This is a genomic window from Nitrospirota bacterium (genome assembly GCA_016219645.1).
Taxonomy (GTDB): Bacteria; Nitrospirota; Nitrospiria; order Nitrospirales; family Nitrospiraceae; genus Palsa-1315.
Genome location: JACRLR010000053.1, coordinates 1 through 56034, shown reverse-complemented (window position 1 = coordinate 56034; position 56034 = coordinate 1). Strand labels below are relative to the sequence as shown.

General features: G+C 55.1%; 55 protein-coding genes. 27 read left to right on the top strand and 28 right to left on the bottom strand.

The genetic code is table 11. From position 1 onward, the window contains the following. Positions 1 to 517: 517 nt before the first annotated feature. Both HZB34_16065 and bioA read right to left on the bottom strand, forming a co-directional pair. On the bottom strand, positions 518 to 1498 hold the full coding sequence (locus HZB34_16065; protein ID MBI5317478.1) for an SUMF1/EgtB/PvdO family nonheme iron enzyme: 981 nt from the start codon (positions 1496 to 1498) through the stop codon (positions 518 to 520). A 394-nt stretch (positions 1499 to 1892) separates the two neighbouring features. After that, positions 1893 to 3281, bottom strand: a complete 1389-nt coding sequence (bioA, locus tag HZB34_16060; protein ID MBI5317477.1) for an adenosylmethionine--8-amino-7-oxononanoate transaminase — start codon at positions 3279 to 3281, stop codon at positions 1893 to 1895. A 120-nt stretch (positions 3282 to 3401) separates the two neighbouring features. Here bioA and lepA point away from each other — a divergent pair, with 120 nt between their 5' ends. The 16 genes from lepA (at position 3402) to HZB34_15980 (ending at position 17315) form a co-directional block, all read left to right on the top strand. Continuing rightward, positions 3402 to 5201, top strand: coding sequence for an elongation factor 4 (lepA, locus tag HZB34_16055; protein MBI5317476.1), 1800 nt, complete (start codon positions 3402 to 3404; stop codon positions 5199 to 5201). A gap of 104 nt (positions 5202 to 5305) precedes the next feature. Next, positions 5306 to 5977: a signal peptidase I gene (gene lepB / locus HZB34_16050; protein ID MBI5317475.1), complete on the top strand. Its 672-nt coding sequence runs from the start codon at positions 5306 to 5308 to the stop codon at positions 5975 to 5977. Between the two features lie 8 nt (positions 5978 to 5985). Next, on the top strand, positions 5986 to 7008 hold the full coding sequence (gene rfaE1 / locus HZB34_16045) for a D-glycero-beta-D-manno-heptose-7-phosphate kinase (protein MBI5317474.1): 1023 nt from the start codon (positions 5986 to 5988) through the stop codon (positions 7006 to 7008). Further along, positions 7001 to 7789 (top strand): 3-deoxy-manno-octulosonate cytidylyltransferase, encoded by a 789-nt coding sequence (gene kdsB / locus HZB34_16040; protein MBI5317473.1) that lies wholly within the window; start codon positions 7001 to 7003, stop codon positions 7787 to 7789. The genes rfaE1 and kdsB overlap by 8 nt, the downstream gene beginning before the upstream one ends. Positions 7790 to 7835: 46 nt before the next feature. Then, the gene (locus tag HZB34_16035; protein MBI5317472.1) at positions 7836 to 9437 is read left to right on the top strand and encodes a CTP synthase; all 1602 of its coding nucleotides are present in this window, start codon (positions 7836 to 7838) and stop codon (positions 9435 to 9437) included. Positions 9438 to 9620: 183 nt separating this feature from the next. After that, positions 9621 to 10439 (top strand): 3-deoxy-8-phosphooctulonate synthase, encoded by an 819-nt coding sequence (gene kdsA, locus HZB34_16030; GenBank protein MBI5317471.1) that lies wholly within the window; start codon positions 9621 to 9623, stop codon positions 10437 to 10439. Continuing rightward, positions 10418 to 11422 carry a KpsF/GutQ family sugar-phosphate isomerase gene (locus tag HZB34_16025; protein MBI5317470.1) on the top strand — a complete coding sequence of 335 codons (1005 nt, stop codon included), beginning with the start codon at positions 10418 to 10420 and terminating at the stop codon, positions 11420 to 11422. Before kdsA ends, HZB34_16025 begins: the two co-directional genes overlap by 22 nt. A gap of 298 nt (positions 11423 to 11720) precedes the next feature. Further along, entirely contained in the window at positions 11721 to 12317 is a 597-nt protein-coding gene (pgsA, locus tag HZB34_16020) for a CDP-diacylglycerol--glycerol-3-phosphate 3-phosphatidyltransferase (GenBank protein MBI5317469.1), read from the top strand. A gap of 64 nt (positions 12318 to 12381) precedes the next feature. Next, the gene (plsY, locus tag HZB34_16015; protein MBI5317468.1) at positions 12382 to 12987 is read left to right on the top strand and encodes a glycerol-3-phosphate 1-O-acyltransferase PlsY; all 606 of its coding nucleotides are present in this window, start codon (positions 12382 to 12384) and stop codon (positions 12985 to 12987) included. Between the two features lie 348 nt (positions 12988 to 13335). Next, entirely contained in the window at positions 13336 to 13938 is a 603-nt protein-coding gene (locus tag HZB34_16010; GenBank protein MBI5317467.1) for a methyltransferase domain-containing protein, read from the top strand. 610 nt (positions 13939 to 14548) lie between these two features. Next, positions 14549 to 14926 carry a hypothetical protein gene (locus tag HZB34_16005; GenBank protein MBI5317466.1) on the top strand — a complete coding sequence of 126 codons (378 nt, stop codon included), beginning with the start codon at positions 14549 to 14551 and terminating at the stop codon, positions 14924 to 14926. A gap of 31 nt (positions 14927 to 14957) precedes the next feature. Further along, the gene (locus HZB34_16000) at positions 14958 to 15107 is read left to right on the top strand and encodes a hypothetical protein (protein MBI5317465.1); all 150 of its coding nucleotides are present in this window, start codon (positions 14958 to 14960) and stop codon (positions 15105 to 15107) included. Between the two features lie 472 nt (positions 15108 to 15579). Next, a complete protein-coding gene (locus tag HZB34_15995) occupies positions 15580 to 15774 on the top strand; it encodes a hypothetical protein (protein MBI5317464.1) in 195 nt (64 codons plus the stop codon). Positions 15775 to 15821: 47 nt separating this feature from the next. After that, on the top strand, positions 15822 to 16040 hold the full coding sequence (locus HZB34_15990) for a hypothetical protein (protein MBI5317463.1): 219 nt from the start codon (positions 15822 to 15824) through the stop codon (positions 16038 to 16040). A gap of 63 nt (positions 16041 to 16103) precedes the next feature. After that, on the top strand, positions 16104 to 16304 hold the full coding sequence (locus HZB34_15985; GenBank protein MBI5317462.1) for a hypothetical protein: 201 nt from the start codon (positions 16104 to 16106) through the stop codon (positions 16302 to 16304). A gap of 210 nt (positions 16305 to 16514) precedes the next feature. Beyond that, positions 16515 to 17315 (top strand): class I SAM-dependent methyltransferase, encoded by an 801-nt coding sequence (locus tag HZB34_15980; GenBank protein MBI5317461.1) that lies wholly within the window; start codon positions 16515 to 16517, stop codon positions 17313 to 17315. Positions 17316 to 17388: 73 nt separating this feature from the next. On the opposite strand, the gene HZB34_15975 is transcribed toward HZB34_15980, so the two are convergent. From HZB34_15975 to HZB34_15965, 3 genes are all read right to left on the bottom strand, one after another. Further along, a complete protein-coding gene (locus tag HZB34_15975) occupies positions 17389 to 17721 on the bottom strand; it encodes an RNA-binding protein (protein MBI5317460.1) in 333 nt (110 codons plus the stop codon). Positions 17722 to 18043: 322 nt separating this feature from the next. Further along, entirely contained in the window at positions 18044 to 18346 is a 303-nt protein-coding gene (locus HZB34_15970) for a hypothetical protein (protein MBI5317459.1), read from the bottom strand. Between the two features lie 30 nt (positions 18347 to 18376). After that, the gene (locus tag HZB34_15965; protein ID MBI5317458.1) at positions 18377 to 18640 is read right to left on the bottom strand and encodes an RNA-binding protein; all 264 of its coding nucleotides are present in this window, start codon (positions 18638 to 18640) and stop codon (positions 18377 to 18379) included. A 566-nt stretch (positions 18641 to 19206) separates the two neighbouring features. Here HZB34_15965 and HZB34_15960 point away from each other — a divergent pair. Continuing rightward, on the top strand, positions 19207 to 20460 hold the full coding sequence (locus tag HZB34_15960; GenBank protein MBI5317457.1) for a DEAD/DEAH box helicase: 1254 nt from the start codon (positions 19207 to 19209) through the stop codon (positions 20458 to 20460). A 375-nt stretch (positions 20461 to 20835) separates the two neighbouring features. On the opposite strand, the gene HZB34_15955 is transcribed toward HZB34_15960, so the two are convergent. Continuing rightward, positions 20836 to 21123 carry a hypothetical protein gene (locus HZB34_15955; GenBank protein ID MBI5317456.1) on the bottom strand — a complete coding sequence of 96 codons (288 nt, stop codon included), beginning with the start codon at positions 21121 to 21123 and terminating at the stop codon, positions 20836 to 20838. Positions 21124 to 21543: 420 nt separating this feature from the next. On the opposite strand from HZB34_15955, the gene HZB34_15950 reads away from it, so the two are divergent. Continuing rightward, positions 21544 to 21924, top strand: a complete 381-nt coding sequence (locus HZB34_15950; protein ID MBI5317455.1) for a PilZ domain-containing protein — start codon at positions 21544 to 21546, stop codon at positions 21922 to 21924. Between the two features lie 223 nt (positions 21925 to 22147). Here HZB34_15950 and tadA read toward each other — a convergent pair whose 3' ends face one another. The 6 genes from tadA to HZB34_15920 form a co-directional block, all read right to left on the bottom strand. Further along, positions 22148 to 24469, bottom strand: coding sequence for a Flp pilus assembly complex ATPase component TadA (gene tadA / locus HZB34_15945; GenBank protein MBI5317454.1), 2322 nt, complete (start codon positions 24467 to 24469; stop codon positions 22148 to 22150). A 210-nt stretch (positions 24470 to 24679) separates the two neighbouring features. Continuing rightward, a complete protein-coding gene (locus HZB34_15940; protein MBI5317453.1) occupies positions 24680 to 26386 on the bottom strand; it encodes a proline--tRNA ligase in 1707 nt (568 codons plus the stop codon). A gap of 42 nt (positions 26387 to 26428) precedes the next feature. After that, positions 26429 to 27814, bottom strand: a complete 1386-nt coding sequence (gene rseP, locus HZB34_15935) for an RIP metalloprotease RseP (protein ID MBI5317452.1) — start codon at positions 27812 to 27814, stop codon at positions 26429 to 26431. 29 nt (positions 27815 to 27843) lie between these two features. Next, positions 27844 to 29004, bottom strand: coding sequence for a 1-deoxy-D-xylulose-5-phosphate reductoisomerase (locus HZB34_15930; protein ID MBI5317451.1), 1161 nt, complete (start codon positions 29002 to 29004; stop codon positions 27844 to 27846). Positions 29005 to 29014: 10 nt separating this feature from the next. Further along, positions 29015 to 29905 (bottom strand): phosphatidate cytidylyltransferase, encoded by an 891-nt coding sequence (locus tag HZB34_15925; protein ID MBI5317450.1) that lies wholly within the window; start codon positions 29903 to 29905, stop codon positions 29015 to 29017. Beyond that, a complete protein-coding gene (locus HZB34_15920) occupies positions 29905 to 30666 on the bottom strand; it encodes an isoprenyl transferase (GenBank protein MBI5317449.1) in 762 nt (253 codons plus the stop codon). The genes HZB34_15925 and HZB34_15920 overlap by 1 nt, the downstream gene beginning before the upstream one ends. A 230-nt stretch (positions 30667 to 30896) precedes the next feature. Here HZB34_15920 and tldD point away from each other — a divergent pair, with 230 nt between their 5' ends. The 4 genes from tldD (at position 30897) to HZB34_15900 (ending at position 34989) form a co-directional block, all read left to right on the top strand. Beyond that, positions 30897 to 32327 carry a metalloprotease TldD gene (gene tldD, locus HZB34_15915; GenBank protein MBI5317448.1) on the top strand — a complete coding sequence of 477 codons (1431 nt, stop codon included), beginning with the start codon at positions 30897 to 30899 and terminating at the stop codon, positions 32325 to 32327. Beyond that, complete coding sequence (locus tag HZB34_15910) at positions 32324 to 33691, top strand: TldD/PmbA family protein (protein ID MBI5317447.1); 1368 nt, start codon at positions 32324 to 32326, stop codon at positions 33689 to 33691. The genes tldD and HZB34_15910 overlap by 4 nt, the downstream gene beginning before the upstream one ends. Before the next feature lie 117 nt (positions 33692 to 33808). After that, the gene (locus tag HZB34_15905; protein ID MBI5317446.1) at positions 33809 to 34516 is read left to right on the top strand and encodes a dienelactone hydrolase family protein; all 708 of its coding nucleotides are present in this window, start codon (positions 33809 to 33811) and stop codon (positions 34514 to 34516) included. Positions 34517 to 34533: 17 nt separating this feature from the next. Further along, entirely contained in the window at positions 34534 to 34989 is a 456-nt protein-coding gene (locus tag HZB34_15900; GenBank protein ID MBI5317445.1) for a hypothetical protein, read from the top strand. A 776-nt stretch (positions 34990 to 35765) separates the two neighbouring features. Here the strand turns inward: HZB34_15900 and HZB34_15895 are convergent. The 10 genes from HZB34_15895 to HZB34_15850 form a co-directional block, all read right to left on the bottom strand. After that, a complete protein-coding gene (locus tag HZB34_15895) occupies positions 35766 to 36275 on the bottom strand; it encodes a hypothetical protein (protein ID MBI5317444.1) in 510 nt (169 codons plus the stop codon). Between the two features lie 135 nt (positions 36276 to 36410). After that, positions 36411 to 36980, bottom strand: a complete 570-nt coding sequence (locus tag HZB34_15890) for an HNH endonuclease (GenBank protein ID MBI5317443.1) — start codon at positions 36978 to 36980, stop codon at positions 36411 to 36413. A gap of 482 nt (positions 36981 to 37462) precedes the next feature. Continuing rightward, positions 37463 to 37801 carry a type II toxin-antitoxin system PemK/MazF family toxin gene (locus HZB34_15885; protein MBI5317442.1) on the bottom strand — a complete coding sequence of 113 codons (339 nt, stop codon included), beginning with the start codon at positions 37799 to 37801 and terminating at the stop codon, positions 37463 to 37465. Continuing rightward, the gene (locus HZB34_15880) at positions 37792 to 38043 is read right to left on the bottom strand and encodes an AbrB/MazE/SpoVT family DNA-binding domain-containing protein (GenBank protein ID MBI5317441.1); all 252 of its coding nucleotides are present in this window, start codon (positions 38041 to 38043) and stop codon (positions 37792 to 37794) included. Before HZB34_15880 ends, HZB34_15885 begins: the two co-directional genes overlap by 10 nt. Positions 38044 to 38139: 96 nt before the next feature. Further along, positions 38140 to 38787 carry a uracil-DNA glycosylase gene (locus HZB34_15875; protein ID MBI5317440.1) on the bottom strand — a complete coding sequence of 216 codons (648 nt, stop codon included), beginning with the start codon at positions 38785 to 38787 and terminating at the stop codon, positions 38140 to 38142. Between the two features lie 133 nt (positions 38788 to 38920). Then, positions 38921 to 40246 carry an FAD-dependent oxidoreductase gene (locus HZB34_15870; GenBank protein ID MBI5317439.1) on the bottom strand — a complete coding sequence of 442 codons (1326 nt, stop codon included), beginning with the start codon at positions 40244 to 40246 and terminating at the stop codon, positions 38921 to 38923. Continuing rightward, positions 40243 to 41112 carry a presqualene diphosphate synthase HpnD gene (gene hpnD, locus HZB34_15865; GenBank protein ID MBI5317438.1) on the bottom strand — a complete coding sequence of 290 codons (870 nt, stop codon included), beginning with the start codon at positions 41110 to 41112 and terminating at the stop codon, positions 40243 to 40245. Before hpnD ends, HZB34_15870 begins: the two co-directional genes overlap by 4 nt. After that, complete coding sequence (locus HZB34_15860; GenBank protein ID MBI5317437.1) at positions 41109 to 42044, bottom strand: cobalamin-binding protein; 936 nt, start codon at positions 42042 to 42044, stop codon at positions 41109 to 41111. The genes hpnD and HZB34_15860 overlap by 4 nt, the downstream gene beginning before the upstream one ends. 11 nt (positions 42045 to 42055) lie before the next feature. Beyond that, positions 42056 to 42751 (bottom strand): HAD family phosphatase, encoded by a 696-nt coding sequence (locus HZB34_15855; GenBank protein MBI5317436.1) that lies wholly within the window; start codon positions 42749 to 42751, stop codon positions 42056 to 42058. Positions 42752 to 42880: 129 nt separating this feature from the next. Next, the gene (locus HZB34_15850; protein MBI5317435.1) at positions 42881 to 43612 is read right to left on the bottom strand and encodes a hypothetical protein; all 732 of its coding nucleotides are present in this window, start codon (positions 43610 to 43612) and stop codon (positions 42881 to 42883) included. A gap of 283 nt (positions 43613 to 43895) precedes the next feature. Between HZB34_15850 and HZB34_15845 the strand changes: the two genes are divergently transcribed. The 3 genes from HZB34_15845 to HZB34_15835 all read left to right on the top strand — a co-directional run bounded on the left by HZB34_15845 (position 43896) and on the right by HZB34_15835 (position 46317). Beyond that, entirely contained in the window at positions 43896 to 44309 is a 414-nt protein-coding gene (locus HZB34_15845) for a YjbQ family protein (GenBank protein ID MBI5317434.1), read from the top strand. A 128-nt stretch (positions 44310 to 44437) separates the two neighbouring features. Next, complete coding sequence (locus HZB34_15840) at positions 44438 to 45451, top strand: hypothetical protein (GenBank protein MBI5317433.1); 1014 nt, start codon at positions 44438 to 44440, stop codon at positions 45449 to 45451. Positions 45452 to 45684: 233 nt separating this feature from the next. Then, the gene (locus tag HZB34_15835; GenBank protein MBI5317432.1) at positions 45685 to 46317 is read left to right on the top strand and encodes a hypothetical protein; all 633 of its coding nucleotides are present in this window, start codon (positions 45685 to 45687) and stop codon (positions 46315 to 46317) included. A gap of 37 nt (positions 46318 to 46354) precedes the next feature. On the opposite strand, the gene HZB34_15830 is transcribed toward HZB34_15835, so the two are convergent. The 4 genes from HZB34_15830 to folB all read right to left on the bottom strand — a co-directional run bounded on the left by HZB34_15830 (position 46355) and on the right by folB (position 50596). Next, the gene (locus tag HZB34_15830; GenBank protein ID MBI5317431.1) at positions 46355 to 47206 is read right to left on the bottom strand and encodes a Stp1/IreP family PP2C-type Ser/Thr phosphatase; all 852 of its coding nucleotides are present in this window, start codon (positions 47204 to 47206) and stop codon (positions 46355 to 46357) included. Continuing rightward, a complete protein-coding gene (locus tag HZB34_15825; GenBank protein ID MBI5317430.1) occupies positions 47182 to 48582 on the bottom strand; it encodes a serine/threonine protein kinase in 1401 nt (466 codons plus the stop codon). The genes HZB34_15830 and HZB34_15825 overlap by 25 nt, the downstream gene beginning before the upstream one ends. A 218-nt stretch (positions 48583 to 48800) precedes the next feature. Then, positions 48801 to 49649 (bottom strand): PHP domain-containing protein, encoded by an 849-nt coding sequence (locus HZB34_15820; protein MBI5317429.1) that lies wholly within the window; start codon positions 49647 to 49649, stop codon positions 48801 to 48803. Beyond that, positions 49646 to 50596 (bottom strand): dihydroneopterin aldolase, encoded by a 951-nt coding sequence (folB, locus tag HZB34_15815; GenBank protein MBI5317428.1) that lies wholly within the window; start codon positions 50594 to 50596, stop codon positions 49646 to 49648. Before folB ends, HZB34_15820 begins: the two co-directional genes overlap by 4 nt. A 347-nt stretch (positions 50597 to 50943) precedes the next feature. Between folB and HZB34_15810 the strand changes: the two genes are divergently transcribed. Continuing rightward, positions 50944 to 52467, top strand: coding sequence for a sigma 54-interacting transcriptional regulator (locus tag HZB34_15810; GenBank protein MBI5317427.1), 1524 nt, complete (start codon positions 50944 to 50946; stop codon positions 52465 to 52467). Positions 52468 to 53168: 701 nt separating this feature from the next. Here HZB34_15810 and HZB34_15805 read toward each other — a convergent pair. Together HZB34_15805 and HZB34_15800 are read right to left on the bottom strand one after the other, a co-directional pair. After that, positions 53169 to 53621 carry a hypothetical protein gene (locus tag HZB34_15805; protein ID MBI5317426.1) on the bottom strand — a complete coding sequence of 151 codons (453 nt, stop codon included), beginning with the start codon at positions 53619 to 53621 and terminating at the stop codon, positions 53169 to 53171. 577 nt (positions 53622 to 54198) lie between these two features. After that, entirely contained in the window at positions 54199 to 54465 is a 267-nt protein-coding gene (locus HZB34_15800; protein ID MBI5317425.1) for a hypothetical protein, read from the bottom strand. 881 nt (positions 54466 to 55346) lie between these two features. Here HZB34_15800 and HZB34_15795 point away from each other — a divergent pair. Further along, the gene (locus tag HZB34_15795; GenBank protein MBI5317424.1) at positions 55347 to 55799 is read left to right on the top strand and encodes a hypothetical protein; all 453 of its coding nucleotides are present in this window, start codon (positions 55347 to 55349) and stop codon (positions 55797 to 55799) included. Positions 55800 to 56034: the final 235 nt, after the last annotated feature.

Sequence of the window (56034 nt, the reverse complement as noted above, 5' to 3'; positions counted from 1 at the left end):
TGTTCGGGCTTTACAGGTGAGAGGGCCTGACGACCCACGCTGACACCCGGTCTCGGGGCGACCATGGAACCGACGGTCTATCAGGCCCCAATGCTTCATGCGCGACAGTATTATGCCGTATGCCCAGAGATACAAGGAACCATTACTCACCAGTATTCACTGCCGTCAAATCAAAACAATGGTTCCTTGTTGTTCCCCAGTCTTGGAGGGAGTAGCCAGGTTGCCTTCTACTGCGCGCATCGAACGAGCACATTCTGATCGTGCGCGTTCTGCGAGCAAGGAAGGCACCTGGCCACTCCCTCCTCCTGTTTCATGACCCCGGGCTGGAATCAGGGAGTAGGGTAATGGCCTCAATGGCTTCCCTTAGAATTTCGACCATAGGTCTGAGTTCTGTGGACGACGGAAGGGGAACATTCTGAATTGTTTGTCTGGATAAGGGCTCGAGGGCTCATACAATTCAGAATGTCCCCATTCTCGTGTCCACCGATTTACCGGGGGTCCACAGATCGGCACAGGGTTACTTCCGAACATCCTGGGCACAACGGAACCCAAAATCCCTGTCCCTGGAGTCAGGGGTCCCCCCGAGCCGGTCCGTGGACCCCCAGTAGAACGCCTGATAGAACCACGCCCCGCCGCGGAGCACCTTCTGGCCCCTGTCGTAGTCTGAACTGGTCCATTCCCACACATTCCCAGCTCGATCAAGGATCCCGTAGGGGCTCTTGCCCCCCTCCAGAAACCAAGCCCTGATCAGGGGCCCGTAGTCATTATAGTCATTGCTGTTCTTGTTAGAATTGACATGGCGGCCTGTCGGTTCCTCGTTGCCCCAAGGATAGTTCCGTCCATCCGTTCCCCGCATCGCTTTCTCCCACTCCTGTTCCGTCGGCAACCGTTTGTGATAGTGACGGCAATAGGCATCTGCCTCGGACCAGGACACGCCCACCACCGGCTTCTGGTCATGGCTGACCAACCCCGACGTCGGCCAGTACTTCGGCTCCTTCGCGCCCGTCGCCGCCATGAACTTGGCATATTGCGCGGTACTCACTTCAAACTTATCCATATAGAAGGCTGACAGAGACAGCCGTTGCTTGTCGTTTCCATACAGGAACTCCCCCTCCGGCACCAGCGCCCTCAGGGTGGCGTCATGACCAGGCTCCTGCGCCTGACGCTGCCGTTCAGCTTCGATGCCCTTGCCTTTGGCGGTGAGTTGCCCCTGCTCGATGACCGCGACTTTTGTGACGACCCCGTCACCCATGCGGATGTCTTGCTCAAAGGTCCGTACGTGCGAGGTGTTGAGGGTCTTCAGCACCGTGAGCTGCACCGTGCCAGCGCTCACTTGTAGGTCGAGCGGGCATTCGCCCTTGAACACCCCATTGATGGACACTTCCGCTCCTACGTCGTCTCCGTCGCAGGCCATGCGCAGCGCAGACCAGGCCGCCTGGACGTCGATCGCGGTGACACTCAGCACAGCAAGTAACAGTGAACTAGACACTACTTTCATAACCCCTCCGTATGGTGAACCCAAGAAACAGAGTCATTCTACTTTTTTCTCGTGATCCGGTCGATCCCTCCTGGTATGTGATGTTGCGTCCAAGCTTACTCGTTCTCTCTTCGGGGATGGGGGCTGATTGATCTTCCACTGCGCGTAACCTTCTCACCCGCCCACCCGCTGGCACGCCGAGACGTGCCATTAGCCCGAGCGAGGGGGGAGCCTGCGACCGCGCGTTGCGCGAGCACAGGGAATCGCCAGGCCCCATTCTTTTCCCCCTATCCCTCTTTCCCTGTCTTGGAGGGGGTGGCCAAGGTTGCCCTCGACTGCGCGCATCGAACGAGCACATTCTGATCGTGCGCGTTCTGCGGGCAAAGAGGGCACCTGGCCGCTCCCTCCTCTTGAATCATGAGCTGGTGTTGGCCTTGGTGCCAAAGGTAATGGCCTCAATGGCTTCCTTCAGAATTTCAACCATGCGTCTGAGTTCTTGAATGGAAGTGCTGAGTGGTGGCATGAGAATCATCACGTTGCCGATCGGGCGGAGTAAGAGCCCTCGGCTGCACGCCTCCATCGATACTCGATGCCCGACCCGCGTTTCGAGCGGATAGGGCTTCTTCGTCTGTTTGTCTTCCACCAACTCAATGGCCACGATGAATCCCTGCTGCCGGATCTCACCGACATGGGGCTGTTGTTTGAGCGGCAATAACAATTGCCTCATCTTCTTAATCTTGGGTTGCAGTCGAGCGAGCGTCTTTTCTTTCTGGAAGATGTCGATGTTGGCCAGCGCCACGGCGCAGCCGAGTGGATTGCCTGTGTAACTGTGGCCGTGGAAGAACGTTTTGAAATCTTCATACTTGCCGAGAAAGGCCTGGTAGATTTCGTCTGTGGTGAGCGTTGCGGCCAACGGCATGTAGCCGCCGGTCAACCCTTTGCTGATGGCCATCAAGTCTGGTGTGACCCCTTCATGCTGGCAGGCGAACATCTTGCCGGTACGGCCGAATCCTGTAGCCACTTCATCGGCAATGAGGAGGACATCATATTTGGTACAGAGATCCCGAACACGCTTCAGATAGCCAGGAGGGGAAGTCAGCATGCCTGCTGCTGCTTGCACGAGCGGCTCGATGATGAAACCGGCCAGTTCACGGTGACGGTCTTTGAGGATCTGCTCAATCGGGTCCAGGCAGGCCATCTGGCAGGAAGGGTAGGTTAGATTGAGAGGACAACGATAGCAATAGGGTGGGTCTGCTTCGGCTGTGGGGAAGAGCAGCAACTTGAATCGGCCATGGAAGAGGTCGATATTGCCCACGCTCACGGCCCCGATCGTATCGCCATGGTAGGCGAGCGTGAGGTGGAGAAACGTATTCTTGGGGCCGGCTTCAGGCCGTCGGAGTTGCCAGTACTGGACCGCCATTTTGAGCGCGATTTCGACCGCCGTCGATCCATCGTCGGAATAAAATACCCTCGCAAGCCCTTTGGGTACGATCTTGATCAAGGCTCGCGCGAGTTCAATCGCCGGTGGATTGGAGAGTCCGAAGAGCGATGAATGGGCGATCTTATCCAGTTGCTTCTTGATCGCCCGGTCGAGGGTCGGATGCTGGTGGCCATGGAGATTGACCCAGATGGAGGAAGTGCCGTCGAGATACTTCTTCCCTGCCTTGTCAATCAGGTACGACCCTTTTCCCTTTTCGATAATGAGCGGCTTCTCCTGTTCCCACTCCTGCATTTGGGTGAAGGGATGCCAGAGGTATCGGTGATCCCAATCGATCAGCTGTTGTGCGGAAGGTTGTGGTGCCATAGGCTCTTATCCGAGGCTGTCGACGAGGCGCGATGCGGAGTATACGAGGGGGCGTTTGCTTTGACAACCTTGGGGCCGGTCACTATAATGAATCGATTTTATTGGGAAATGAGTTAGGATTTGCAAAGCCTGATACGCAATTTCTCGATTATCGCCCATATCGATCACGGCAAATCAACCCTCGCTGACCGGTTTCTGGAAGCCACTGGCGCAGTCACGGCCCGAGAATCGAAAGACCAGATTCTCGACGCCATGGACTTGGAGCGTGAACGCGGAATCACGATCAAGGCCCACGCGGTGGCGGTCCGGTATAAGGCCAAGGATGGGAAGACCTATGCCTTGCATTTGATCGATACGCCGGGTCACGTCGACTTTACCTATGAAGTGTCGCGCAGTTTGGCGGCTTGTGAGGGGGCGCTCTTACTTGTCGATGCAACGCAGGGGGTCCAGGCTCAGACCATCGCCAACGTGAACCTGGCGATGGCCAATAACCTGACGATTATCCCCGTGATCAATAAGATCGATCTTGCGAGCGCCGACCTGGAAGGTACGAAGCAGTCGATCTCGGAAATCTTGCAGCTTGATGCCAGCGATGCCCTGCCCATCAGCGCGAAAGAGGGAAAGGGCGTGCCGGAGGTGTTGGAGGCGATCATTGCGCGGATTCCTCCCCCGTCAGGCAATCCAGACGCGCCGCTCAAGTCGCTCATTTTCGATTCCTGGTTTGACAATTATCAAGGAGTGATCGTGTTGACGAGAGTCGTAGACGGATCATTACGGCCGGGGATGAAGATCAAAGTTATGTCGAACGACCGAACGTTCGAAGTGATGGAAGTCGGCCAATTTACCCCGAAACGGGTGAAAAAGAGTGAGCTGTTGACCGGCGAGGTCGGGTATCTGTGCGCGAATATGCGAGAAGTCGCGGATGTGAAGATCGGCGATACGCTCACGGATGCGGTCTCGCCGACGAGCGCGCCGTTCCCCGGCTATAAGGAAGTGAAGCCTCTGGTGTTTTGCGGTCTCTATCCCACCGACACAGGCCGGTACGAAGATCTGCGCGATGCGCTGATCAAGTTGAGACTGAACGACTCCTCCTTCGTCTACGAACCGGAGACGTCCCTCGCGCTCGGGTTCGGCTTCCGATGCGGCTTTTTGGGTCTGCTGCACATGGAAATCATTCAGGAGCGGCTCGAGCGTGAATATAACCTGACGCTTCTCACAACCGCGCCGACCGTTGTCTATCGGGTGCTGACGACCAAAGGAGAGGTGTTAGAGGTCAATAACCCGACGCAGCTCCCGCCTCCCAGCAGTATCGACTCATTTGAGGAGCCGTTCATTCTGGCGTCGATCATTACTCCTGAACGGTATATGGGAGCTATCTTACAGCTCTGCCAGGAACGCCGCGGTATCCAGCAAGGCATGCACTTTCTCGATCCGACGCGGGTGGTGATCAGTTATGAACTGCCGCTCAACGAAGTGATTCTCGATTTTTACGATAAGCTCAAGTCGCGCACCCAGGGCTATGCGTCGCTCGATTACGAGCTGCTCGGCTACCGTGAGTCCGATCTCGTGAGGCTTGATATTCTCTTGAACGGCGAGGCGGTCGATGCCCTGTCGTTTATCACGCACAAGGATCGTTCTATTCAGCGGGGGCGTCAGCTCGCCGAGAAGATGAAAGAGCTCATTCCCCGGCAGATGTATGAGATCGCCATTCAAGCGGCAATCGGGAGCAAGATCATTGCGCGTGAGACGATTGGGGCCATGAAGAAGAACGTCCTTGCAAAGTGTTACGGCGGCGATATCACGCGGAAGCGCAAGCTCCTTGAAAAACAGAAAGAAGGAAAGAAGCGCATGAAATCCGTAGGGAGCGTGGAAGTGCCGCAGGAAGCCTTTCTTGCCATCTTGAAAGTGGGTGAAGAGTGAGCGGAGAGCCGAAGCTGCCCCCGTCGGACGATATCAGGCCATCGGCCCCGCAGAGCCAATCGGATGCCGCGGGTGCGCCGGCGGTGTTCGCCGAACCATCGGTTGTGGCACCGTCAGGCAGAAAGTCGCTCGTTCGCGAGTATGCGGAGGCCATTGTCGTTGCGATGCTTCTGGCTTTTGCGATCCGGGTGTTTGTTGTCCAAGCCTTTAAGATTCCTTCCGGCTCAATGATTCCCACGTTGTTGATCGGGGATCATATCCTGGTCAGCAAGCTCGCGTATGGTATTCAATGGCCCAGCCAGTGCAAATTTTCAGCGAGTTTTCCTCCCGTCAATTGCTATGCTTCGCAGGCCCTTATCGAATTCGGCAAGCCCCAGCGGGGAGATATCATCGTGTTCCGGTTTCCAGAAGACGAGGAAAAGGACTTCATCAAACGGATCGTTGGGACTCCGGGTGATACAGTCCAACTTCGCAACAAAGCCGTGTTGGTGAACGGGGTCGTGCTCGAGGATAAATCCTTCACCCAACGGATCGATCCGGGAATCATCGACGGCACGATCAATCCGCGCGACAATTTCGGGCCGGTCACCGTGCCTGACGGCGCCTATTTCGTGATGGGTGACAATCGCGACCAAAGTTTGGACAGCCGGTTCTGGGGATTTGTGCGCGAGGAGAAAATTCGTGGGAAGGCATTCCGTATTTACTGGTCGTGGAATGGTCAGGGGCAAATGACGGAGTGGGTCAGATGGGAACGATTCGGCAAGGCCATTCAATAACGAAGACGATGCGCCAGGCGTCTGGTTCCGCGGCTCAGGCCGGGACTGCGGCGTCCCCGACGGTGCTGCGGCAGTACATCGCGAGGTTTCCGCAAGCCTCGGTGCTCGTCATCGGCGATCTGATTCTCGACCATTATATCTGGGGCCGCGTCAGCCGCATCTCGCCGGAAGCCCCTGTGCCGGTCGTGCATGTCGATTCCGAGTCGTTGAAACTCGGTGGCGCCGCGAACGTCTTCAACAACATCCTGGCCCTGGGCGGCAAGGCGGATCTCTGCGGGGTCATCGGCTCGGATGAAAGCGGCCGGATGCTCCTTAAGGAGTTGGGGTCGACACGTGCCGCGCGGGGAGGGGTCGTAATCGATCAGGACCGCCCGACCATTAGAAAGTCCCGCGTCATCGCACATAATCAGCAGATTGTACGGTATGACGTCGAGCGCCGAGCAGAACTCAAGCCGGCAATGCAGCGGCGGATTCTTCGCTATGTTGAATCGCGACTACGAGAATTATCCTGTCTCGTGGTGTCGGATTATGCCAAGGGGGTGGTGAGTGCTACGCTGATGTCGGAACTCACGCGGCTCACAGCCATTCGCGGAATACCCCTAGTTGTCGATCCGAAAGTCGAACACTTCAGCTACTACAAGGGGGCGACGGTCATCACACCGAACCATCTTGAAGCGACACAGGCTGCCGGAGTGCATGGTGATGACGATCAGACCAGTAACGAAGCGGGGGCAATCATACGGCAGCGATTAGGCTGTCAAGCCGTGCTCATTACCCGTGGGGAAAAGGGAATGAGTTTGTACGAGGGAGAGGGTATCTCCTGGCACATTCCCACACGGGCTCGCCAAGTCTTCGATGTCACCGGCGCCGGCGATACGGTGATCGGAACATTGGCCCTCGCATTGTCGACCGGCGCCTCAATGAGAGATGCGGCGACGTTGGCCAATCATGCGGCCGGTATTGTCGTCGGTATGGTCGGTACCGCAACCGTCTCGGCGCAGCAGCTCTCGGAGGTGCTCGGTAATGACTAATGCGACGCCATCCGTCATCGTGGTGATTCCGGCCCGGTACGGGTCGTCGCGCTTTCCAGGAAAACCTCTTGCCATGCTCGGCCGGAAGCCCATGATTCAGCATGTCTATGAGCAAGCAGCGGCATGCCGTGTGGTGACAGAGGTCTTGGTCGCCACCGACGACGAGCGGATCAAACAGGCAGTCGAGCAGTTCGGTGGACAGGCGATTGTGATGGCCGGTGAGTTTCGAACCGGGACCGATCGTGTGGCCGGCGTTGCGCGCACGCGCACAGGCGGGTTCTTTGTCGATCTGCAAGGGGACGAGATTCCGGTCAATCCGGATCTGTTGGCCGATCTCATTGAACCGTTTGTCGAGTCCGATGCCCAGATGGGGACACTCAAACGCGCCATTACGTCCAGCGACGATCTGCTGAATCCGGCCGTCGTCAAGGTGGTGACCAATCAGCAAGGCCAGGCGCTGTACTTTTCGCGCGCACCGATTCCACTGGTCCGGGACGATCCTAGCAGGCGAGCCATGGAGGGATTGCACTATATCCACTTGGGGGTCTACATCTATACCCGTGAGATGCTGTTGAATTTAGCGGCCCTGCCGACGGGCGTGCTGGAGGATGCCGAGAAATTGGAACAGTTGCGCGCGCTGGAGTACCGCATCCCCATTCGAGTCTGGGAAACCAAGCATGAATCGCTGCGGGTCGATACGCCAGCGGATGCCGTATCGGTGAGCGAGACATTGCGACAGCTTGAGCTGAGCAGGCAGGTTCACACATCGATCCGATCATGACGGGATGCGGGTTAGAATTATCCGATCGCAACGGACGGAGACCACGATGAGCAAGTTCATATTCGTTACTGGTGGCGTCGTTTCATCCTTGGGGAAGGGGCTGGCGTCGGCGTCGATCGGCAATTTACTGGAGAGCCGCGGGCTCAAGATCACCTTTCTGAAACTCGATCCATACATCAACGTCGATCCCGGCACGATGAACCCCTACCAGCACGGGGAAGTCTACGTGACTAACGACGGTGCGGAAACAGATCTGGATCTGGGCCATTATGAACGGTATACCTCCCTCACGCTCAGCAAAGAAAATAACTATACAACCGGCAGGATCTACAATTCGGTCATCACGAAAGAACGGCGTGGCGACTACCTTGGCGGGACGGTGCAGGTGGTGCCCCATGTCACCGACGAAATTAAACAGTGCATCATGCGCATATCCCAGGGGATGGACGTCACAATCGTGGAGATCGGCGGCACGGTCGGCGACATCGAAAGCTTGCCCTTCCTCGAGGCGATACGGCAGATGCCATACGATGTCGGCCGCGAGAACGTGCTCTATGTCCACCTCACGCTGGTTCCCTACATCGGTACTGCCGGCGAACTGAAGACGAAACCGACGCAGCACTCTGTCAACAAGCTCCGGGAGATCGGTATTCAACCGCATATTCTTCTCTGCCGCACCGATCGATATCTGCCGCCGGAACTCAAGGGCAAGATCGCGATGTTCTGTAACGTCGAAAAGGATGCGGTCATCACGGCCAAGGACGTGGATACGATCTATGAAGTGCCGATTGTATTCAGGAAGGAAGGGCTGGACGATTTGATCGTGCGGCTGCTCCAGCTGAAAACCGGTCCGCCGAATCTGCGTGAATGGGATGCGATGGTGCAGAAGATCAAGTATCCCAAGCACGAAATCTCAGTCGCGCTGGTCGGCAAGTATGCGGGGTTGAAGGAATGTTACAAGAGCCTCTCGGAATCGCTGGTCCATGGCGGTATCGACCATGAAACGCGGGTGAACATCCAGTGGATCGAATCGGAGGAGATTGAACGACAAGGGACCGAGCGGATTCTGCGCGAGGTCGATGGCATACTGGTTCCAGGCGGGTTCGGCACACGCGGAATCGAAGGGAAGATCGCGGCGATTCGATACGCAAGGGAACACCAGATTCCGTTTCTTGGCCTGTGTCTGGGCATGCAGTGCGCTACGATCGAGTTTGCGCGGAATGTCGCAGGCATGGCCGGTGCAAACAGCGCCGAATTCGACGAGGCCTCTCCCTATCCCGTCATTCATTTGATGTCGGATCAGCAGTCCGTCAGCGACAAAGGGGGGACGATGCGGCTGGGATCCTATGTCTGCATGCTCGGAGAGGGAACGCTGGCCCAAAAAATGTACGGGGTCAGCGAAGTACGTGAGCGCCATCGGCATCGGTACGAATTCAACAACCAGTACCGAGAGCGGTTACTGGCCAAGGGGTTCGTATTAAGTGGACTGTCGCCGGACGGCCGACTCGTCGAGATCATCGAATTGAAAGATCACCCCTGGTTTCTGGCGACGCAGTTCCATCCGGAATACAATTCGCGGCCACACCACCCGCATCCGCTTTTTAGTGGGTTTGTGGGGGCGGCGTTACGTCGCAAGTGCGGCCACTAAGTTGAGGCGCTGAAACAGGCTCCCAACTTCGTTCTCGGCTCGACAAGATCCTCAACGTAGCCCAGAGGCTACGCCTCCGGTCTTGTCTTCGCCTGCGGCCTCGTTGGATAGCCTGTTTGAGCGCCTCAAGGGAAAGTAAAAAATCGGTTTGAGTGTACCGTAGAACGGATACATGAGAAGATGATGCACAAAGTTCACATCGGTTCCTTCAGCATCGGTGCAGGCAGCAGGCCATTTCTGATTGCCGGGCCCTGTGTCATCGAGAGTGAGCAGCTCGTGATGGAAACGGCGGCTCGCATCGCTGAGGTTGCCAAGTCGCTGGGCATGCCCTATATATTCAAATCGTCCTTCGATAAAGCGAACCGGACCTCCATCACGTCGTATCGTGGGCCGGGACTCGAAAATGGGCTGGCGGTACTGAAGAAGGTCAAAGATCAGTTGGGCCTTCCCGTCTTGACGGATGTCCATACGGAAGAACAGGCAACCGAGGCGGGGAGGATTGTGGACGTGCTCCAGATTCCCGCGTTCCTCTGTCGGCAGACCGATTTGCTTATCGCAGCGGCGAAGACCGGTAAAGTGGTGAATGTGAAGAAGGGCCAGTTTCTCTCTCCACAAGAAATGGGTAACGCGGTGAAAAAAGTAGAGGAGGCTGGAAACAAGGGCATCATCCTGACCGAGCGAGGGTCGTCGTTCGGCTACAATAATCTCGTCGTGGATATGAGATCATTCCCAGTCCTTCGGAGCTTTGGCTACCCGGTGGTTTTTGATGCCACGCATAGTGTGCAGTTACCCGGTGGCGGGGGAACCAAGTCCAGCGGCCAGCGTGAATTCGTCGAACCATTGGCCTGTGCGGCAGCCGGCGCCGGCGTCGACGGCTTTTTCATGGAAGTCCATCCGGATCCAGACAAAGCCCTATCGGATGGACCCAATATGGTGCCGCTCCATCAATTACGATCTTTATTAGAACGGGTTATTAGGATATGGGACGCATCTCAACCTTGAAAGTAGCCAAACCGAAGAGCAAAAGCAGTCTCGACGTAGGCCGTCGTGTGCTGGACATCGAGGCTCGTGCCGTCCAGGCGCTGCTTCAACGTCTCGATGGCGGGTTTTCGGAAGCCGTAGACCTACTCTATCGCTGCAAGGGTAAAGTGGTTGTTTCGGGCATGGGCAAGTCAGGACTGATAGGGCAGAAGATCGCAGCCACCATGGCGAGTACAGGGACGCCGTCGTTTTTTCTCCATCCGGCCGAAGGACTACACGGCGACCTCGGCATGTTGGCGCGCCGGGATGTCACCATTGCGATTTCAAATAGCGGGGAGACTCAGGAAATCCTGCAGCTCCTGCCGTACATGGAGCGCATGGGCATTCCAGTTGTGGCGATCGTCGGCCGTAAGGGATCGACATTAGCAAAGAATAGCGCCGTTGTGTTGGATGTATCCGTCGCTGAAGAAGCCTGCCCCATGGGACTTGCCCCGACGGCGAGTACGACTGTGGCGCTTGCGATGGGGGACGCCCTGGCCGTTGCATTGCTCGAGAAGCGTGGGTTCAAGGAGCAGGATTTTGCAAAGTTTCATCCGGGCGGAACGCTTGGACGTCGACTGCTGGTGAAGGTGCGGGACCTCATGCATAAGGGGCAGGAAATGCCGCAAGTACGGGAGACAGTCCTCGCCTCGGAGGCCATTCTCGAAATGTCGGCGAAGAAACTCGGCATGACGACGGTCGTTGATCGGGCCGGGGCGCTTCTCGGGATCATTACCGACGGCGACCTCCGACGATTTCTCCAGGAAGGTGGCGATTTCTCGAAGATCACTGCCGGGGCCTTGGCCTCTTGCCACCCCAAGATGATCGGGCCGGATGAGCTGGCAGCCAAGGCGGTCGAAATGATGGAGCGTTATGCCATCACGACGCTCGTTGTCGCGGACAGTGCCAAGGGAATTGTCGGGGTCGTGCACCTGCATGATCTGCTGAGACATGGAATCGTCTAATTTACAGAATGCTGAAAAATGAGCGGGGTAGTCTGGTTGTCCTCCTGCTCGCGGAACGCGCACGATCAGAATGTGCTCGTTCGACGCGCGCAATCGAGGATCGACCAGGCTACCCCTGAAAGTGAAATGGGGGATTGGGAAGTCGCGCACGGTTGAGAGCATCCCATCCACCCATTGGTCAGTGATAGATCGCTGCGGCCTTGCTGGGCGAACATTTTGAGCATTCTGTCATGGAATGCTGTTCCATCGTGCTAATATGGAACTCTTCTTGCTGACTGGCTAATGGAATGAGTAACCGATGAATTTCGTACGGGCAGCGTGGAAATCAGTCGGGCAGGAATCTCTCAACCTGCCGAATTTTATCACGCTCACTCGTATCCTCTTGATTCCTGTTTTCGTGGTGCTGTTTGTCACCCCAACTGAGGATCGATCCCTCAGCGCGGCTGCCGTCTTTGTGATCGCAGCGGTGACAGATTTGCTGGATGGCTATCTGGCTCGCCGGAATGGCCAAGTGACCACACTCGGGAAGTTACTAGACCCCATCGCTGACAAATTGCTGGTCCTCTCCGCGTTGATTCTCCTGGTCAATCTGGATCGCGTGAGCGCGCTGGTCGCGATACTGATCATCGCACGCGAAGTTGCGGTCACAGGCATTCGCGCCATCGCGGCTGGTGAAGGGATGGTGATCGCAGCTGAGACGACAGGGAAATATAAGATGGCGCTCCAAGTGGTGGCGATCGTACTGTTGATTCTCGAAGATACGTTTATGTCAGACTTTGGCAATCTGCATCTCGCCGGTATCGTGACACTCTATCTGTCGCTGTTACTCGGCTACATCTCAGGCGGCCAATACGTCTGGAGTTTTTGGAAACAGGTTGTCGCAAAGGGGCTCTGATTAATCATCCTGCCGGTGTGGACATCCTGTAGCACATTGAGTCTGGTTTCTCAGACAAATCTCCATGGATCATCCAGGGTTAGTGGCAGCGTTTGCAGTTGTCGGCTATCTGCTGGGGGCCATTCCCTTCGGCGTTGTCGTATCAAAGGCCCTAGGCCTTCCCGATCCACGAACGGTCGGAAGCAAGAACGTCGGCTTCACCAATGTGCTCCGAGTATCGGGTACGAAAGCAGGCGTTCTTACTCTTCTCGGAGATATGGGGAAGGGGTGGCTGTTGGGCTGGGCTGCGATGCAGTGGCTTACGGATGAATCCTTCATCATGGTCGTCGCGATTTCTCCAATTCTTGGGCATCTTTTCTCACCATTTCTAGGTTTCAAGGGAGGGAAGGGGGTAGCGACGGCAGTGGGAGCAGTGCTCGGTCTCTCTCCTTCTATCGGACTCCTCGTGTTGTTGATCTGGTTAGGGACTGTAGCGATCTGGCGCTATTCATCTGCCGGTGCATTGGCAGCCTTTTCATGTCTTCCGGTCGTGGCGATTGTCAACGAACAGCGGCAGGAATTCTTGGTCTTTTCCCTGATTGTAAGCGGGCTCATCTGGTTTAAGCACAAGGATAATATCGTCCGTCTCTGGAAGGGGACGGAGAGTAAAATAGGGCAGCGGAAGGACTGACAGCTGTGTCGGTTCTTTGCTCCCGGAACCCGCACGATAAGAATGTGCTCGTTCGACGGCCGCAGTAGAATCAACACAGCTGCCAGTCCTTTGAGCGGTGGGTGGGGATGGAGAAACACCTGCAGTGAAGGACAGTCTGGCTGCTCCCCTTAGCAGGTCTTGACAAACTATGTGAGCATGACTGAAACGAGATGTCCGGATACTCACACACTCTGTTTCATTCATTCGCAGGCTGTTTAGAAAGGCCAAACTGTTCACTTACCCGACCCCGACGCGCCAATCGTCTCGTGCAATCATGTCGCTTTGGTGCGCGGTTCATTTGGCGCGCTAAGTGGCAAAGCCGTGCGTATGAAAAAATCCGCTGATAGCACAGACCCGGAATTTTGGAGCTGTCGCTACGAGGCTGGGAAGACGCCGTGGGATTTCGGCGGCGTCCCAGCCGCCTTGAATTCGTTCCTATCCGGGGCGGCTGGTTCCGGCAAGGTTCTTATCCCTGGTTGTGGCTCCAGCTATGAAGTCCGAGCATTCCACGACGCAGGCTACGATGTCACCGCCATCGATTTTTCGCCTGCTGCTGTTGAACAAGCCAAGAAGGTGCTAGGCAGTTTGGCTGAGCGGGTCATTCTCGGAAACTTCTTTACGCACGACTTTGGGCAGCGCCGCTTCGACCTCATTTACGAACGGACATTCCTCTGTTCATTACCCCCGGCCCGCTGGCCCGATTATGTGAACAGGATGGCAGATTTGTTATCTCCCCGAGGGAGATTGATTGGTCTGTTCTTGTATGGGCAAGAACCAGAACCGCCGCCCTATCCTCTTACGGATGCACAGGCTGAGGCGCTATTCGAGAAACACTTTAGGCTTGTCAGGAGTGAGATGGTGAAAGACTCATTGCCTTTGTTCCGTGGTATGGAAAGATGGCAGGAGTGGGTAAAAACCGATGAACCCTGACCGTCCGCTTCGGCCATCCACAATCTGTGAAAGTAGCTTACGGTGGTTGAGCATAGACGCTGGGTGATTGCTTGACTGTGCACGTCACGTTCTCGTCAGACTTCCCTCCTTGCGCCGCGCCTCCAATCTTGACTTCTTTTACCAGGCAGTTTGGTAAATCCTCAAAAACGCGCGTGAGACTGGCACTTTCCAATTTGTTGTGCCTCTGGAAGGAGTGGCCAAGGCTGCCCTTTACTGCGCGCATCGGACGAGCACATTCTGATCGTGCGCGTTCTGCGAGCAAGAAGGGCGCCTGGCCGCTCCTTTCTTATCCTTCCAATCTTTACCCTGCCATTGACACCCTTCTATAGACGGACTACCTTGCGTCGAAAGGATTGGCGCTTGTGGAAACACTGCAGGTTTTGCTGAGGAGGGTGTAACGATGCACGGTAAGACATCTTATTAGTATCTGGTTCGGCTCGGACTTCTTGGATTCGTTGCTGCATCGGGTCTATCTTTGCTTGGCTGTCCTCAGCTGGTGCCCAGGGTCTCGATTCCGAGTTCGGATTCTTCTCCTCCGACCATGGTCTGGCAGACATACAACATGTTGACGAAGGAGAATGGACAGATTGTGAAAGACGGCCAGTCCTTTGATGTGCCGGCCGGCGAGCAGTATATCGTGACGCTAGCGGTTGAGGATCTTAACAGTGGCGTCAAAGATGTCACCCTGAACGGCAATGTCCAGTATACGTGCGAACAGGGTGGTCAGGTCGAGAACAAGAAGTTCCCGCTCGAAACCCAAGAAACGAAGCCGACTCCAGACCAGGAAAACAAAGTGCCTATTACCGCGTCACTTGTCTATGCCGTTGAATTCGGCAAGATGGGATGTAAAGAAAACTGGACGTTTGGGGGAGGAAAACTGTCTTTGGTGGGCAAGGCACATAATTTCGTTGGCGGGGTGGAAATGAGGACCCTGCACATTAGTTTGAAGAAACAACTCTCAAAATGAATATGACCGCATCTCATATAGAGACTTGCCAGTGAAACAGGGCTACCGGCTGATCATTGTCGACAAAGACGGTGTATTAGTTTCTGAGTTCCAACTGACGGAAAATGGCCTGGCTCAGCCGGAGGCCTTTGTCGGAGCGCTCAAACGGTCGATTGAGGACGTTGAAGAGGAAGAGCCCTGATATGGAAAGGCCGTTGTTTGGTCTGCCTGGTCGCTCTGGTTCATCTGGTTTATTTGGTTTCTTTGGTTTATCTAGTTTGAATAGTTGAACAAAACAAACCAGATCAACCTGTCCAGGCGGTCAGGCGCGCGGTCGATGAGTGTTCGTTTATTAGAGATAGCCGCCTCCTACCATGCCTATCGCATAGACTATTCCAGCATGCATTAGATTGCTTGACTCCCGTACTCATTGCGCCCAGAGTGAGCGGGCGAGGTGTGAAGCTCGCTGACTGTCCTATCTCTTGCGCTTCTTTCTTCCTGCGCGTGTGATTCCCCGGTCTCCGCCGCTCCTATGCCAGAGTGTTTCTGAAGTATTGAGACCATTGGGTGTGGCCATCAAGGTGAGGCGGGTCAATCCCTTGATGACTTACAAGTCCACGGACATGCAGTGTCCTTCTCGATACAGGCTCCCAAACCTATGAAGGAGAGATGCGATGACACCAGAGGAACAAACCACGAGGATGAAGAAAGCGATCACGCAGGCCATCAAGGTGATGGGCGATCGATTTGGATCAACGGAAAAAGATGTGGAGAAGACGATTGATGAACTGAAGGCGTCCATGCAGCCGCAGCCGGTCGCAGTGCCTCAGCCTGCGCAGAGCCAGGCAACCGTGGCCGCTGGGGCGTAGTGACTGCAGCCAAATTGCATCGCGACCAGTATGAGAGGGGGGATCGTATGAAGAACGCCACGCAAGTCTATGTGCTGACGCTAAATGCACCGTCAAGAAAAACGGTTCGACTCTGGACCGGAGCGAGCATCCATTCGTTGCGACACTGCACCAGTAAGAAGATTGATCGTACGCTGGCGGAGATGCAGGGGCACGTGGATGATTTGCAGCGCGCTATCAACGTGCAGGCGACAGGCGGATCGTATTCCATCAATCGCTCTCGATAATATGTTTGAGCGGTAAATGCTGTTGTCGATGGGTCACCCTCGCCAAGGTTGAGTACTTCTATCATGCCGGACGATGTAGAAGATAAGAAGGTTCATGTTGCAGCCAAGGTGGCCGGCGCTCTATCACGGAAACCAGCCGATGACGATCTTACGTGTAGCGAATCCCAGATTGAGGACATTCTCTCTGAGGGTGAGTCCATCAGGCCGATGAGCAAGAGCGACAAGGGCCTTCATCCAACACGCCAGCCGAAGCCTTCGCGGTAAGCAGCCCTGGGTGAGGTGTGTGCATTCTTGACCTGCCGAATTCTTAGTGATTTCCTTTCCTCTCTGTCCCACAGAAGCATGATGCGACGAGGTCCTTTCTGGTTGGCCATGGTGCTCTCCATGGTCACCATCGAATCGTTGGGATACGACTGTCGGCCCTTGCCACTGCAGCGAGGTATGCGATATCGATAGCCTGAGAAGGGGAGTCGGATGCTTGAACACAAGACTGATAAGAGGCTCCATTGGCCTCTACCGGCCGACGATTACTGGTCCACTCCCTTCGCTACGTCGCTGTTGCAGCATTTGGATCTGTATCCTGGAGCCTCCATTCTCGACATTGCGTCCGGCCATGGGATTCCGGCCTTCTACCTGGCAGAGCAGGTGGGGCCTACCGGGAAGGTCTTGGCCATCGATCTCAGCCGGCGTCAAGTCGAGAGTGCACGAGCGATCCAAGGTACGCAACTCCCGTGGCTGAGGTTCGAGTGTCTGGATATGAGGGCGTTGCCTCCGTACCTACCCTGTTTCGACCGTATCACCGGCAATCTCTCCGTTATGTTCCTGCGGCCACACCGTTTTGAGGCAGTCCGGGGATTGCTGGAACATCTTAAACCCGGTGGTCAACTGGTGTTGACCTTTCCTTCGCTCGGTACATTTGATTCACTCTGGCGTCGAATTGATCAGGAAATGGCAGAGCATGGCCTCCTGGTGGAACACCGTCGGCTTGAAGTCTATCTCGCTGAACGGCCGTCAGCAGAAGAGGTTCATGGATGGCTGGATAGGCTTCGGCTTACACGTATTGTCGTGACCGAATATCCGTTGAATGTGGTGACTGCCCCAGGCCAAGCGTTTCTACACCATCCACTGCTTAGGGGTGGGTTTCTCGACGATGCGTACGAATGTTTCGATGATCGTGGGTTGGCAGATAAGGTGATGACAAGAGTATCTGAAGATGTGGGTAGCTTCACGCCGCTGATTGCACAGCGGTGCGTATTGTCGGGGTGGAAACCATAGCGGGATCGTGAAACGTGAAGGGGCGCTTCAAACGAAGCGCCCCTTCTGCAGCTATGGCTTATTGGTGTTCGTATTAGAAGCGGCCACGACCGCCACGATCTCCGCCGCCGCCGCCGCCACCGAAACGACCACCGCCGCCCCCACCGCCAGTGCGGGGTTCTTGTGGCTTGGCCTCGTTGACAGTCAGAGGACGTCCGTCCATCTGTGAGCCGTTCAACGCGGTAATCGCGGCCTTGGCTTCTTCCGGTGTGGACATCTCGACGAAGCCGAAGCCTCGTGATTGCCCGGTGAACTTGTCCGTGATCACTCGCGCAGACTCGACGGTGCCATGCGCAGCGAAGAGAGTGGTGAGCTGTGATTCAGTTGCCGCATAGGGCAACCCGCCGACATATAGTTTTGAACCCATGGGGGTTCCTCCTTCTGAAAATGATATTGTCTTAGACTCGAGAACGAACACACGAGGGGAAAGAACGGGCCGAAGACGCGGGGAATGGAGCGGCTTGGGTCGAGCTTCCGATCAGATTCTCGGTACTAACAATATCGGTGATAGGCCGTTTTGTTTGCCGTTTCATGCGAGGCCCGCCGCATCAAACGGGTATATCGTAACAGAGGCGCAAGTGAAAAGCTATAGGTCTCGTGTCCTAGTTTTGTGGCGGGCAGGGGGGGCGATTGTGAAGAGGGTGCGAGAATTGAGACAGTTGTCTAGGGTGAAACCGTCCGGTGACTGTCTATACATCCGCATTGCCTGTCGGGCCGGGACCTGGCCAAATCAGATAGGGTGGCTTTTTCATCGTCTCAGCTGAATGAGGATAGAGACGTCGGGCATAACCATAGGCATCTTCTTGTGCTATCAAACAGGTGGCTGCGGTAACGTGGTTCGATAAAACTCGAAATGATCCTTGATCATCCGCTGCGATCGTCGCCATGTAGAGAGCACAGGAAAAGCTTCCTTCTTTTTGGCAGGCGGTGCTGATCAAGAGGTGTGATCCATCTGGGAAGGTCATGATTGGGTCCAAGTTGGTACGGCTCATATCGGACTCCTTTTCCTAATGCGCGGGGGCTTATACGGCCTGGTTTGCGTAGGGGGTCACATAGAGTCTGAGGGGATGTCCCTCCCATTCGGTTCCTGCAAGGGCGGCTACGGCATTTACAGCCTGTTCACCGGACCCCATTTCGACGAACCCGTATCCTGCTGATCTTCCCGTATGTTTGAATCTGACCACGTAAGCTCTGGCGACCAGCCCATAGGAAGTGAAGATGTCACGTAGCGCACAGTCCGAGACCGTCTCCGGGAGTCCTCCAACATACAGGACACGTTTTCCCATTAGAGAGTCCCTTCGTTTCGTGTCAGGCCACTCGAGTCGATCAAGGTCTTTACTGACAATGACTGTCTCCCGATCGTGCCATTTGCCCAAGGTCAAGCGGCACAGAGATGGACTCACGCGCTTTGGCGGTCTCTTGGGAGAGACCTGTACGAGGAGCAGGACGGAAACTAGAACATCGGTCGCGCGGGATTTAGCGGGAGGGAATGAGGGCGCGAAGGATATAGTGATAACTGAGCTTTCTTTGCCATCATAGCAGAGTCTCACTCGAATAGCACTACGTCAGTCATCATGACAGTTATTCCTGATATTCTGGACGCAGCGGTAAACTGTACCCTTAGCATTGATCATCGAACTACTTTTTCCTCAAAACAGTTGACGCAGTACAGGGTATGCTGTACTGTGACCCTGCAGCGTTGCACTAGTAGTCCGGTGGCACGACTGTATACACCATACCGGGCTTCGCGATCGCATCGCGACCAGGTCCTGTTGGAGTTGACGCCTTTCTGGTTTCTCCCCCTCGGTTCACTGATCCCGTCTTAATGCGATCACACTGAAAGGATAGTGCATTGGATACGACTGTTCAAACGAGTTTTCATGCCATTGGTTTGTCCGAACCGCTCTTACGAGATTTGGCAGCAGCGGGCTTCCTCGTTCCCACTCCAATTCAGGCCCAGGCGATCCCCCCGGCCCTTGCAGGCCGAGACGTCATCGGTTGCGCGCAAACCGGTACGGGCAAGACAGCGGCATTTGTAATCCCTATGATTGAACGCCTTGCACTTTTGCCAAAAGGTCAACCGCAGGCCTTGGTTCTCTCGCCAACGCGGGAGTTGGCCTTGCAGATTTTTGGCACGATCGAAAAACTCGGTCGAAGCCATGGCATCTCGGCCACAGTGATTGTCGGAGGGAGCGATATGCAGGCCCAGATCAGAGGATTACGCCAGCGGCCAGATATATTAGTTGCCACGCCGGGGCGCTTGCTGGACCACATGTGGAACGGGACGGTCAATTTAGCTCCGATGAAATTTCTCGTGCTCGATGAAGCCGACCGTATGCTCGATATGGGATTTGCTCCACAGATCAATCAGATTCTTGACGCGTTGCCGCTTGAAAGACAGACACTGCTCTTTTCCGCCACGATTCCAGAGGACGTCACCCGCCTGGTTCAGGCGAGCCTGCACGGTGCTGTTCACGTGATGATTGCGTCTCCCTCGACGACGGCTGAAGGTGTCACTCAAGTGGTGCGTTATGCAACTTCCCATGAAAAGGAAAAGCTGTTAGGGGCGCTGTTGATGGCGGAACGCGGGACTGTCCTTGTATTCGCCCGGACGAAAAGTCGGGTTGATAGGCTCGGTCAGGCGCTTGAACAGGCCGGGCACAGTGTTGCAGTCATTCATGGGGACCTTAGTCTGCCTCAGCGCCTCCGTGCCCTCAATGGATTCAAACGAGGGCTTGTCAGAATCCTCATCGCAACGGATATCGCGGCCCGTGGGATAGATGTGGCAAGTATCGGCCACGTGGTGAATTATGATCTGCCGAATTGTCCGGAGGATTATATACATCGTGTCGGGAGGACAGCCCGGATGAAAATGACCGGGCGAGCCACAAGTTTTGTGACCCCCGAGGAACGTGATCAGCTGCGCGCGATCGAAACATTGCTCGGGTATCCTGTGCCGTTGGCAGAGGGAAGCCCACATCCCAGTGATCGTTGGCATCCGAAAGAGAGAGTTCAACTGCCCAGTCGTGATCGTCATCGGTGGGGGCGTCCAGGCGAAGACCGACGCCAGCATCAGCCGAACCCTATTGGCCCTGAGAGGATCTAGATTTACGCGGGTGGCTCTAGAACCAGCGGAGGTCGCACGTAGGAGTATGAGTAATAAATGTGGCTACCAAGGGGCTGAAGGAAGTGCATGATGCCGCCCGGTTGCAAATCCGGTGTTGCACGCAGTTAGAGACCGCTAGTATAGAGGTTCCTGGGGACCCCACCGGAGCCCTGCCAAATCAGGATCTTCTCCCTCGGCACTAGAGGGACGCGCAGGCTTTTCAGACTTGCGCTGTTCTCGGCGGGCGTCTTTCTCGCGGCGCTGAATTTGCTTGGCTTTCTCGCGATCTCGTTTTGCGATGGTTGTTTTACCTGCTCGTCCGATGATGCCCTCCTTTGTGCTGCGATTTGTCTCTCGTCTAGGGTTGTGTACCCTCTAGAATCGCGATGACTCCGTCGCTCCGCGGCGTCTTTTGCCGCTTGAGTCCGAAGCGTCTTTAGTGATTTTCTCTTCTCGTTCAGCCGTACGAGAACGAGTGTCTTGGCCAAACCCACGGCTTGCCATGTTCGACACCTGCCTGCGGATGTCTTCCATTGAAGCCGGCAGGCTGGCATCCAGAGGACCGGGAATGCCGAGAACATCCCACCGGATTTTTGGCTTCCTTGTCGACCGTGCTCGGTTCTTTCGTGTTTTGTCGGCTCGCCACCCAGTGGATAGCTTCATATGTGCTCCTTAGTAGAATCTGTCATCTCCAACCGTGCAAGTCCGCTCAGTGGAGATGAGACATCGAATCGAAAGACAGACATCATTCCATCCAACTTCAAGCCGTGATACAGGCGAAAGAAGCCATGGAACGGTTAAGCGACTTCTACTGCAATATCGATCGCGCTGAGACTATGAGTAGGTCCAGAGGCGCGCGAGGGGTAATGTTAGGCCGTATGGTTAAGCAGGGTACCATGGGCTTTGGCGAGAGTCAAATAGGGTATCTAGCTAATGAGAGTGACTGAATCGTACAGCAGAGCCGGATCATATCATTCGCGGGTATGCCCCGACTGCAGGGCGGGATCCAATCGGTACATTTGAAGAATTATATTTGTGAAATCAGTGTTCTGATGTACGGTAGCAATGTGGTAGGAAATTCTGATGCAGCAAGTTTCACATCGATCCTCTGTATTGAATAGGTATCGTCGACACCCACGGGTCCGTATCCCTGCTCCGTTTGTCTGCGTCCTTTCCCAACGTCACTCCCTTCGTTGGTTGAGAAAGACAGGAAGTGACTTGGGTGTGGTCTATGATCTTTCAATCAGCGGAGCCCGAGTCAGCACTGAGGCAGAGATCGTGCCAGGGGATGAAGTCACGTTGACGTTACGTCTCCCCAAACAAATCAACCCCGCCGATATCGCAGTTGCCACCGTGCGATGGACGAAGGATCAATTCTGCGGTTTGGCCTTCAAGCAATTATCGCCGGTTGCACAGAATCAACTAAGAAAGTATGTGTCTATCCTGTCCAGCACTGCCGTATAGTCTCGTGTCGACAATTTCCCTCCATACTCCATAGCGGGGCGCTGATTCTTGAATGAAGCTCGTTGCAGCTCTTCTTCTCTTGAAGAGGGGAATGAGTGGCGGGCCATTCATGATCCACGGTGCTGGGCAAAGTCATTAGGCCTCTGTATGTCGATGTAGTGGAGGGCCGGCAAGCTCAGGGCCTGATCCTTGGGTGGATCGGAGTGTGTAGGGTTGAGTCAGATCACTTGATGGCCACTGCCTTCACTTCCTTAAACGTCGTTTGGCCAAGCAGGGCCTTCTGAACTCCATCTTGCATGAGGGTGGTCATCCCCTCCTGAACGGCAGCCTGTAGCATGTCTTCAGTTTTCGCCTTTGCCTGGATCATGCGTTTAATATTGTCCGATCCCAGTAGCAACTCGTGTAAGGCCACGCGCCCCTTAAAACCAGTGCGATTGCAGATCTCACAACCCTTTCCGCGGGCCAGACGAAAGGTGTTGTCTTGGGGAATGCCGAGCTTGTCCCAATGTTCAGGTCCATAACCCTGGCGTATTTCTTCGTATTCTACCGGTGTTCCGACGTATTGCTCCTTACACTCCTTGCAAATCCGACGGGTGAGGCGCTGGGCGAGGACGCCCAACATCGCATCGGCAAAACTAAACGAGTCGCAGCCCATATCGAGAAGCCGGGTGACGGTTTCCACTGCACTGTTTGTATGGAGTGTGCTCATGACGAGGTGTCCGGTCAATGAGGCTTCGATGCCGATATCGGCTGTTTCTTTATCCCGCATTTCTCCGACCATAATGACGTCGGGATCAGCCCGGAGAAACGCGCGCATGGCCGCGGCAAATGTAAAGTTGATCTTGGGAAGAACTTGGACCTGCCGGAGTCCATATTGCGTGATTTCGACGGGATCCTCCGCCGTCCAGATCTTGATGTCCGGCGTATTGATGTAACCGAGGACGGAATGCAAGGTCGTGGTTTTTCCTGAACCGGTTGGCCCGACGCAGAGAATAATACCGTAGGGTTTTGCGGCAATCTGCTTGATGGCTGCGAGATTCCGATCCGAGAACCCCATCTTGTCGAGAGGCAAGGGCTCGCTGGCTGCGAGCAGGCGCATGACCACGTCTTCGTTATATCCGGCAGTTGGAATCGTTGCGACCCGCAACTCGATTTCTTTGCTATCCGACAGTTTGAATTTGATCTTGCCGTCCTGGGGCTTCCGCCGTTCTGCAATGTCGAGGCTGGCCATAATCTTCAGGCGTGACACGATGGCGCGTCGATAACTTTGCGGAATCTTCATGTACTCAAAGCAGTCGCCGTCTACCCGGAACCGGACAAGCGTTTCCCGCTTTTCACCATAGGGTTCGACGTGAATATCGGATGCGCCTTGTCGATAGGCGTCGGCGATAATTTGATTGGCCAGTCGCACGATGGCATTGTCATTTTCGTCGAGCCCGACTCCGGCATCATCTGCCGCCGCCTCTTGGGCTTCGTTGACGAGTTCACCGAGAATATCGGAGACATTTTCGTCCAGCTTTCGTGTGCCGCCGGTCTCGCCCAGCCCTTGCCCAGTGGCGGAGCCAAGGAACTGGGCGATATCACGACGGAGGCTGATCGCGAAGCGAATATTAAGGCCTGGGAAGGTCCGCTTAATATCCGCCACGCGATCGAGATCGCTCGGATCGTCAGTCAAAATTTCAATGGCGGTCCGGTCGCGCTTGAGAGGCATCCAGTGGTTCTTCTTGAGATAATCAACGTTCAGGTTTTTGAGGAGTTCTACGTCAACGATTGTTCGATCGTTGTATTCAATATAGGGGCATTTGTGAAACTGGGCGAGCGACTTCCCGATCTCGAGTTTTGGAACCTTATATTTCTCAATCAGGATGCTCTCGAAGTCCGACACGCCTTTCTTGGATTCGACAAGCGCCTGATCCAGCTCGTTCTGGGTAATGCGGTTGCTTGTAACCAGCAGGTCGAATTTGGTTGGATTCTTTTTTGTAATCTTTTTGAGATTGAAAAGAGCAATGCCGAGTGCTTTCGAGATTTCCGCGACGGATTCTTCATCCTTTCTTGTGAATCGTGTGCCGCCTTTTTTGTTGAGGAGTTGAAAAACTCCCATCAAGTACTTGTTGTCGGCAACAATCGGGTAGGTCAGCACCTGTTTCGTCTTGAATCCTGTCCGTTTGTCGTAGGAACTGTCATGGAGAAGCGAGGGGTGGATGCTTTGCAGTTCGGCGGCGTTGTAGGCATCCGCAATGCTCACTGGGCGGAGATATTTCGCACAGAAGCCAGCCAAACTTTGTTCAGTGATGGGAATGCGGAATTCCTCGACACTGTCGATGTGAGGGACCTTTGAAAAGATTTCTTTCTTTTCTGAGTCAAACGCGTAGATGGTGACGGCTTCGGCATCAAAGATGCTGAGGATGTCGTTGCGCATGTCAAGAAGAATGTGGTCAAGATCGCTGGCGGCAAGGATCTGGTCCGTGATGCGCTTGACGTTCTCGGTGAAGGCCACTTTCTGCTGAAGTTCTTGAAGATTTTTGGGTATGGGATTCGCCTGCATCGACTGGGCTCCTGACCATCAACCCGAAGGCGTTGCCGGATTTGTCCGCTCAAAGAAGCGTAGGTGTGACCCACGTGAACACAAGTGTCTTGAGGCAGCGCTCGAATTTCAGTCTAGCTGATCAGCGACGGAAGGCAAGAAAAAGGCAGTTTCAGACTGGGCGGTACCGGAGGGACAGAATCCATGGAATCGTCGCTGATGGTAGGGTATTTAACATGATCGTGTGCCTGTAAGATGGCCGACGACGTGGGTGGGGGACAGTTTGAGTTTCACCCCGTCTTTCCGAGTCTTGATCTCCACAACTCCTTCGGCGAGGCCCTTGTCTCCGATGGCGATTTGGAAGGGAGCTCCCATCAGGTCTGCATCATTGAACTTTACACCTGCTCGTTCGTCTCGATCATCCCAGAGTACTTCCAGCCCGGCTGCTTGTAGCCCGTCATAGAGTTGGGCCGTGACTTGGGCGGTCTGTGCGGATTGAGTGAGAGGGAGGAGATGCACATGGAATGGTGCGATCGGGAAGGGCCAGATGATCCCTTTGGAGTCGTGATTCTGTTCGATCGCCGAAGCTGCAGTGCGCCCAACCCCGATGCCGTAGCATCCCATGACAGCGAGGCATTCTTTGCCATGAAGATCAAGAAAAGAGGCTTTCATCGCTTCACTGTATTTGGTGCCGAGCATAAAGACATGTCCGACTTCGATGCCTTTGGCCGTTTTCAAGATCCCGTCTCTTCTCGGTGACGGGTCCCCTGCGCAAGCACTGCGAAGATCGGCAAACTGCTGGACTTGAAAGTCACGATCCCAATTGGCATCGACATAGTGTGTATCGCTCTGGTTGCCTCCGATGACCACGTTGCGCAAGGATTTGATCGCATGGTCGGCTATAATTCGAACGTTTTTGAGGCCAATGGGGCCAGCAAACCCCACCGGAGCGCCAGTGACCTGCTCTACGACAGTGGGAGTTGCGAGTTCAAGACCGGTGAGTCGAAGGAGGCGTTGAATCTTCACTTCATTCGCATCATGGTCTCCTCGTACGAGTACAGCGACTGTTTCCTCCGCCGCTGAATAGAGGAGCGTTTTGATGAGGTGTTTGGAGGAGATGTTGAGAAACTTCGTCACTTCTTCGACCGTCCGGCATCCAGGCGTGTGTACTGTACGCAGGGGGCGTGGGGGGGCTGCGTCTGCATCAGCTTCAGTGGGAGGAAGCACCTCCGCCTGTTCGATATTGGCAGCATAGGCGCCGCCATCACTGTAGACAATCGTATTTTCCCCGGTATCTGCGAGTACCATGAATTCATGCGATGAACTCCCGCCAATCAGGCCTGTGTCGGCCTCCACAGCGCGGAATGTGAGACCGCAGCGTGTGAAGATGCGTTGGTAGGCGTCGTACATCTTCTGATAGCTGAGCCTGGCGCTGGCTTCGTCTTGGTCAAAGCTATAGGCATCTTTCATGATAAACTCTCGGCCCCGCATGAGTCCGAAGCGAGGGCGTATTTCGTCGCGGAACTTCGTTTGAATCTGGTAGAAGTTCAACGGCATCTGCCGGTAGGAACGGACCTCGCGCCTGAATAAGTCGGTGATCACTTCCTCATGGGTCGGCCCTAAGCAGAAATCACGCTCATGGCGATCCTTAAATCGCAAGAGCTCCTTGCCGTAGAAGTTCCAGCGGCCTGTTTCGTGCCACAATTCCGCCGGGGAAGCGATGGGCATGAGGAGTTCCTGTGCGCCGGCCCGGTTCATCTCTTCCCGAATGATCTGTTCGACTTTTCGGATGACCCGAAGCCCCAGGGGAAGGTAGGTGTAGACGCCGGCGGCTACTTTGCGAATCAGGCCTGAGCGAAGCATCAGCTTATGGCTGACGGTCTCCGCTTCGCCCGGGTCTTCTCGCAATGTGGGGATCAGGACTTGAGATGTCCGCATGGGCTATGGATGCAGTGATCGAGAGTGGTGTTGTGGCATCTGCTAACGGATAAAGATCCGCTCAAGATCGTTCCAAAATGCAAAGATCATCACGCCTACTAACAGCACGAGACCTGCCTGCTGGGCGATTTCTCTCTGTCGTTCGCCGAGGGGTTTTCGCAGAATGCCCTCGATCAGGAAAAATAAGAGATGGCCGCCGTCTAGGATAGGAATGGGGAGTAGGTTGAGGACACCTAGATTGATACTCAGAATCGCGATGAGGAAGACCACGCTTGAGGCCCCCTGTGAAGCGGCTTCACCGGAAATGTTGGCGATGGTGAGTGGGCCGCCGATATTCTTGCTGGAGATATCCCCTACGACCATCTTGTAGAGACCGATTGCGGTCAGTTCGGTCCAGCCCCATGTCGCTCCCAAACCGTCATACAATGACAGAAGAGGAGTGCTCGAGCGCATGATCGACCGGCCGGGGCCTGAAATACCAATTTTGCCGATGTCGACCGACTGACCGTTGACCATCGCCTTCTCAACAGAAGGCGTCACAGCCAACGAAATCCGATGCCCCTCCCGCAAGACCTCTACCTGTAACTGGCGGTTGGGGCTTTCTTTCACAATGCCAGTCATTTGAGACCAGGTGTGGATCGTTAGACCGTCGATGCTCACCACATGGTCGCCGGTTTGAAGCCCGGCTTTGGCTGCCGGAGAGCTTTGCATGACTGAAGTGACAAGAGGGGGGGCTTCTTCAACTCCCAGGTAATATCCGGGTTCTTGTGTAGATGTCTGTTGCCCAGGGGCGATGGTGGGTGTGACTTTCACCGTCTTGATTTGTCCGCCTCGTTTGATCTCCAGCGTTAGGGCCTGGCCGTTGCTTTTCGCGACAGCGTCGAAAAGTTCGGTTCTGGTCGAAATCACCTCTCCGTTGACTCGACTCACACGATCTCCCACCTGGATGCCGGCAACATCGGCTGGAGAACCTGGGACCATCGCTTCAATATCCGGAGTCAGATCCTGGAATGTTGGTACAAAAAGCGGAGTACCGGTGGCAAGCCATCCGGCAAAAATGAAATAGGCCAGAATGAAGTTAAAACCAGGTCCTGCGGCGACGATCAGGACTTTTCCCCAGAGGCCTTTGTGTGCGAACGATCGGGCACGATCCTCCTGTGTCGTCGCCTCAGCCTCGTCTTCGCCAAACAACTTTACATAGCCACCAAGGGGAATGGCCGAGAGGAGGTACTCAGTTTCACCCATTTGGCGGCCGAATAGCTTTGGCCCGAACCCAAGTGAAAACTTGAGAACCTTTACACCGACCCAGCGAGCAGCCAAGAAATGTCCGAGTTCATGAAACGCGACCAGCACGCCCAGAACGACCAGGAACCACCAGGCCTTCTGCAACAACAACCAGATGGTATCGGGGGACCAGGTAAATGCCATGAACACAGTGTATGCTCCTTCGTGTAGACTTAGCGTGCTAATGCCACAACCAACGACTCGGCCTTTTCCCTGGCCCAACGATCTGCTTCCAGCGCATCTTCCAACGTTTCCACGTCTTTGGGGTTGTGGTCGTCCATCGTGCTACGAATGATTTCCGCAATGTTGGTGAACCGGATACCCCCGTTCAAGAATGCCTCAACTGCGACTTCATTTGCAGCATTCAATGTGGCCGGCATCGTTCCGCCGATCTGAAGTGATTCATATCCAAGACCCAAACAGGGAAATCGGTCGTGATCCGGCTTGCAGAACGTCAATTTCCCGATTTCTGTCAGGTCCAACGAAGGGAGATCCATCGACAGGCGTTCCGGATACTGCATGGCGTACGATATCGGTGTCCGCATATCAGGCAATCCCAACTGTGCGATCATCGAACGATCCTGATATTCTACCAGAGAGTGGATGATGCTTTCCCTATGGATCATGACTTCGATCTGAGATTCAGGAATGTCGAAGAGCCAACGGGCCTCGACGACTTCGAGCCCTTTGTTCATCAACGTGGCAGAATCGATGGTGATTTTTGCGCCCATTTTCCAGTTGGGATGTTGGAGTGCTCGTTCAGGCGTGACATCCGGCAGTTCCTCGCGGCCTATGGTCCAAAGCGCTCCTCCGGATGCAGTCAAAATCAGGCGGCGGACATCCTCGAGACGGTGGCCTTCCAATGACTGGAAGATCGCGCTGTGTTCGCTGTCGACCGGGAAGATACGAACTCCATACCGCCGCGCCTCGTCCTGCATGAGTTTACCGGCCATGACCATCGGCTCTTTATTGGCCAAGGCGATGTGTTTTCGGCTCCGGATGGCTGCAAGGGTAGGCAGGAGGCCGGCCCCACCGACGATCGCTGAAATGACGAGTTCCGCTTCGGGCGTCGAGGCAACCTGAATCAATCCCTCCTCACCTGCCAGAATTTCGACGGACAGACCCGCACAACGTCGCCGGAGCCTGGCGGCGGCGGTGGTGTCCGATAGGGCGACCACGCTAGGCTTGAATAGGCGGATCTGGTCTTCGAGTTTTTCATCATTGCTGTGGGCGGTGAGGCCTGCTACGCGGAACTTGTCGGGAAACCGTTCCACGATATCCAAGGTATTGGTGCCGATCGATCCGGTGGATCCGAGAATAACGATAGTTTTCATAGACGCTCCTTCACTCGCTAACTCGTAAGCGGCTGGCCAATGTCACATAGTAGTAGAATGCAGGGGCGGCGAACAAGAGACTATCCAGCCGATCCAGCATACCGCCGTGGCCCGGCAGTATCCCGCCGGAATCCTTCACGCCAACGCTGCGTTTCATAACCGATTCGGTCAGATCGCCCCAAAGACCGGTAAAGGTGAGTAGGATAGCCAAGATCAGACAGTCGAGACCTGACAATCCTGGGAGAAACCACCACCGAGCGACATACCCAACGATTATGGCACTTATCAAGCCTCCCACCAAGCCCTCGACCGTTTTTTTGGGACTGATCCTGGGAGCCAAAGGATGGCGACCGCAGAGAGTGCCGGCATAGTAGGCGCCGGTATCGGATGCCCAGGTCACCAGCAGGAGAAAAAAGATCAGCCATTCTCCCTCAGGCAGGAGCCTCGTCATTGAAAGTGTGCCGAGAGTGAAGCCGAGGTAGAGCACGCCAAATAGGGTCATTGCTCCATCTCTCAGGCTCTGTTCGAGTGGCGAGCGACTGAAAAGGGGGACTGACATGATACAGACCAGGGTAGCCAGGAGGGTTGGGAGGATCATGTCATGACGGTGTGCGCCGAATATCAGGGCGGCAAATCCTACCAGCCCGATACCGATCAACCAGGAATGGCTGCGGCCGCCGAAACATAATCGGTAAAACTCGTAGAGGGCGAGCGCCCCTGCCAGCACGACGACGCCAGAAAATGCGAGAGGAGGAAGGTAGCGAGTGACACCATAGACCAGTGGGGCGAGGACCAGAATGGTATAGATCCGACGGGGATCAAATCGAGACGGTGCGGCTGGTTCAGCCTGTGGCCGGCCGGTAGTCTTATATTCCTGCGTCTGGAGGTTGAGATCGGCCACTATGAAGAAATAGTGCTGAGGACACGACCAAATCGCCGCTCGCGGCGCTGGTACTCCAGCAAGGCCAGCAAGAGTTCGCGGCGACGGAAATCGGGCCACAGGGTCGGAGTGAAATACAGCTCGGTATAGGCGAGTTGCCAGAGGAGAAAGTTGCTGATTCGTGTTTCTCCGCTGGTACGAATCAACAGGTCTGGGTCCGGCAGCCCGTGGGTGTAGAGGTATTGCTGGATCCGCGACTCATCCACATCGTCGGGTTGCAGCTTGCCATCTTCTACGTCGTGAAGCAGTTCACGGACCGCATCCACGATCTCAGCGCGGCCGCCGTAGCTGAGGGCGACCGTGAGATGCAGACGATCGAGATGGGCAGTTTCCTGTTCGGCGGCTCTGACCCATTGGAGGGCGGAGGCAGGGAGAGAGTCGAGTCGGCCGATTGTGCGCAATCGTACGCCCTGCTCGATGAGTTTAGCACGCTCCGTTGAGAGATAGTATTCGAGCAAGCCCATGAGCGAAGAGATTTCTTGAAGGGGGCGGTTCCAATTCTCTTGAGAGAACGCGTAAATTGTCAGGGCATGGATACCCAATTCCAAGGAGACCGTAATCATTTCGCGGACTGACTTGATTCCTTCCCGATGGCCGGCAATACGGGGGAGGCTCCGCATCTCTGCCCAACGACCATTACCGTCCATGATGATGGCGACGTGTTTAGGTAAAAGGTCCGGTTCGAGTCTTGCGACAAGCTCTTCAACGGATAGCTGGTCCATAGCCGGCGAGTCTTTCGTGTCCATAAGTGTGCTGTTGGTAATGACCCCTCTCAGGAAGAACGTGAGGTAGGTGAGCAAAGTCTAATGGCGGGAGAAAGTAATGTCAAATAGATTTTCGTAAAAGTCCTGTAAAAGCGAAGAGTTGCAGGAGCCATCGTTGCGCCTCCGGAAGTTGATCGGCTATACTGCCCACCTCTTCGCATGCTAACTGTCGTGAGGATGGATACACCATGGGTGAACTTGTTCAGTTGACGTCCTTCGGTCTGACTGAGGGAGAGGTGTTCGAGGCGCTTGGGCGAGTCAAGGTTCGTGATGTTGACTATGCCGACCTCTACTTTGAGTCCTGCGTGTCAGAGTCCGTTTCAATGGAGGAGTCCCTCGTCAAGCGTGCGACGAAGAGCGTGTCGCAGGGTGTGGGGGTACGAGCGACGGCTGGAGAAAAAACCGGCTTTGCCTATTCCGACGAACTGACGAAGGCGGCGCTCGAACTCGCAGCAGATACGGCTCGATACATTGCCAATTCGCCGAGCGGGGACACCCAGATATCGGTTCCGGTCAATCAACGCCCAACGAGAAATCTCTATCCAATCGAACGGGCACAAGCCGAAGTCGCCACGGTGGATCGCGTGTCCTTGTTGAATGCCATCGATGCGGAGGCGCGCCGGTATGACTCGCGTATCAAGAATGTGATGGCCTCGTTCAATACAGAGTATAAGGTCGTCGTGATCGCCACATCGGACGGGTTGATCATCGGGGATCTGCAGCCACTGTCGCGGCTGCAAGTGACCTGCATCGCAGAGGAGAATGGCCAACGACAAGCGGGCTCGTTCGGCGGGGGTGGCCGTGTCGGATTTGAGTTCTATCACGACGGTGACCGGCATTTGCGGTTTGCGCGTGAAGCGGCACGTGAAGCGATTCTCAACCTCTCTGCGGTCGAAGCGCCGGCCGGTGTCATGCCGGTCGTGCTGGGTGGAGGATGGCCCGGAATTTTGTTGCATGAAGCGATCGGTCACGGCCTTGAAGCAGACTTCAATCGCAAGAAAACCTCGGCATTCTCCCACCTCCTCGGAAAGCGGGTCGCGTCGGACGTCTGTACGATCGTGGATGATGGAACCTTGCCAGGCCGGCGTGGCTCGCTCAATATGGACGATGAAGGCACTCCGACCGGTCGTACCGTGCTCATCGAGCGCGGGATCCTGCGCGGCTACATCACTGACAAATTAAATGCGCGTCTTATGGGGATTCCCTTGACCGGCAACGGGAGGCGAGAAAGTTACCAGAGTGTGGTGCTGCCGCGAATGACGAATACCTTCATGTTGGCTGGTGCATCGGATCCTGAAGAGATCATTCGCTCGGTCGATCGTGGGCTGTATGCCGTCTCGTTCGGAGGCGGCCAGGTGGATATCACGAACGGGAAATTCGTATTTTCTGCCAGTGAAGCATACATGATCGAAGGAGGTAAGGTAACGAGGCCGGTCAAGGGGGCGACGTTGATCGGCAGCGGGCCAGACATTCTCACCAAAGTTTCGATGGTCGGACACGACCTCAAGCTTGACGAGGGCATCGGTACCTGTGGCAAGGACGGGCAGTCTGTGCCGGTGGGGGTTGGCCTGCCGACCATTCGAATCGACGAAATTACTGTAGGCGGAACGCAAGAATGAGCCAGCAAATACAAAAATCCGATGGCTACAGCCAACTCGCGGTTGATCTCTTGGCTAAAGCGAAGCGCAGTGGGGCGACGGCAGCGGACATTATTATCGCCGACGGCGAAACCTTTTCGCTACAAGTTAGATTGGGTTCCGTCGATCGCCTCACGAAAGCCCGCGAGAAGCATCTCGGCTTACGCGTGTTTGTCGGGAAACGCTCCGCCAGCACCTCCACCTCCGATTTTTCGGCGGACTCGTTGAATCAACTTGTCGCCGAGACCTGTAATTTGGCCAAAGCTGTCGTGGAAGACCAGGTATCCGGCTTGCCGGAAGCGGATCAGATGGCAGCCAAGTGGCCGGATTTGGATCTCTATGATCCGACCAAGCTGAACACTGAGCAGCAAATAGAATTGGCCAAGCGGGTAGAGGCTGCTGCCATGTCTATGGACGAGCGCGTGACAAACTCGGAAGGAGCTGATTTCGATTCCTCCTCGGGGCGCGTGGTATTGGGCAACAGTCATGGGTTTCTGGGAGAGTACCAGAGTTCCAGCTTTTCGATGTCTGTGTCGCCCGTTGCCACCGATTCACAGACCGGGGCCATGCAGCGCGATTCCTGGTACGCCATACAACGGAAATTCGCCAAGCTGGACTCTCCGGAGGCGGTGGGGTTGGAAGCGGCGCGTCGGACGGTCCGCAAGCTCGGGGCGAGGAAAGTTGCCACCCAACGAGTTCCCGTCGTCTTTGATTCTGAAACGGCCGGGAGTCTCATGGGGAATCTCTGCAGCGCGGTTTCAGGCTATTCACTCTATAAAGGTGCGTCGTTCTTGACGGGCCGACTAGACAAACCGATGGCCCCTGAGCATGTGACAGTGTACGACGATGGACAAGTGGTCGGAGGGCTGGGGTCTAGACCGTTCGATGGCGAAGGTCTGCCGACCAGGAAGACCACGGTGGTGGAACGGGGGGTATTGAAGAGCTATCTGCTTGATACATACTCAGGGCGGAAGCTCGGATTGGCTTCGACCGGGAATGCCTCGCGCAGCGTCGGGGAAAATCCCTCGGTCGGTCCTACCAATTTCTATCTCGTGCCAGGGATAAAAACGGCGGACGAAATCATTAAGACGGTGAAGCAGGGCCTGTATGTCACGGACCTCATTGGTTTTGGCATTAATATGGTGACGGGTGATTATTCACGAGGCGCCTCTGGGTTTTGGATCGAAGGGGGAGAGTTGGCCTATCCAGTTGAAGAGATCACGATTGCAGGCAATTTGAATGACATGTTTGCCGGAATAGAAATGATCGGCAGCGATCTGGTGTTTCGTGGTCGCATCGCCAGTCCGACCGTGAAGATTGCAGAGATGATGGTAGCGGGCAACTGATCGCCATGGCGATCAGTTGCAATGCTGAATGTTGAATGATGAGTGTGGAATGACTTCCCGTCTCAATTCATAATTCAAAATTCCTCATTCATCATTGCGCCAGGCTGGAGGTGACTTATGGCCGAGTCAATCAGGGAAACGATGGTCCAGTATCCTAGCGACAAGGTGACGATGCGGGCCTTTGTCGCAGCTCCTCACACCAAAGAGCGGCGTCCCGCGGTTATCGTGGTTCAGGAGTGGTGGGGACTGACCGACCACATCAAGGACGTGGCCTGTCGCTATGCCGCAGAGGGCTACGTCGCCATCGCGCCGGACCTCTACTCCCGTCTGGGCAATGCTCTTACAACAGATCCAGCCGAAGCAGGCAAGTTGATGAATACCCTCAAACAAGAAGATGGACTGACGGACTTGAATGCGACGGTGGCATATCTCAAGACCGTTCCGGAAGTAGACGCGAAGCGAATCGGCGTCACGGGATTCTGCATGGGCGGGTCCTATGCGTTGATGCTGCCCTGCGTCAATTCTGACATCAAAGCCGCCGCGCCATTTTATGGCCAGGTGCCAAATCCCGACACTCCATTACAGAAGCTTGCCGGTCCGGTTCTCTATATCTATGGTGAAGACGATGGCTGGATAACCAAGGTGGACGTGCAGCGGCTTGCGGCGGCGCTGAAGAAGTACAATAAGCCTGGGGAAATTAAGACCTATCCCGGCGCGCCTCATGCGTTTTTCCGTGATACGGATAAGACGGTCTATCGGCCTGAGGCGGCCAAGGATGCTTGGGCAAGGACGAAGGCTTTCTTTAAACAACACCTCAGTGCGTAGGAGAAATCAGGAGCACCATGCCGCTTGATGCCGAACAGGGAAAAACCATGCTCCAGTTGATCACGTCTCGGTACGATGATCGGCATTGGCGCAAGAAGATTGAGAAGACCCTGGGGCTGCCGCAATCCGGCGTCGCGGAGCCTACGCAACAGCAGATCTTTATGTATCTCAAGCTCGGGCTCAAGGCCTATAAATCCCGCCGCGCCGATCCTGACTCCTGGATCATTGGTGGGTACGCGACCAAGGAAGTCATCGATCGGGCCAAGTTCCAGCCTCAGCTGGTTGGTTCGGATGTGACGAAGGACGATGTCGCGTTTCTCGGGATTGATCCCGGGAAGGAGATCGACGAGACCTGGTGGGACGAGATGCTGGTGCAGTGGTTCGACGTGCCGGAAGAAGAAAAGCCTGCCGAGGAAGAAAACGGTGAGGCCGCGGATTCAGACCCTTCCTCAACGATCACATCCAAGGCGTAATCCCCACCGGCGTTTTAGACTCGGTCGTGGTGCGATGCCGAGGCTCAACCGCTCCCACACCTCCCAGAGCGACCCGTTCGGGCTCCGCCGAGCGGAAACCTTCGGAAATTCGGAAAAGTCGCTCGGGAGGATGCGTGCCGCCACACGACCTCCTGAATCACCCAACTACGCCTGGCGCGCTCTCAGCCTGTAAACTCGCCGAGCCTCAAACAGTACAGGCTTCGCCGTTGCAACTGGAAAGCAACGGCCGCACGCTGCGGCAAGTTGTGTCCCGATTCATCCGGTCATCGGCGGCAACGATCCTCCCAAGCGACTTTGAAAAATAAATTGAGCCCAAGGGGACTGGCTCAGCCGTCTTCGGCGGTGCCTGTCCCGCTCCCAGCCCGCTGCTGCTACCGCTCTTGTCAACGCCCTGCTGGCTCGCCCTCACGCTCAGTCACGCTTGGCCCAGAAACTAGCTCCGTTCCGACCGATGGTCGAATGGAGCGTCGAACAGTTTGTGCCACCCGCTAGAAGCGGGCCGCATGACTTCACTACGGCGAGACTCAGTATGGCGCTGATGTCGCATCAGCAACAGCGGGCGTCGTTGGGGAGAAGGTCAGCAAGCTTAGAAGGAATTGTTGAGACAGACGCGATGCCGAGGTGGAACTGCTCCTGAAGCGACCCCTCACAAGTCTCAGATCGCTCACCATCCCCACTGGGCGCGGGAGGGATAACGATCAAGATCAGCCGCGTCCCTGCAGCGAAACGGCAGGGATATCGGATGGAGCACATTGTTAGGCGTCATGTGCAGCCTTCCTCGCTGCTAGCTGAATACCGGCTTTACTGAGGCGATCACGACTCATCTTTGATCGGTTTTGCCTATTCAACCGCAGCGTTTCAGTCGGCGATAGAAGTACGAGCTTATAACGACGTTTTACAAATGCTTTGAATTGAGCGTCGCTCAGTTTTTGGTCGATTTTGTCTATGGCCATCTGAGTGAGATGGCGAATGGGCGCCACATGTTCAATGAGCACTTTATCTCCAGCTTGATGTAGTTCCCAAGCCTCAACTGAAAATGTGGCGTTCTTAAAACTTCTGAGATTATTGAGGTGGCTGAGTTCAGGATAGTTGAGCCGTAGTCCAAGTAAATTCAGAATGCGTTCCGCACTGTGAATAGCTCCGCCATTGTCTGTAAATCCTGCTTCAACCATCTCGTTGCGAAGCGCTGCCGCTTTGCGAAACATTGCAATCAAAAGGTCTGGCGGATATTTTCGGGCGCGCGTCTTGTCAATTTTCTCTTTCATAAGAAGTCTTCCGCACATTTTCAAACTGAGACACTACCAGCATACTAGACTAGCCGAGACGCTTTGCATGACGCTTAACGTATAGGTAATCGGCCTTGCGCGGCTTTATGCGCAAGGTCCGTGTTGACCGCCATGTTAGGCCGGCGCATCAGTTTGCTCTGGTATTGGACGTTCTAGAGCACTTGCGATAGCGGTTCGATCGCCTTGCTGCCATGCATGAATGAGCATTCGGCCTTTATCGCTAATGTTTACGGCATAGGTAACAAGCTGCCACGCATTATTAGCTTTTTGCTCCACCGCTACTAACCCAGCAGCAATAAGCCTTGAGAAATGCAGTACGCCATCGCCTGACAGAACCAGATAGTCTTTTGGCCACATGCTGAGAAATAGCAAGCGATCAATTGCCTCGACATCGAAGGCGCGGCCGATTGCCACGAGCATTGCTTTGTAAGCGTAGATTGACCCCTGCGAGATCGTGCCTCGGTGATACAGGGCGTGACAGGTAGGGCACAAGGCAATAAGGTTGGCTGGGTCGTCACCTCCACCACCACTCACCTCCCAAAGATGATGCATGTCGAGTGCAAGAATTCCTCGGCAAGTTGGTACTGCGCAGCGGTAGCCCGCTTCGGTGAGCACCAACGTAACTGTGCTGAGAGGCAGTTTCTGTCTTTCGCGAGGCTTAACTTTTGATGTGCGCGTTGCCATGATCGTTGAAAGGCCTAACTATTGAGCACACTGATCGGCATAGTACGCAGATGTCGCACGCCAACTCTCGCGCAATTCTTCTGGCGGTCCATAGGCTTGTCAACTCTATCAGCAACACAGCATTGGTATGCTAAACAGGCCGGCATCATAACGTCATAACTGCGTAGGGTTCAACTCTTGAGCGAGCCTCGGATGGAAGGGATGGGCACGGAGGCTTTCGCCATGGTGCCATATGCCGGTCAATTGCCAAACCAGGTGCCGTGGCGCCGTTCTTCTGGTCCCCTAAGGCGCACGGCCAAGAGAGAAACGCACAATAGCAGTCGCGCTCCATCGCATTATGGCGAAGCCGGAGCTGCCCGCCCTTCGTCAGCCGAGGCCTTCCTCTGCGCTGTTGAGTCCGAAATGGTTGTTTCCAGAGAGATGATGAGAGAGTGTCCTCTAACGGACATCCGCCTTTGGCCGGTGTGCTGCAAATGGGGTATCTACGGCGTGAACATTTCCTGCAAGACCGCAAGAACTGCCGCGAGGGTGCCGGGAGCGATTCGTCCGAGCCGCCTGCTAAGCCGCTCGCTATCAACCGTGCGCAGTTGGTCCATTGCGACAAACCCCGCGCGATCACGGAAGCGACAGCGTACACGCCAGGGGTAGGCCTGCCCTCCTGTGGTCATCGGCGCGACGATGACAGTTCGCAGATGCTGATTCAGCTCATCGGGTGAAATGACCAGGCAGGGCCTTGTTTTTCTGATTTCACTGCCTCGGGTAGGATCAAGTTCAATAAGATATACATCGCCGCGGGTAGCATGTGGGTGCTCTACCGCCACTTCCACTCTTCCTTATCGAATCGAGTCGACGTCGATGGGTCGAGGAGGCGATCTTCGTTACGTTCCCGCATGCGCCGGGCGGCTTCGCCCCAACCGGCCCGGGGTTTAGCCGTTTTGGAGATAAGGATGCGGCCAGGCTCGGCCTGAAGTTCGACTTCATCCTCCAGCTGAGCTTCCTGAAGCAATGTCTTCGGAAGGCGAATTCCACGAGAGTTGCCGATCCGAACGATGTGTGCTCTCATCTGCATCTCCTATGAGATTACATTGTAATCACATCCTAAACGAGAAGCAAGTCCAGCTATCCTGAGTTGAGTTGAAGGGTGAAGACGAGTGACGAGTTATGACCCGAACAGATCCAACTGTGCTGGCTGTGGCGGTTCGATGTGTAGTGTGGGTGTGGCAACCGCGGTTGCTGCGGCTGGTTCGGCCGGTTTTGTGTTCTTGTCGAGAAATTCTTTGAGTTTCTTAAAATCTGCCTTCAGTGTATCGAGTAAGTTGCCTTGATGGAGCGCTGCAGCCGGGTGGAGTAGGGGAAAGATCACGAAATCTTTCATGTAGAACGCCTGCCCCTTCACTTTTGTAATTCCGACCTTTCTCTCCAATAGCGTTTGCGTTGCCCAGTTACCGAGCGTGCAGACCAGTTTCGGACGGATCATCGCAATCTGTTGCATCAAAAACGGCTTGCACGTTTCGACTTCATCCAGTTCCGGGTCGCGGTTGTTTGGGGGGCGGCACTTAATCACGTTGGCGATGTAGATATCGCTGCGTGACAATCCAGCCGATTGCAGCAAGTCGTTTAAGAGTTTTCCCGCTGCCCCGACAAACGGCTCTCCCTGCTGATCTTCGTTGAAACCGGGCGCTTCCCCGACGAACATCACGCTGGCGTGAGGATTCCCCACACCGAATACGACTTGAGTCCGGCCCATCTTCGCGAGCTTGCAACGTTGGCAGTCGTGCAGTGATTTGCTGAGTTCAAGGAGCGTCATAATGATGACATTGTGGAAGTGGAAAAGTTCACCGGATTCTAGGCGGGCCAATTTTTCTTGTCAATGGAAGCAGAACGACGGTTGAAAACATTGCCACACGCGTTGGAGGCAGGTGGAGTTCTTCGGCATCTTGCTAGCGGAGGGTTATGGCATCAGCGCACCGGTTGCCGCTGACAATGGCGCTTTCGAGGTTGGGCGGCCATCCTGTATCGGTCCAGCCTCCTGCCACAAGCAAGTTGGCAACCGGACTGCGCTGGATCGGGCGATGTGATTTTGTCCCGGGTTTGAGCGAGAGGATACTGCTGGGTCTTATCCGGCGGCGTATCGAAGAGATCCTGCTGTCAGGCTTGAGGAGCCCTAAGGATCTGAGCAGGTCAAGGGGAATAAGGTCAAGATCTGTGTCTGGGTGAGGTTGCGAGAGCTGATTATCGGTCGTAACGAGAGAAAACACTGTACGGTCATGTACTGTGGGCGCTGCGAGTACCGAGTGAAAGGATGGGTCATTCAAAAGGATGAGACGAGAGGTGACACAGGGCTGTTCGGCATACACCCAAAAGATCATGCTGTCGACAGATCGCAATTCCGTGAGTTGCTGAAAATACGCATAGCGGGTCAGCCACCGCTCTGGAAGTAATGGTGTGAGTTCGTGAGGGGGCAAAGCCGCTACATACCAATCAGCTTGCAGCTCTGAACCGTCCTGGAGTAGGACGCTCGAGATTCGATCTTGCTGATAGCGGAGCTGTATGGCTTCCGGATTGCATAAAATGGTCGCGCCGAGTTGGGTCAGTCGTTCGATCATTGGCTGCACGAGGCAGGTCTGGAGCGAGTTCTGAACAACCGAAACACGGCTGTCAGAACGAGTTCTTAGGAAGAATGGCCTCAGCGATGTGATAAAGGCATCGGCAGATATCGTGGAAAGATCATTGCCGGTGAGCCATCGTGCAATGGGGTTCCAGACGACGCGGCGTGTCCGTGCGTTTTGTTCGACTGATGCAAGCCATTCGTCGGCGGTCCGCTGCTCCAGATCGGCAGGCAGTTCCTCATCGCCTTCCCACAACTGCTCCACCCATGAAGCCAGCCGCCAGCGTTCCTTCCAGGGCATGCCAGCAAATTTCAGCAGACTCACCCAGGTATGAAGAGGAGCAGGGAAGGAACTGCGTGGGTAATGAACAAGGGAATTGTTCAGGAGATGGAATTCTAGCGGGATTTCGGTCTCTAACGGTTGCTGGCTACCTGGATGCAGAGAAGCCAGCAAAGATCTTGTTGCTCGGTGGCAGCCCAAGATGGTGAATGGCTCAAGGGTACCGGAGGGATCTTCTCTTGTGGCAATGCCTCCAATCGGGAGGCGACGATCGATGACCGTCACGTGATAGCCATGACTGGTAAGGAGGAGGGCAGCGGTAAGGCCGGCCGGGTCGCCGCCTAAAACCAGGGCGGATTGAGTGGCGGTGAATGTCACGACGATCGGGATCGGAGCCAGACTCCAGCAGCCACAGCCAGACGGCGGCTCGTTGTGAGCCGGGCTCGAGGGCCGAATATCTGATGCCTTGGTTCTTCGATTTTTTGCAGGATGCGGAAATAGACAGCGCGCATAATCTCGGCGACAGTCAGCGCCTTCTGGTCGGATGCGGGCAGAGCTTCGAACGCCGCTTGTGCCTTTGCGTAGTACTCATGGGCTCTTGCGGTCTCGAACCGAACTAACGTATGGAGCTCTGTGCTCTCCTCACGTTGAAGAATTGCCTGCTCGGTGCAGCCGAATTTTTGGAGCTCGTCTTGCGGTAGATAGATGCGGCCTTGGGCTGCATCGGTTCCGATGTCCCTCAGAATATTCGTTAATTGAAATGCCATTCCAAGCGCGACGGCGTAGTCTTGTGCTCTGGCCGACGTCGGCCCGAAAATATGGAGGCAAATCAGTCCCACGACTGACGCGACCCTATAACAGTAGAGCGAGAGGTCTTGAAATGATGCATACCGGGAGGCCGTGAGATCCATTTCGACCCCCTTGATCAGCTCATCGAAATAGGCTCGTGGGATAGACAGTTGCTTGACATGGCTCGCCAGGCTGACTGTTACAGGAAAGGTCGCCGTGCCACGGTAGGCTGCGTCAAGTTCGGTCCGCCACCGCCGCAGTTCCTCCTGGGGGTTGCTCCCTGCAGGCGGTTCATCGACTGCATTATCGACCTCCTTACAGAAGGCATAGACAGTGTACATCGCAGCGCGTCGTTGTTTAGGGAGAAACAGGAAGGAGTAATAGAAATTGCTTCCGCTCTTTTTTGTGAGAGCTGTGCAGTAGGCTTGTGCGTCACTGACGGAGAGGGAACTCATGGATGTTGGTAAGTCGGGAGTGGCCCAAGACGGCGGGCCATGGGTTCGTAAATAGACCTGTGATCTAACGGATGTAGGAGCGCGACCAAGAGTTCGATGCCGTCAATCAAACGGGGGCCTGGACGGCTGAAATAAGAAGATGCATCGACCAGCAATGTATGTTCCGCCAGATTGGAGGGCAGGCGCCATTGACCTGGCTGCTGCATCAACTGGCCCAGCTCTTGGTGCGTCCGTTCTACGGAAAACCCGCAGGGCATTAGGATGAGAATGTCTGGAGTGGCAGCCAGAATCTCGTCCCATGTTGCAACTCGTGAGGGGCTGCCAGGTTTTGAGAGGACATCCTGGCCACCGGCGAGTTGGACCATTTCAGGAACCCAATGCCCCGCGATATAGAGAGGGGAGAGCCACTCGATGCAGACCACGCGAGGGCGATACGAGATGCCTCGGACGCGAGCATGAACAGCCTCTAGTCTGTCACGCAACTGAGCGGCGAGGCGATGCCCCTCAGCCGACCGATTGGCGGCGTCGCCAATGCGAATGACGTCATCGATCACATCCTGGACAGTACGGGGGTTCAACGTGAGGACGCTCGGTCGCCGAGGCATGGAGGAAATGGCGTTGTGTAGTTGGTCCGGCGTAACGGCGCAAACATGGCAGAGGTCTTGGGATAGGATTAGATCTGGTCGCGCCTGTCTCAACAGAGAGTCATTCAACCGATACAGTCGTTGTCCTGACGCCACCAGCTGCTTCACTTGCCGGTCGATGTCGCCGCTAGTCAGTTCATCGGAAGAAATCATCGGTTCAACCATCATGGGCAAGCGTTTGGCCGATGGCGGGTAGTCGCATTCGTGACTGATTCCGACCAGTTCATCGCTCAGGCCGAGTAAGGCAATCACTTCGGTGGCACTGGGAAGCAGTGAGCAGATTCTCATACCGTGAGGTCTTATCCGGCCGGCCACAATTGTTCGCGGAGTTTGCTCAGGCGAATCTGTGACAGGCTTTGGGTAACCATATGGGCTTCATGCAAATCGTGGATCGTATGGGTGTTTGTGACGGCAAGGACTTTCATCCCGGCGGTTTTCGCGCTGCGGATACCAGGGATCGAGTCCTCAATCACCAAGCAGGATTCGGCTTTGATAGCCTGGTCCCTGCATTGTCGGTTGAGCGCGGTAAGGGTTTGGAGAAAGGGTTGGGGGTCTGGCTTCCCCCTGGCGACGTCTTCTGCGCTGGTGATGTGTAAAAATTCCTTCCGGAGCCCGGCCTGTTCAAGGATTACTTCGATTTCATGGCGGAGGGCACCGGACGCGATGGCCAACGGATACGCAGCGGCGGCCTCACGCACGAACTCGCGCACTCCGGGGAAAATGACCAGATGATTCTTCACGGATTCCATGTAGGCATGGGCCTTTCGTTGCATCAATTGCATGAGAGCCGCTGGGTCTATGGGGTGCTGATGCGCGGTGAGCGCCGTGATAAAACAGCCCCGATCGTCGTACCCCAAGTAGTTGGCGTAGTAGTCGGCTTCAGTCAGGTTGATGCCGACTTCTGCCAAGGTCTGACGGAAACCGGCAAAATGGAGTGGCTCGGTGTCCGCGATCACCCCATCGAAGTCAAAGATAATTGTTCTGAGTGAGGTCATGGGCTTGTCTCAAGACGCACGGGTGTTGCTCTGAGATTGAAAACGGGCGGATTATAGCACAGGAGGATCGTCTGAACAGGTGTGAACGCCTCTATGACACTGAGGTGACCTGTGAGGGAAGCGGGAAGGTCAGAACTTTAAGCGAAGACGTTTCTCCGTTACCCAACCTTTTACACCATCTTCGGTTCGAACCAGATACATCCATCCTCCCGGCTGTAGATCTCCATCCATGACGGTCAGTGAGACGCCTGGGCGAATGACTGGTCCGGGCCTGCTGCTGGCCGAATCTGCAAACAGCGGAATACTTCCTCCGGGGGCCATATCGTCTGCCGTGACGGTTACTTTCTGGCCTTCGCCGAACATCGGGTCGAGAGGAGCGGTCACGGATGTAGCTGGCGCCGCTGCCGTTTTGGACGGCGGATCGACTGCCGGGGCCACGGCAGCAGGGGGAGAGGCTGGTGGAGACAAGGGGGCAGAGGCGTTGTCACTTGGGCTTGGAGCAACTTGTGGTGTCGGTGCCGGAGGAGCTACGGGCGATGGTGCCAACGGTTTTGGCTTCGTGGCGACTGGTGGCGGGGCACTCTCGCCTATGTAGGGGGCCAGCAATTCTGTCATCATCTCCGGTTCCATGGTGGCAATATAGGCGATGCCGCCGACGAGGATCAAGAGAATGATCCAGAGGATCGGGCGTCCCCCACTGGGTTTCTTGCGTGGGTTTAGCGGGGTCGGTGTTCTCGTAGAGGTCGTCTGATCGAGCTCCTCTTCCGTAAATTCCAAATCTGGTTCCGGTTGGCGGGCAAAGAGGAGAGTCCAGTTAAAAGGATTCCCGACGGATGTCAGGTTCCCAACAAGCGCAGCCATCGACGACCTCCCTACTGAACGGTTCAATCCTGTATAGCCTAATCTGTGAAAATACTTATCACCATCATCTGGTAGTGTCAATTTTGTTGAGAATTTGTTACGAGTGACAGACGAGGCCGGTAGAGATTCGAATGGCTGCAGGAATCGCCTCGTGCTCGCTGCAGTATGTTCGAAAAATGAGGAGACCATTCGCTCCAAGTTGCGGGCGAGCGAAGGACACAGTCGGGAGTCTTGCATCTTAAGGGTACAGTTCGGCAGAATGGGCGCCCACTAACGGCGGGTTATGAAATCCTATCGCGAAGAACTCTGGTTCGAGACGAAGACGCGGCGCGCCTATCTGAACATCACGCAGCAGGTCGAGGCAGCGGTCAAGAAGAGCGGAGTCCGAGAAGGGCTCGTGCTCGTGAATGCCATGCATATCACGGCCAGCGTTTATGTTAATGACGACGAACCGGGCCTCCTCAAAGACTATGACCGATTCTTGGAGACGCTGGCCCCTCAAGGCGCGACATATCGACATAACGAGACCGGAGAGGATAACGGCGATGCGCATATCAAACGACAACTAATGGGGCGAGAGGTTGTCGTCGCGATTACAGAAGGCCGGTTGGATTTCGGTCCATGGGAGCAAATTTTCTATGGGGAGTTTGACGGATTGAGACGTAAACGTGTCTTGGTGAAGGTGATCGGGTCATGATCATCATGTCATCCGATCGGTGCTCATGACCCGGTGGAGAAAAATTGCTCGACCGCTTGCTACCGTAATGAAAGTTTGACAACATGGGGCGACATTTGCGCACGGTTTGACGGTAGGAGTCCGTTTGTATGTTAAGTTGGTCTCGCCCTGATCCCCTCACGAGAGATCTCGTTCATTTGATCAATGCCCGGCGCCATGACCATGGCGATACCGATGCGGCAATCGATACACTGCAGGCCTTCTTGGAGCAGGGAAGAGAGTATGATCTGCTGACGGTGCTGGCGGCGTTGGATGAAGACATGGCGGAATGGCTTTTTGATCTTCTCGCCGAGGCATCCTGTTCGGTACTCATCGATGGGCCGGCTGATGACAAATTATCCTATGCCATTATGGCAGCGTTGGAACTTCCTCTCCAAGCCAATCTGGCCCATCCGCTCAAGTTGAAGATCGATCCGGTCGCAACAGCGGATCTGTTACATCGACATCTCCGGCTTTCCGCTGGGACGGTGGTTCGTGTGGAGTCGCGGCTCTTGACCGACTCAACGCTGGAGCCGCTCAGCCTCCAAGGGTTGAACGATCACTTGAGTACGGTGGCAGATTCCCAGCGGGCCACGTCGATTGCCGCCAGGCTGTACCCGCCTGTTGAAAGCACCGCCTTTCTCTTCTTCGAATTGATCGGTGTGCCGGACTCCGGGTTGCCCGATTCGCTGGAGGATAGGAATCGTCGAGCTCTTCTTGAAGGCCTTGTCGCACAATGCCCTGAGTTGGCGCTGGCCCCCGATACGATCGACGCACCGGTCTACGCAGCCTATGCCATGTTCGATGCCCAAAATGCTGTGCGTCTCCATCGATTGGCAGATGAGACTGCGGCTGTCTGGCGTGATCTAGAACCGCTCGTCCGAGCCCGCACGATCGTTCACCTCCATACGCAATGTGGGAATGGTGTGTATATGCCGGTATGGACCGATCTGTTTGACCCGGAATTGCCTGAAGGTCATGGACCAGTGTGGACATCCCCTGATGTGTGGATCTTCACGGCCGATTTGCCCATCGAATGGCCTGGGGAGATGCTCACCAATCGGTTGCTTGCCGAAGGCTGTACCAGGTTTGAAAACCACATCGTCGAAACTCCAGAGAATTAACCATAAAGAAGGTTGAGGTTAAGGTTAAGGTTCAGGCTGAGGTCGGGACAAAAAATTCATACCGCCCTGAGTCCTCTTCGCTCAACCTTAGCCTCAACCTTGACCTTCCTCTGCTGCCCGACTTCCCGATAACGCTGGGGGGCTTTTCAGCATCCTGCTGGTAGAAACCGGACAATTCGTCGATTTTTTCGCCAGCTTACCCTATGCTGGGTCTGGACAGATAAGGACCATGCATGGCTCAGCGGCAGTCTTCAAGCGGATTTATTGCCGGCACAATCACCATCTTGGGACTTGGGCTTGTGTGGGTGACGGTCTCAGCCAATTTCCCTTCGCAAGAAGAATTGTTTTCCGGGGAGATGCCCCCTGAGACTCGCCGGGTACCAGATTCTTCGTCTCCTCCCTCTGCGCCACCCAAGCTGGACTTAACCATTCCCACGTCTCCGCCAATATCTATAGATGCAGTCCAATCCAGGCTGGACAAGGAACGGCCGGACGACTCTCGTGTGGATGCTCCGGCCGTAACAGGGCTGGATTCTTCCACGCTGCAGGCGACCAGGTTGAAGTGTGAAGCGGAGATCGACCAATTGTGCCCGGACGCTTTGGACGGCTCTGCCCGCGCAGGCTGTCTGGACCAGCGTGCGAAACAACTCACGGCGCCCTGTCAAGGCCAGTTGCGTGAACGGTTTGTAAAGTGGAAGGAAGATCGAAGTCGGTTGATCGCGGCTTGCGACGAGGATATCAGTCGGTTTTGTAGAGCCGTCAAAATTGGGAGCGGAGAAATTCTCCAGTGTCTTCAATCACACGGTCAAGAGGTTTCAGATCGATGCTACCAGATTCTTCCAAAAGGCACGGTCTTCTTTAAATAGTCGGACGTGATCTGGCAGGTTGAGGCTGCTGTGATCGTTATGCAGCGAATCGTTTTCTTAGCCGCCCCCATAGGCCTTCTTGGACCTCCTTCCCCAGGGCCACGATGATCACGGTCGTATTGTCGTCGCCCCCGGCAGAGTTTGCCATGGTGATGAGTCGATCCGACATGGTGGCAAGGTCTTCCGATCCACTGAGTAAATGGAGAATATCGTTGGGCTGGACCGCACGGGTGAGTCCGTCTGAGCACAACAACAATAGGTCTCCGGTCTCGACCGGAACCTCCGTCAGTTCCACTTCGACACTGTTCTCGACGCCGAGAGCTCTGGTCACGATGTGTTTGTTGGGAGAGCGCTGGGCTTCTTCTTCCGTGATAAATCCTTTAAGGACCTGTTCGGCAACCCAAGAATGGTCAATGGTGAGGGATTGAATTTCCCCGTTCCGAATCAGGTAGAGTCGGCTGTCTCCAACATGAGCGATGGCAAGGGTGTCTTCATGCACTAGTGCCGCAACTACTGTGGTGCCCATCCCGGCACAGTCAGGCTTCTTCCATGACTCGCGGTGGACGACCTCGTTCGCTGCTCGAATCGCGCTGGCGAGACGGTTGGCAGGAGCAGACATCGTGAAATTGCAGGGGCCAATCAACGGGAGGTCAACATGCCTGGCTGACCCAGCCAGATGCGCGTGAATCGCGTGAACTGCGAGGGCGCCGGCAATTTCACCGGCATTGTTGCCGCCCATGCCGTCACAGATAACATAGAGTCCAAGCTCTGGATCGGCCACAAACCGGTCCTCGTTGTGAGTTCGTTTGAGGCCCGTATCGGATTTGGCGCTATGCGATTGGTCGAAGGCCAGACAGCACCTCCTCAGGCTGCGAGACTCCGCATACAGACCCGGAGCTCGTCCGCAAAGTCTTCCGCGCGCCGATAGCGGTGCGGCAACTCTTTTTGTAACGCGCGATCCACAATCTCCTGCACCCTCGCGGGAAGGTTCGGCCTCAAGGTTTGAATGGCTGGGTGGGGATGATGCGCTATGCTGAACAGCATGGCAGACAGATTGTCGGCCGTGAAGGGCAATTGTCCTGTAAGGAGTTCGAACAGCACGATGCCTAGGGAAAAGACATCCGACCGGCCATCCACTTTTTTCCCTGCAATTTGTTCCGGTGACATGTACGTCGGCGTACCCAGCACGATATTCGTTTCTGTTTTGCTGCTCGAAGCCATCTTTGCAATACCGAAATCCATGACTTTTACGACGCGATCCTTCGTCAGCATGATATTCGCCGGCTTGATGTCGCGATGGACAACGCCTTGTTGATGGGCATAGTCCAAGGCGTCTGCGACAGTAGCCACAGTCAGGAGGACCTCGTTGATCGGCATCAGGTTGGGCTTTCTGGTCCACTGTTTCAAGGGAGTTCCCTCGATGAGTTCCATCGCGATGTATCCTAAATCGTTCTCTTCTCCCGCATCATAAATGGTCACGATGTTGGGGTGGGAGAGACGCCCGGTGGACTCTGCCTCCCGAAAAAACCGTGCTTTAACATCTTGAAGCTTGTCATCGTGATCAATCCGATCAAGTTGCATGGTCTTGATCGCTACGAAACGCTGGATCGTTGGATCTTTTCCCAGGTACACAAGCCCCATGGCACCGCGCCCCAGTTCTTTCAGCACCCTGTAGCGCCCGAGCATGCCGGGAGCGGAGCCCATGTTTGGCGACGCGGCGGTTGGAATCTTCGAATCAGATTGACTGGTTGCCTCTTTTTCATGTTCTTCCTCCTCGCCCTCGGAAAAGGGTTGAATCTTGTGGCGCTGCGCATGGCTAGGCGGGGCAAAGGCTGCCCGGAGTGACCCCTGATGAAGAATCCAGGCTGCTGTGAGCCAGAGACCGGAACCGACGAGGCCGATTGCATAGGTGGAGGCGAACCGAGAAGGCCCTACCAGTTCAATCAGCGGCAGGCCCACGGTCCTGAAAGATTTGTTGGCAAACAGGATAACGATAAGGGTCGTAAACGGAAGGACCAGGTTTTTGAGAAAGCTCGATCCTCGGCCGTTGTCCGGGATTTGTTGATAGGCGGCGAACGCGAAGAACCAGAGGATGGTGAGCGCGAGGAGCTGTGCAGTTAATCGAATAGCATGAGGCCCGCTGAGCTGAAGATAGGGGATCGATAGAGATTGGGCCAAAACCAGACTGCTCAGCAAGGGGCCAATCAAAAGCACAGTCAGGATGGCAAGAGTATAGGGGGCGATCCAAGTCCAGGATTTCGGCATAAGACTCTTTGGAGATGTTTGTGATCGGTTTAAAGTGTAGCGGATGGGGGAGGAGAGTCAACGAATTGGGAGATAATGAGCGTGGTGTTCTCTATACCCGTGAAACGTGGAAACCGGCTGGTTCATCTGGTTTATCTGGTTTATTTGGTTTGTTTGGTTGATTTGGTTGAATGAGGTTAACCAGAGAAACCAGATGAACCAAATAAACCAAATAACCCTCAAACGAGGAGGGCGGCTTCTTTGAGCGGATCAAGCAGCCGCCGGGGAACTTTTAGATCACCACGGCCAATACCGACTTCAATATCCGGTTTGGTGATGCCGTGGAAATCACTTCCGCCAGTTACCAATAAGTCCAACCGCTTGGCCAGATCGAGGTACTCCGTCGTCTGTCGCTTTGTGTGGGTGCTGTAGTGGGCTTCAATGCCGCCGAGGCCGTCGCCTTTCAATGTCGTCAGGAGGGCATTCAGCCCCTCCCCGGATACCTTCGCCCAGGTTGGATGGGCCAACACGGCCACTCCGCCTGCGGCTCTAATCCAGGAGACGGCATCTGCCGGCGTGGGCAGTTCACGCGCCACATAGGCCGGGCGCCCCTCTGACAGATATCGATCGAAGGCGTCCTTGGCAGACGTGACATACTGTTTGTCCATCAAGAGCCTGGCGATATGAGGTCGTCCGACCGAATCCGTGCCCGCCAAGGCCCGCACTTCTTCATAGGTCACGTCCAAGCCAAGTGCGCGCAGCCGTTCAATGATTTGCGGATTGCGGTTATGCCGACTCTCGCGCAAGGCGGCCATGCGTTGATTCAGCTCAGGATCTTGCCAGCGCAAGCAATAACCGAGGATATGAAGTTCGCTATTGCCGACACGGGAACTGATTTCCACCCCGGGAATGATTTCAATTCCCAGCTCAGCTCCGGCCATCATGGCTTCGGGAATACCGGACACAATATCATGGTCCGTGATGGCCAGAGCTGTAACTCCCGCCTTGTGGGCAAGCCGAAGCACTTCTGCCGGCGAGAGGCTACCATCGGAGTGGGTCGTATGTAGATGGAGATCGATGCGACTCATGTGGCCTCGTGTAACAGTCTGCTGGGGCCTGCTTGCTGGGCAACGAGTTGGGCAGTATAGGCAGGTCCTTGCCCATGGCTACCGTTGTGTTCGTCTTCATCGTAGGACAGGACCCGTAGTGTGGATGTGAGCCGAAGCAATTCATTGTGTGCCAGGCAGAATTCCCATCGGCGAGGATGGTGATGGCGCAAGTAGTTGTCGATGATAAAGGTTTCGTAGATCAAAACCCCGTGCGGCTTCAGAGATTCGAGGAGTGCCGGAAACAGTGCGCGATGGAGATAGAAGAACACGGCAATCACGTCATACTCCTGCTTCGGGAATTCCGGCCGTTCGTCAGTTGCTCGTTCAAGGTCAACGGTTCGGGCAGTGAGATTTGGAAGGTTCCGTTGCTTTGCCGTGGCAGCAAGGTGGACCATGGCCGCTTCATCGCGGTCTATCGCATCGACGTGAAACCCTTGAGCAGCAAGATAGAGCGCGTTGCGTCCAGCTCCGGCCGCGACATCAAGCGCCTTGCCTTTGGGTAGGCGATGGAGTTGCTGAACAAGAAACCGGGCCGGGGTTGGTCCCGCATCATGAATATGGTGAAGCAGGCGCGATCGTTCGAGTTGCACACCTACCGAGCCGGTGACATGCTTCAGGGGTGGCTCAAGTTTCCGCAGCCAGATCTTTGCCCATTCAACGGGGAACTCCGAAAAGAGCATCGCGAGGAGCCGCTCGGCGAATGTTTCCAGCAGGGCGCAGTTCTGCGTCGCTCCGACCGCGAGGACTCGATCTGCGACCTGCGCATAGTCGACCGCACTGTGGATGTCATCCGAAGCCGCAGCTGGTTCGGTCTGACAGGTCAGCTCAAGATCCACCGCTAATGGTTGCGGCCGCCTGCGCTCCTCTGAGGTGACACCGCAGCGCCCTTGAAACTCCAGTCGCTCTATGATGATCTTTCCAGCCATGGGGGCATTCTCAGTGATTGGATTTCCGGCTGTCAACCTATCGTTAGCGGGGTATTAGAGGGGATCAGGGGGAAAGCGGCCAAGCTTACTCGTTCTTTCCACAGGAATGGCACCCCTGCTGACCCTCCTGCGGCCGTCGAACGAGCACATTCTGATCGTGCGCGTTCCGGGAGCAAGGGGTCAGCAGGGGTGCTATTCCAGACTCCTTCCCGTATGGCCGCTTCCGGGATGAGCCCAATGGTTGCAAGAGCATGGCCTATCGGAGGATCGAGTTTTTTGCGAGGACGTGCTAAATATAAAATTCGGTCTGTGATTCAATTTGGATTGCGAGAGGATGCGACGAGCCTATGGACCGGATTGAAACAAACTATCGAGCCCTTCTGGCTGTGGCGGTGGTGCTCAATTCTCAGCGGGAGATGAATAGCCTGTGGGAAGCGATTACGGCCGAGATTACGAAGGTCGTCCCCTGGGCACGGTGTACGGTTACGCTTTATGACTCGGAGGTTGATGGGTTCAGGTTTTATGTTGTTGCCACGACGATGGCGCAGGTGGTGCTCCAACGCGATGCGGTGATTCCACGCGTCGGAAGTGGGATGGGATGGGCCTACGATCACAAAGCTGTCCACTGTCGTCCGGAGCTGAAACAGGTGCAAGTCTTCCCCGAAGACCAGATGTATGTGCAAGAAGGTCTTGGAAGAATCATCAATCTCCCTCTACTCGTGGGAGACAAGTGTTTGGGAATTCTGAATATCGGCAGCATCGAGTCCGGAGTGCCTGACCCGGGAGCCCTCGAGTTCTTGACGCAAGTCGCCATGCAAATCGCTTATGCGATCGATCATGTCCAGGCCTACGAACAGATTGATCGACTGCGAAACCAGCTGGCCAAAGAAAACGTCTACCTGATCGAAGAACTGAAACTCAAAAAGAACAGCGACTCTTTGATAGGGAAGAGCCTTGTCTTTCAGAATGTGATCGCTCTGGCTCGAGAGGTAGCGCCGACTCCAACCACCGTGCTCATTATGGGTGAAACGGGCACCGGTAAGGAACTGATTGCGCAAGCGATCCATGATTGGAGTCCGCGGCATCGAAAACCGTTGGTGCGGGTGAACTGTGCTGCTTTCCCGGCCGGGCTCGTCGAAAGCGAACTCTTCGGCCATGAGCGAGGCGCATTCACCGGGGCGGACCGAACCCGGGAAGGCCGGTTTGAACTGGCACATGGTGGCACGCTGTTCTTGGATGAAATCGGTGAAATGCCGTTAGAGACACAGGCGAAGCTCTTACGTGTCTTGCAGGATGGCATGGTAGACCGCCTGGGGGGAAAACAGCCCGTTCGGGTCGATGTTCGGGTGATTGCTGCCACCAATAGTGACTTACCTGCTGCCGTCAAGGAAGGGACATTTCGCGCCGATCTTTTTTATCGGCTGAATGTTTTTCCCCTCCTCTTGCCTCCACTCAGGGACCGCTCGGAGGATATCCCCGAATTGGCTCGGCATTTCCTGAAGCAGTACTGTTTGAAATTCAACCGTTTGTGCAAGGACATCGATCAGGAGTCCCTAGAGAGGTTGATGCGATATGCCTGGCCCGGCAATGTCCGTGAACTGGAAAATGTGATCGAACGAGCGCTGATCCTCTCCCGTGGGTCTATATTACGAGTCGATGAACAGGTCTTAGGGTCACGGGCTTCCTCCATCGCTGCCTCGCCACCGGTCGACCTCAAAGAAGTTGAACGCCGACATATACTGCAAACTCTCACATTGACGGATTGGCATATCGAAGGTCCCTCTGGGGCGGCTGCACGCTTGGGGATCCCTCCTAGCACGTTGCGCAGCCGAATGAAGCAGTTTGGGATGAAGCGGCCTCCCTCCAGCTGAAAAGATATAGCTCCTCCCTTCCCGCAGGATCTCCACACTATACTCATGAGTTGTTCTAGCCCACGATGATTCGTGGGCACCCACGCGACTGATCGTGGGCGACGGGATGGTCCTATGGTTTGTTTTGAAAGATAAAGCAAAGTAATAACTAAATATCAATGGCTTATGATTTTATATTGAGACGAGATAAGTCGGCACGCGGTTTGCTGTACATGAGTTCAGCATGTACGACTCACTCATTACCAGGGTTGGGTCCGGATGCTAAGTCCCTCAGGGAGGAGGAACATCATGACGACTGTTGCTCTGATCAATGGAATGGTATCCGCGGGAATTTCGATCGCAGTTTTGGTCGGAGTCTTGGCGATGGGCATGGGAATGGCAGCAGGGAAGTAACCTGGAATCAGGTTCGCCCCGCTCCTTCACCATGCGCTGCCCTGATACGCGGTGGAAACGATTGGATTGTAAGACCCGACCCCGTTGCGCTTCATGAATAGCGCGTGATTATAGCCTCCAAGACATAGTTCTCATACTAGACAGCCAGCCCTCTTGGGCTGGCTGTTGTGTTTTCTCCCTCACGGCAAATCTGTTGATGCCGTTCATGTCTGCTGGGTTAACCCCATCCGGGACGGGAGTGTGGGAAGGTGGAAGAGGCTCAGTTGTGAACCGATCGGATTTGGAGAGGGATATCAGGAGTTCATGGTCTATAGAGTCGATCTCACCCCGTGATGTGTCCCAACCTGTGAGTTGTTCTTGGAGATGATTTGGGAATGAGACAGATCGGAAGTCGGCAGAGTCTCTAAGTCTCTTCCCAGCAGCAGTCGGCCCAGGATCACTGTCGTACCAATGAATAGACTACTATCTAACCACGCGGCTACAGTCTGTGCTCCGAGCAAGACGCTAGTCGAATTGAGGAGCCAGACTCCCAAGCTAAGAGCCACAAGATACGAGAGCTGTGTGGTTTCAGCAACCCGGAGAGCGATCGCCACTCCAACTGCACCAGTGAGCAACGCGAGGATTGGAAAGGCTACGTGATTGGTCTGTGGCGTGATTCCGTTGAAGGCCAGCAGCAGTCCAGACACAAAGGTGACTCCATACACAATGGCTATCCCCTGCATGACCGCTCGCCACTGGATAGGCTGTTTCCTCTCCGTCATACTGCGTAGAGTACGATCCCCAATAAAGAACCGCAATCCTACGTATGGGGGGAAGAGGGGAGGGGGATGGAGGCTGATGATCTTCTGTGCTCGCGCAACGCGCGGTCGCGGACTCCCCTCGTTGGACGCCCGCAGTAGAAGATCAATCAGCCCCCATCCCTAAGAATAACGAGCGAGCTTGGAAGGAAGGGGTGAGGAGTAGCCCACTGCCCTTTGTGCTCGCGGAACGCGCACGATCAGAATGTGCTCGTTCGACGCGCGCAATAGAAGATCCATCAGCTCCCATCCCTGAAGAGAATACTAGCGAGCTTGGAGGGATTATCTGTGACCTTGTTCGACGGCCGCAGTCAGGTCTGATACGGGTACCGTTCCAAACAAGGGCAAACGAGCAAACCTGGAGGGAATAGTTATGTCGCTCCATGCGCGCAGTAAAAGCCAACCTGGCCACATCCCTAGAAGAAGGGGGAGAATGCCTGCCTAATCCGGTAGTAGAGAGCCAGGTGATAAACCGGCAGGCAGCTCCACTCTGTGCTGTTTTGGGATATGTGGCGGTGATGAAGCAGTCCGGGATCGCGAGTTATGTGGCCATGATTTGGACGTGAGCCGCATAGCCCAATCGCTTGAGCAATTGTTCACAGTCGTCCCATGTCAAACCGAAGGCACGGACGTCGGCCACGCCGAGGCGTGCCACGACATCGCGGATAGCGGTGAAATGTTGGGTGTCAAATTCCCCCTCCATCATGGCGGACTCAGCCCAGGCGACGAGGTCGGCCAGTGACAGATCATGCTGGAGATACGCTGCCAGTTTGTCAGCAACCATCTGGTGAGTGATGACTTCTTTCATGACGTGACCTTTTGGTGTCCCTGGTCTACCGGGTATTTGTGATGGATTTCAACAAGCTTGCCGGTGTCGTTGTAAATCTCCTGATAAAATCACACCGTTACCTCGTTGGCGTCAACCTCTTTCACGTACCGAGCCTTCTAGCCTTGCTTGCCCAACACATCGAACCAATACCGCCGTCCCCCGGTAGGGAGAATGTCCCAACTGGAGAACTTTCGCTCATTCTGTTCACGTGTGCCCACTAGTCCTGCTTGGCTCTAATAAATCAACACCTTGGCCAAGCCTTATAGCAGGTCTCCATGAAATTTCCCACAACCTCTGTGAGAGCGCAGGATCTGCGGGGTACAGGAGGGTAGAAGCCGATGCTTTAGGGACAAGGGAGCGAATGGCTGATAGCTGATGGCGTATAGCGGGAGCAAAGCATGTAAGGCTTATAGATGTTGGATCGCAACACCTAACACAGCGCGTGGGGGAAGCGGGTCGGCCCTCGTGTCTCCCGGGGCGACCCTTCCGGGCGTGACCTCGTGGAATCCTTCCGGAATTCCCGCGGCCGCGATCATACGATCGCGGTGCCGTCAGTTCCGGCTTTCCACTTCGGTCACGCCTTGGTGGGTCCCCGCCCCTCCGACAACGGGTGCCGACCCGCTCCCCCCTCGCACCGGAAAGGAACTGCTTACGATACGATCACCGGGATTGTTTTAGGAAAGGGTCGGTGAGTTATCCGTACAGACCTTGCTCGTTCAGGCTGCTAAAGGGTTGTCCAGGTACAAGGTCAAGCAACGACCCCACCTCTTTCTCGTGTTTCTGCGCTTTCGTTGTTGAAAGTATTTCGCAGGGAGTTCAAAATATGAGGTCACTGGTACCATGCCATTCTAATTTCACGAATGTTACGCTTAGCCATCTTGCAGGCTTCTTTACCGGTTCTAGAATCTGCCACTGGACCGTTTCCAACACCATGGCATCAGTACTGTGCAAAATTTCGTGAAAGTGAATTGCCGTTTCCTAAGCCGATGATTCGACAAGCAATTGCTGAGGAATTACAGGAATGTCATGACGAGACACTCCAAGCCAAGCTAGGAAGACTCTATCTCATCCTTGAGAATTTCCTGCCAGATGAACAAGTTGTACAATATGACAAACTTAGAGAATTTGGGGACGAAGCTTCTAGAGACATGCAAGCAGGTAAACCTGGGCTCGAAATACTCAGTCCGCTTGCGCATATTCAGTACGACCAGACAATCGATACGAACATATTAGAGGGGATGAAAAATCGATTGGAGGAACTTGAAGTATTTAAGGAGATTGCCGCAAAGAACGTGAGAAGCGAGAACCGCTGAACTGTTTCCCTCGTCTTTCCAAAACCCCATTTCGCTGCACCCTGACCGGAAACCTCGCTTTGAACAGAACGTATCAGTAAAACAATAAAGGTTCCTGTGCGGGTTCAAGATCCTAGTGCAACACCTGTATCCTGGGAATTCCAGGAGCGAAGGAGTTGCACATGGGACAATATCAACGGTTAACCCTGATGGAGCGTGAAGAACTCAGTCGTATGTTGGCCGCCGGGTATAGTCT

What these genes read in the sequence shown, in the direction of transcription:
- rfaE1 (MBI5317474.1), top strand. Translation starts at nt 5,986, where the DNA reads ATGCGCCAGGCGTCTGGTTCCGCGGCTCAGGCCGGGACTGCGGCGTCC.
- HZB34_15850 (MBI5317435.1), bottom strand. Translation starts at nt 43,612, where the DNA reads ATGGCTGCGCTTGTTGGGAACCTGACATCCGTCGGGAATCCTTTTAAC.
- hpnD (MBI5317438.1), bottom strand. Translation starts at nt 41,112, where the DNA reads ATGAGTTCCCTCTCCGTCAGTGACGCACAAGCCTACTGCACAGCTCTC.
- HZB34_15825 (MBI5317430.1), bottom strand. Translation starts at nt 48,582, where the DNA reads ATGCCGAAATCCTGGACTTGGATCGCCCCCTATACTCTTGCCATCCTG.
- HZB34_15910 (MBI5317447.1), top strand. Translation starts at nt 32,324, where the DNA reads ATGAGCCAGCAAATACAAAAATCCGATGGCTACAGCCAACTCGCGGTT.
- tldD (MBI5317448.1), top strand. Translation starts at nt 30,897, where the DNA reads ATGGGTGAACTTGTTCAGTTGACGTCCTTCGGTCTGACTGAGGGAGAG.
- HZB34_15880 (MBI5317441.1), bottom strand. Translation starts at nt 38,043, where the DNA reads ATGAGAGCACACATCGTTCGGATCGGCAACTCTCGTGGAATTCGCCTT.
- HZB34_15805 (MBI5317426.1), bottom strand. Translation starts at nt 53,621, where the DNA reads ATGACGGAGAGGAAACAGCCTATCCAGTGGCGAGCGGTCATGCAGGGG.
- HZB34_15955 (MBI5317456.1), bottom strand. Translation starts at nt 21,123, where the DNA reads ATGAAGCTATCCACTGGGTGGCGAGCCGACAAAACACGAAAGAACCGA.
- HZB34_15985 (MBI5317462.1), top strand. Translation starts at nt 16,104, where the DNA reads ATGCCGGACGATGTAGAAGATAAGAAGGTTCATGTTGCAGCCAAGGTG.
- HZB34_15820 (MBI5317429.1), bottom strand. Translation starts at nt 49,649, where the DNA reads ATGAGTCGCATCGATCTCCATCTACATACGACCCACTCCGATGGTAGC.
- HZB34_15975 (MBI5317460.1), bottom strand. Translation starts at nt 17,721, where the DNA reads ATGGGTTCAAAACTATATGTCGGCGGGTTGCCCTATGCGGCAACTGAA.
- HZB34_15855 (MBI5317436.1), bottom strand. Translation starts at nt 42,751, where the DNA reads ATGACCTCACTCAGAACAATTATCTTTGACTTCGATGGGGTGATCGCG.
- HZB34_15905 (MBI5317446.1), top strand. Translation starts at nt 33,809, where the DNA reads ATGGCCGAGTCAATCAGGGAAACGATGGTCCAGTATCCTAGCGACAAG.
- HZB34_15900 (MBI5317445.1), top strand. Translation starts at nt 34,534, where the DNA reads ATGCCGCTTGATGCCGAACAGGGAAAAACCATGCTCCAGTTGATCACG.
- HZB34_15795 (MBI5317424.1), top strand. Translation starts at nt 55,347, where the DNA reads ATGTTACGCTTAGCCATCTTGCAGGCTTCTTTACCGGTTCTAGAATCT.
- HZB34_15965 (MBI5317458.1), bottom strand. Translation starts at nt 18,640, where the DNA reads ATGGGAAAACGTGTCCTGTATGTTGGAGGACTCCCGGAGACGGTCTCG.
- kdsB (MBI5317473.1), top strand. Translation starts at nt 7,001, where the DNA reads ATGACTAATGCGACGCCATCCGTCATCGTGGTGATTCCGGCCCGGTAC.
- folB (MBI5317428.1), bottom strand. Translation starts at nt 50,596, where the DNA reads ATGGCTGGAAAGATCATCATAGAGCGACTGGAGTTTCAAGGGCGCTGC.
- bioA (MBI5317477.1), bottom strand. Translation starts at nt 3,281, where the DNA reads ATGGCACCACAACCTTCCGCACAACAGCTGATCGATTGGGATCACCGA.
- kdsA (MBI5317471.1), top strand. Translation starts at nt 9,621, where the DNA reads ATGCACAAAGTTCACATCGGTTCCTTCAGCATCGGTGCAGGCAGCAGG.
- HZB34_15950 (MBI5317455.1), top strand. Translation starts at nt 21,544, where the DNA reads ATGCAGCAAGTTTCACATCGATCCTCTGTATTGAATAGGTATCGTCGA.
- HZB34_15980 (MBI5317461.1), top strand. Translation starts at nt 16,515, where the DNA reads ATGCTTGAACACAAGACTGATAAGAGGCTCCATTGGCCTCTACCGGCC.
- HZB34_15840 (MBI5317433.1), top strand. Translation starts at nt 44,438, where the DNA reads ATGTTAAGTTGGTCTCGCCCTGATCCCCTCACGAGAGATCTCGTTCAT.
- HZB34_15940 (MBI5317453.1), bottom strand. Translation starts at nt 26,386, where the DNA reads ATGCGGACATCTCAAGTCCTGATCCCCACATTGCGAGAAGACCCGGGC.
- HZB34_15835 (MBI5317432.1), top strand. Translation starts at nt 45,685, where the DNA reads ATGGCTCAGCGGCAGTCTTCAAGCGGATTTATTGCCGGCACAATCACC.
- HZB34_15995 (MBI5317464.1), top strand. Translation starts at nt 15,580, where the DNA reads ATGACACCAGAGGAACAAACCACGAGGATGAAGAAAGCGATCACGCAG.
- HZB34_15990 (MBI5317463.1), top strand. Translation starts at nt 15,822, where the DNA reads ATGAAGAACGCCACGCAAGTCTATGTGCTGACGCTAAATGCACCGTCA.
- plsY (MBI5317468.1), top strand. Translation starts at nt 12,382, where the DNA reads ATGGATCATCCAGGGTTAGTGGCAGCGTTTGCAGTTGTCGGCTATCTG.
- HZB34_15875 (MBI5317440.1), bottom strand. Translation starts at nt 38,787, where the DNA reads ATGACGCTCCTTGAACTCAGCAAATCACTGCACGACTGCCAACGTTGC.
- HZB34_15930 (MBI5317451.1), bottom strand. Translation starts at nt 29,004, where the DNA reads ATGAAAACTATCGTTATTCTCGGATCCACCGGATCGATCGGCACCAAT.
- HZB34_16035 (MBI5317472.1), top strand. Translation starts at nt 7,836, where the DNA reads ATGAGCAAGTTCATATTCGTTACTGGTGGCGTCGTTTCATCCTTGGGG.
- tadA (MBI5317454.1), bottom strand. Translation starts at nt 24,469, where the DNA reads ATGCAGGCGAATCCCATACCCAAAAATCTTCAAGAACTTCAGCAGAAA.
- HZB34_16010 (MBI5317467.1), top strand. Translation starts at nt 13,336, where the DNA reads ATGAAAAAATCCGCTGATAGCACAGACCCGGAATTTTGGAGCTGTCGC.
- HZB34_16025 (MBI5317470.1), top strand. Translation starts at nt 10,418, where the DNA reads ATGGGACGCATCTCAACCTTGAAAGTAGCCAAACCGAAGAGCAAAAGC.
- HZB34_15920 (MBI5317449.1), bottom strand. Translation starts at nt 30,666, where the DNA reads ATGGACCAGCTATCCGTTGAAGAGCTTGTCGCAAGACTCGAACCGGAC.
- HZB34_15845 (MBI5317434.1), top strand. Translation starts at nt 43,896, where the DNA reads ATGAAATCCTATCGCGAAGAACTCTGGTTCGAGACGAAGACGCGGCGC.
- HZB34_15810 (MBI5317427.1), top strand. Translation starts at nt 50,944, where the DNA reads ATGGACCGGATTGAAACAAACTATCGAGCCCTTCTGGCTGTGGCGGTG.
- HZB34_15970 (MBI5317459.1), bottom strand. Translation starts at nt 18,346, where the DNA reads ATGAGCCGTACCAACTTGGACCCAATCATGACCTTCCCAGATGGATCA.
- HZB34_15890 (MBI5317443.1), bottom strand. Translation starts at nt 36,980, where the DNA reads ATGGCAACGCGCACATCAAAAGTTAAGCCTCGCGAAAGACAGAAACTG.
- HZB34_15895 (MBI5317444.1), bottom strand. Translation starts at nt 36,275, where the DNA reads ATGAAAGAGAAAATTGACAAGACGCGCGCCCGAAAATATCCGCCAGAC.
- HZB34_16065 (MBI5317478.1), bottom strand. Translation starts at nt 1,498, where the DNA reads ATGAAAGTAGTGTCTAGTTCACTGTTACTTGCTGTGCTGAGTGTCACC.
- HZB34_15860 (MBI5317437.1), bottom strand. Translation starts at nt 42,044, where the DNA reads ATGAGAATCTGCTCACTGCTTCCCAGTGCCACCGAAGTGATTGCCTTA.
- HZB34_15800 (MBI5317425.1), bottom strand. Translation starts at nt 54,465, where the DNA reads ATGAAAGAAGTCATCACTCACCAGATGGTTGCTGACAAACTGGCAGCG.
- rseP (MBI5317452.1), bottom strand. Translation starts at nt 27,814, where the DNA reads ATGGCATTTACCTGGTCCCCCGATACCATCTGGTTGTTGTTGCAGAAG.
- pgsA (MBI5317469.1), top strand. Translation starts at nt 11,721, where the DNA reads ATGAATTTCGTACGGGCAGCGTGGAAATCAGTCGGGCAGGAATCTCTC.